Annotated in this window: 54 protein-coding genes (1 of these 54 cut by a window edge); 46 read left to right on the forward strand and 8 right to left on the reverse strand. The window is 40.3% G+C overall.

Annotated features, from left to right (window positions below):
* Nucleotides 1–483 carry the 3' portion of a metal ABC transporter permease gene (locus HNR43_RS06460; RefSeq protein WP_183242317.1) on the forward strand. 417 nt of this gene lie to the left of the window's left edge, so only the last 483 of its 900 coding nucleotides appear in the window; the start codon falls outside the window, past its left edge; its stop codon occupies nucleotides 481–483.
* Nucleotides 480–1,349, forward strand: coding sequence for a metal ABC transporter permease (locus HNR43_RS06465; RefSeq protein ID WP_183242319.1), 870 nt, complete (start codon nucleotides 480–482; stop codon nucleotides 1,347–1,349). The genes HNR43_RS06460 and HNR43_RS06465 overlap by 4 nt, the downstream gene beginning before the upstream one ends.
* Nucleotides 1,350–1,358: 9 nt before the next feature.
* On the opposite strand, the gene HNR43_RS14280 is transcribed toward HNR43_RS06465, so the two are convergent.
* On the reverse strand, nucleotides 1,359–1,487 hold the full coding sequence (locus HNR43_RS14280) for a hypothetical protein (RefSeq protein ID WP_006323191.1): 129 nt from the start codon (nucleotides 1,485–1,487) through the stop codon (nucleotides 1,359–1,361).
* A gap of 126 nt (nucleotides 1,488–1,613) precedes the next feature.
* On the opposite strand from HNR43_RS14280, the gene HNR43_RS06470 reads away from it, so the two are divergent.
* The 9 genes from HNR43_RS06470 (at nucleotide 1,614) to HNR43_RS06510 (ending at nucleotide 9,799) form a co-directional block, all read left to right on the forward strand.
* A complete protein-coding gene (locus tag HNR43_RS06470) occupies nucleotides 1,614–2,855 on the forward strand; it encodes an MDR family MFS transporter (RefSeq protein ID WP_183242321.1) in 1,242 nt (413 codons plus the stop codon).
* Nucleotides 2,852–3,415 carry a phosphoglycerate mutase family protein gene (locus HNR43_RS06475; RefSeq protein ID WP_183242322.1) on the forward strand — a complete coding sequence of 188 codons (564 nt, stop codon included), beginning with the start codon at nucleotides 2,852–2,854 and terminating at the stop codon, nucleotides 3,413–3,415. The genes HNR43_RS06470 and HNR43_RS06475 overlap by 4 nt, the downstream gene beginning before the upstream one ends.
* Nucleotides 3,416–3,514: 99 nt before the next feature.
* Entirely contained in the window at nucleotides 3,515–4,144 is a 630-nt protein-coding gene (locus HNR43_RS06480; RefSeq protein WP_183242324.1) for a PEGA domain-containing protein, read from the forward strand.
* Nucleotides 4,145–4,280: 136 nt separating this feature from the next.
* Nucleotides 4,281–4,940 carry a 5-bromo-4-chloroindolyl phosphate hydrolysis family protein gene (locus HNR43_RS06485; protein WP_183242326.1) on the forward strand — a complete coding sequence of 220 codons (660 nt, stop codon included), beginning with the start codon at nucleotides 4,281–4,283 and terminating at the stop codon, nucleotides 4,938–4,940.
* On the forward strand, nucleotides 4,924–6,075 hold the full coding sequence (locus HNR43_RS06490) for a toxic anion resistance protein (protein ID WP_183242328.1): 1,152 nt from the start codon (nucleotides 4,924–4,926) through the stop codon (nucleotides 6,073–6,075). The genes HNR43_RS06485 and HNR43_RS06490 overlap by 17 nt, the downstream gene beginning before the upstream one ends.
* Before the next feature lie 66 nt (nucleotides 6,076–6,141).
* Nucleotides 6,142–6,495 (forward strand): rhodanese-like domain-containing protein, encoded by a 354-nt coding sequence (locus HNR43_RS06495; RefSeq protein WP_183242330.1) that lies wholly within the window; start codon nucleotides 6,142–6,144, stop codon nucleotides 6,493–6,495.
* Nucleotides 6,496–6,567: 72 nt separating this feature from the next.
* The gene (gene cdr, locus HNR43_RS06500) at nucleotides 6,568–8,208 is read left to right on the forward strand and encodes a CoA-disulfide reductase (protein ID WP_183242332.1); all 1,641 of its coding nucleotides are present in this window, start codon (nucleotides 6,568–6,570) and stop codon (nucleotides 8,206–8,208) included.
* An 11-nt stretch (nucleotides 8,209–8,219) separates the two neighbouring features.
* Nucleotides 8,220–8,516 (forward strand): rhodanese-like domain-containing protein, encoded by a 297-nt coding sequence (locus HNR43_RS06505; RefSeq protein WP_183242334.1) that lies wholly within the window; start codon nucleotides 8,220–8,222, stop codon nucleotides 8,514–8,516.
* A 92-nt stretch (nucleotides 8,517–8,608) separates the two neighbouring features.
* Entirely contained in the window at nucleotides 8,609–9,799 is a 1,191-nt protein-coding gene (locus HNR43_RS06510) for an MFS transporter (protein WP_183242336.1), read from the forward strand.
* A gap of 12 nt (nucleotides 9,800–9,811) precedes the next feature.
* Here HNR43_RS06510 and HNR43_RS06515 read toward each other — a convergent pair whose 3' ends face one another.
* Nucleotides 9,812–11,155 carry a potassium transporter TrkG gene (locus HNR43_RS06515; protein ID WP_183242338.1) on the reverse strand — a complete coding sequence of 448 codons (1,344 nt, stop codon included), beginning with the start codon at nucleotides 11,153–11,155 and terminating at the stop codon, nucleotides 9,812–9,814.
* A 161-nt stretch (nucleotides 11,156–11,316) separates the two neighbouring features.
* Here HNR43_RS06515 and HNR43_RS06520 point away from each other — a divergent pair, with 161 nt between their 5' ends.
* From HNR43_RS06520 to HNR43_RS06600, 17 genes are all read left to right on the forward strand, one after another.
* Complete coding sequence (locus tag HNR43_RS06520) at nucleotides 11,317–12,216, forward strand: DMT family transporter (protein ID WP_183242340.1); 900 nt, start codon at nucleotides 11,317–11,319, stop codon at nucleotides 12,214–12,216.
* Nucleotides 12,217–12,288: 72 nt separating this feature from the next.
* Entirely contained in the window at nucleotides 12,289–13,974 is a 1,686-nt protein-coding gene (locus HNR43_RS06525; RefSeq protein WP_246346267.1) for a methyl-accepting chemotaxis protein, read from the forward strand.
* Between the two features lie 78 nt (nucleotides 13,975–14,052).
* Entirely contained in the window at nucleotides 14,053–15,039 is a 987-nt protein-coding gene (locus HNR43_RS06530) for a sugar-binding protein (RefSeq protein WP_183242344.1), read from the forward strand.
* Nucleotides 15,036–16,475 carry a sensor histidine kinase gene (locus HNR43_RS06535; protein WP_183242347.1) on the forward strand — a complete coding sequence of 480 codons (1,440 nt, stop codon included), beginning with the start codon at nucleotides 15,036–15,038 and terminating at the stop codon, nucleotides 16,473–16,475. Before HNR43_RS06530 ends, HNR43_RS06535 begins: the two co-directional genes overlap by 4 nt.
* On the forward strand, nucleotides 16,453–17,685 hold the full coding sequence (locus HNR43_RS06540; RefSeq protein WP_183242349.1) for a response regulator: 1,233 nt from the start codon (nucleotides 16,453–16,455) through the stop codon (nucleotides 17,683–17,685). Before HNR43_RS06535 ends, HNR43_RS06540 begins: the two co-directional genes overlap by 23 nt.
* A gap of 180 nt (nucleotides 17,686–17,865) precedes the next feature.
* Nucleotides 17,866–18,948: a D-xylose ABC transporter substrate-binding protein gene (gene xylF, locus HNR43_RS06545; RefSeq protein WP_183242351.1), complete on the forward strand. Its 1,083-nt coding sequence runs from the start codon at nucleotides 17,866–17,868 to the stop codon at nucleotides 18,946–18,948.
* 16 nt (nucleotides 18,949–18,964) lie between these two features.
* Complete coding sequence (locus tag HNR43_RS06550; protein WP_281380365.1) at nucleotides 18,965–20,518, forward strand: xylose ABC transporter ATP-binding protein; 1,554 nt, start codon at nucleotides 18,965–18,967, stop codon at nucleotides 20,516–20,518.
* Nucleotides 20,519–20,521: 3 nt separating this feature from the next.
* Nucleotides 20,522–21,691, forward strand: a complete 1,170-nt coding sequence (locus HNR43_RS06555) for a sugar ABC transporter permease (RefSeq protein WP_183242353.1) — start codon at nucleotides 20,522–20,524, stop codon at nucleotides 21,689–21,691.
* Between the two features lie 317 nt (nucleotides 21,692–22,008).
* Nucleotides 22,009–23,214 carry a branched-chain amino acid ABC transporter substrate-binding protein gene (locus tag HNR43_RS06560; RefSeq protein WP_183242355.1) on the forward strand — a complete coding sequence of 402 codons (1,206 nt, stop codon included), beginning with the start codon at nucleotides 22,009–22,011 and terminating at the stop codon, nucleotides 23,212–23,214.
* A gap of 126 nt (nucleotides 23,215–23,340) precedes the next feature.
* A complete protein-coding gene (locus HNR43_RS06565) occupies nucleotides 23,341–24,327 on the forward strand; it encodes a branched-chain amino acid ABC transporter permease (protein WP_183242357.1) in 987 nt (328 codons plus the stop codon).
* Between the two features lie 9 nt (nucleotides 24,328–24,336).
* A complete protein-coding gene (locus tag HNR43_RS06570; RefSeq protein ID WP_183242359.1) occupies nucleotides 24,337–25,623 on the forward strand; it encodes a branched-chain amino acid ABC transporter permease in 1,287 nt (428 codons plus the stop codon).
* Complete coding sequence (locus HNR43_RS06575) at nucleotides 25,604–26,380, forward strand: ABC transporter ATP-binding protein (protein WP_183242361.1); 777 nt, start codon at nucleotides 25,604–25,606, stop codon at nucleotides 26,378–26,380. Before HNR43_RS06570 ends, HNR43_RS06575 begins: the two co-directional genes overlap by 20 nt.
* A 13-nt stretch (nucleotides 26,381–26,393) precedes the next feature.
* Nucleotides 26,394–27,101 carry an ATP-binding cassette domain-containing protein gene (locus HNR43_RS06580; RefSeq protein WP_183242363.1) on the forward strand — a complete coding sequence of 236 codons (708 nt, stop codon included), beginning with the start codon at nucleotides 26,394–26,396 and terminating at the stop codon, nucleotides 27,099–27,101.
* Nucleotides 27,102–27,113: 12 nt separating this feature from the next.
* On the forward strand, nucleotides 27,114–28,280 hold the full coding sequence (gene menC / locus HNR43_RS06585) for an o-succinylbenzoate synthase (RefSeq protein WP_425486525.1): 1,167 nt from the start codon (nucleotides 27,114–27,116) through the stop codon (nucleotides 28,278–28,280).
* Nucleotides 28,281–28,284: 4 nt separating this feature from the next.
* Complete coding sequence (locus HNR43_RS06590) at nucleotides 28,285–28,797, forward strand: hypothetical protein (RefSeq protein ID WP_032101839.1); 513 nt, start codon at nucleotides 28,285–28,287, stop codon at nucleotides 28,795–28,797.
* A gap of 79 nt (nucleotides 28,798–28,876) precedes the next feature.
* Complete coding sequence (locus HNR43_RS06595) at nucleotides 28,877–29,122, forward strand: YuzB family protein (RefSeq protein ID WP_183242365.1); 246 nt, start codon at nucleotides 28,877–28,879, stop codon at nucleotides 29,120–29,122.
* Between the two features lie 52 nt (nucleotides 29,123–29,174).
* A complete protein-coding gene (locus HNR43_RS06600; RefSeq protein ID WP_183242367.1) occupies nucleotides 29,175–29,609 on the forward strand; it encodes a DnaA N-terminal domain-containing protein in 435 nt (144 codons plus the stop codon).
* Nucleotides 29,610–29,644: 35 nt separating this feature from the next.
* Here the strand turns inward: HNR43_RS06600 and HNR43_RS06605 are convergent, their stop codons facing one another.
* A complete protein-coding gene (locus tag HNR43_RS06605; RefSeq protein ID WP_183242369.1) occupies nucleotides 29,645–29,983 on the reverse strand; it encodes a DUF3992 domain-containing protein in 339 nt (112 codons plus the stop codon).
* A 189-nt stretch (nucleotides 29,984–30,172) separates the two neighbouring features.
* Here HNR43_RS06605 and HNR43_RS06610 point away from each other — a divergent pair, with 189 nt between their 5' ends.
* A complete protein-coding gene (locus tag HNR43_RS06610) occupies nucleotides 30,173–31,042 on the forward strand; it encodes a BMQ_0737 family morphogenetic spore coat protein (RefSeq protein ID WP_183242371.1) in 870 nt (289 codons plus the stop codon).
* Between the two features lie 28 nt (nucleotides 31,043–31,070).
* Here the strand turns inward: HNR43_RS06610 and HNR43_RS06615 are convergent, their stop codons facing one another.
* The 3 genes from HNR43_RS06615 to HNR43_RS06625 form a co-directional block, all read right to left on the reverse strand.
* Nucleotides 31,071–31,607, reverse strand: a complete 537-nt coding sequence (locus HNR43_RS06615; RefSeq protein ID WP_183242372.1) for a hypothetical protein — start codon at nucleotides 31,605–31,607, stop codon at nucleotides 31,071–31,073.
* 61 nt (nucleotides 31,608–31,668) lie between these two features.
* Entirely contained in the window at nucleotides 31,669–32,331 is a 663-nt protein-coding gene (locus tag HNR43_RS06620) for a GNAT family N-acetyltransferase (RefSeq protein WP_094240981.1), read from the reverse strand.
* 11 nt (nucleotides 32,332–32,342) lie between these two features.
* Nucleotides 32,343–33,200 carry a carbon-nitrogen hydrolase family protein gene (locus HNR43_RS06625; protein WP_183242373.1) on the reverse strand — a complete coding sequence of 286 codons (858 nt, stop codon included), beginning with the start codon at nucleotides 33,198–33,200 and terminating at the stop codon, nucleotides 32,343–32,345.
* Nucleotides 33,201–33,329: 129 nt separating this feature from the next.
* Here HNR43_RS06625 and HNR43_RS06630 point away from each other — a divergent pair, with 129 nt between their 5' ends.
* The 3 genes from HNR43_RS06630 to HNR43_RS06640 all read left to right on the forward strand — a co-directional run bounded on the left by HNR43_RS06630 (nucleotide 33,330) and on the right by HNR43_RS06640 (nucleotide 36,312).
* The gene (locus HNR43_RS06630) at nucleotides 33,330–33,824 is read left to right on the forward strand and encodes a glutathione peroxidase (RefSeq protein ID WP_183242374.1); all 495 of its coding nucleotides are present in this window, start codon (nucleotides 33,330–33,332) and stop codon (nucleotides 33,822–33,824) included.
* 104 nt (nucleotides 33,825–33,928) lie between these two features.
* Complete coding sequence (locus HNR43_RS06635) at nucleotides 33,929–35,020, forward strand: CotS family spore coat protein (RefSeq protein ID WP_183242376.1); 1,092 nt, start codon at nucleotides 33,929–33,931, stop codon at nucleotides 35,018–35,020.
* On the forward strand, nucleotides 35,017–36,312 hold the full coding sequence (locus HNR43_RS06640; protein ID WP_183242378.1) for a glycosyltransferase family 4 protein: 1,296 nt from the start codon (nucleotides 35,017–35,019) through the stop codon (nucleotides 36,310–36,312). Before HNR43_RS06635 ends, HNR43_RS06640 begins: the two co-directional genes overlap by 4 nt.
* A 9-nt stretch (nucleotides 36,313–36,321) precedes the next feature.
* Here HNR43_RS06640 and HNR43_RS06645 read toward each other — a convergent pair whose 3' ends face one another.
* Nucleotides 36,322–37,542, reverse strand: a complete 1,221-nt coding sequence (locus HNR43_RS06645) for an NAD(P)/FAD-dependent oxidoreductase (RefSeq protein WP_183242380.1) — start codon at nucleotides 37,540–37,542, stop codon at nucleotides 36,322–36,324.
* Nucleotides 37,543–37,716: 174 nt separating this feature from the next.
* Between HNR43_RS06645 and HNR43_RS06650 the strand changes: the two genes are divergently transcribed.
* Both HNR43_RS06650 and HNR43_RS06655 read left to right on the forward strand, forming a co-directional pair.
* A complete protein-coding gene (locus HNR43_RS06650) occupies nucleotides 37,717–39,471 on the forward strand; it encodes an ABC transporter transmembrane domain-containing protein (RefSeq protein ID WP_183242382.1) in 1,755 nt (584 codons plus the stop codon).
* Nucleotides 39,468–41,222, forward strand: coding sequence for an ABC transporter ATP-binding protein (locus HNR43_RS06655; RefSeq protein WP_183242384.1), 1,755 nt, complete (start codon nucleotides 39,468–39,470; stop codon nucleotides 41,220–41,222). Before HNR43_RS06650 ends, HNR43_RS06655 begins: the two co-directional genes overlap by 4 nt.
* 29 nt (nucleotides 41,223–41,251) lie before the next feature.
* On the opposite strand, the gene HNR43_RS06660 is transcribed toward HNR43_RS06655, so the two are convergent.
* A complete protein-coding gene (locus HNR43_RS06660) occupies nucleotides 41,252–42,184 on the reverse strand; it encodes an MBL fold metallo-hydrolase (RefSeq protein ID WP_183242386.1) in 933 nt (310 codons plus the stop codon).
* Between the two features lie 336 nt (nucleotides 42,185–42,520).
* Here HNR43_RS06660 and HNR43_RS06665 point away from each other — a divergent pair, with 336 nt between their 5' ends.
* The 12 genes from HNR43_RS06665 to HNR43_RS06720 all read left to right on the forward strand — a co-directional run bounded on the left by HNR43_RS06665 (nucleotide 42,521) and on the right by HNR43_RS06720 (nucleotide 56,019).
* A complete protein-coding gene (locus tag HNR43_RS06665) occupies nucleotides 42,521–43,462 on the forward strand; it encodes an endonuclease (protein WP_183242388.1) in 942 nt (313 codons plus the stop codon).
* Nucleotides 43,463–43,528: 66 nt separating this feature from the next.
* A complete protein-coding gene (locus HNR43_RS06670) occupies nucleotides 43,529–44,917 on the forward strand; it encodes a hypothetical protein (protein ID WP_183242390.1) in 1,389 nt (462 codons plus the stop codon).
* Between the two features lie 154 nt (nucleotides 44,918–45,071).
* Nucleotides 45,072–46,385 carry an ammonium transporter gene (locus HNR43_RS06675; protein WP_183242392.1) on the forward strand — a complete coding sequence of 438 codons (1,314 nt, stop codon included), beginning with the start codon at nucleotides 45,072–45,074 and terminating at the stop codon, nucleotides 46,383–46,385.
* Between the two features lie 13 nt (nucleotides 46,386–46,398).
* Nucleotides 46,399–47,427, forward strand: coding sequence for a DUF294 nucleotidyltransferase-like domain-containing protein (locus HNR43_RS06680; protein WP_183242394.1), 1,029 nt, complete (start codon nucleotides 46,399–46,401; stop codon nucleotides 47,425–47,427).
* A 3-nt stretch (nucleotides 47,428–47,430) separates the two neighbouring features.
* Nucleotides 47,431–48,150, forward strand: a complete 720-nt coding sequence (locus tag HNR43_RS06685; RefSeq protein WP_183242396.1) for an exonuclease domain-containing protein — start codon at nucleotides 47,431–47,433, stop codon at nucleotides 48,148–48,150.
* Between the two features lie 87 nt (nucleotides 48,151–48,237).
* On the forward strand, nucleotides 48,238–48,543 hold the full coding sequence (locus HNR43_RS06690) for an ArsR/SmtB family transcription factor (protein ID WP_055441262.1): 306 nt from the start codon (nucleotides 48,238–48,240) through the stop codon (nucleotides 48,541–48,543).
* 11 nt (nucleotides 48,544–48,554) lie between these two features.
* Nucleotides 48,555–50,618 (forward strand): heavy metal translocating P-type ATPase, encoded by a 2,064-nt coding sequence (locus HNR43_RS06695; protein ID WP_183242398.1) that lies wholly within the window; start codon nucleotides 48,555–48,557, stop codon nucleotides 50,616–50,618.
* A 118-nt stretch (nucleotides 50,619–50,736) separates the two neighbouring features.
* Nucleotides 50,737–52,656 carry a sensor domain-containing protein gene (locus HNR43_RS06700; protein WP_183242400.1) on the forward strand — a complete coding sequence of 640 codons (1,920 nt, stop codon included), beginning with the start codon at nucleotides 50,737–50,739 and terminating at the stop codon, nucleotides 52,654–52,656.
* Nucleotides 52,657–52,754: 98 nt separating this feature from the next.
* Complete coding sequence (locus HNR43_RS06705) at nucleotides 52,755–54,086, forward strand: right-handed parallel beta-helix repeat-containing protein (protein WP_183242402.1); 1,332 nt, start codon at nucleotides 52,755–52,757, stop codon at nucleotides 54,084–54,086.
* On the forward strand, nucleotides 54,070–54,519 hold the full coding sequence (locus HNR43_RS06710; protein ID WP_183242404.1) for a nitrous oxide reductase accessory protein NosL: 450 nt from the start codon (nucleotides 54,070–54,072) through the stop codon (nucleotides 54,517–54,519). The genes HNR43_RS06705 and HNR43_RS06710 overlap by 17 nt, the downstream gene beginning before the upstream one ends.
* Complete coding sequence (locus tag HNR43_RS06715) at nucleotides 54,516–55,325, forward strand: ABC transporter permease (protein WP_183242406.1); 810 nt, start codon at nucleotides 54,516–54,518, stop codon at nucleotides 55,323–55,325. Before HNR43_RS06710 ends, HNR43_RS06715 begins: the two co-directional genes overlap by 4 nt.
* A complete protein-coding gene (locus tag HNR43_RS06720) occupies nucleotides 55,318–56,019 on the forward strand; it encodes an ABC transporter ATP-binding protein (RefSeq protein ID WP_183242408.1) in 702 nt (233 codons plus the stop codon). Before HNR43_RS06715 ends, HNR43_RS06720 begins: the two co-directional genes overlap by 8 nt.
* Nucleotides 56,020–56,129: the final 110 nt, after the last annotated feature.

The following is a 56,129-nucleotide window of genomic DNA, read 5'->3' on the forward strand; positions in this document are numbered from 1 at the left end:
ACGGTAACGGCTATAACTATGATTATCACGATCCTCATTTTTTTTAAAGAGTTTAAAATTATTACATTTGATCGGGCGTTTGCGCAAGGGATCGGTGTGCCGGTGTCACTGTTGAACGGTGTGCTTATGTTTTTAATCGTTTCGGTTGTTGTAATTGGTTTACAAGCGGTTGGGGTTGTGTTAATGTCTGCACTATTTATTACGCCAGCGTTAGCTGCAAGATATTGGACAGAAAAGCTCGAGTGGATGACATTGTTAGCTGGAGTATTTGGTGCTTTGTCAGGAGTTGCTGGGGCATATATGAGTTTGATTGCTTATGTACCTACCGGCCCACTTGTCATTATTTTCGCCACAATGCTGTTTCTTTTCTCGTTCTTATTCGCCCCAAAACGTGGCTTATGCAACAAAATGATTCGTCGCCATATAGAAAGAAAAAAATTACGGTCGAAACAGCTAATGTATAAGCGAGGGGAACAACTATGAGTTATACGATGTGGATTTTGCTTACCGCAGCTCTCGTCGGGATTAACTGCGGATTAATCGGTACATTTCTTGTGTTGCGCAAAATGTCAATGTTATCAGATGCGATCAGCCATAGTGTGTTGCTAGGGATTGTAGGCGCATATATGGTGAGCCATCAGCTGCAAGGGGTGTCTATGCTCATCGGTGCCTTGCTTGTTGGATTGCTAACGACATTTCTCGTTCAATTGTTGCATCAAAAAGGGGTACAAAGCGATGCTGCTATCGGTGTTGTGTTTACATGTTTGTTTGCTATTGGGGTTGTTCTTATTTCCTTATTTGCGGATCGCGTCCATTTAGACGTTGAACACGCTTTAATGGGGGAGATTGCATTTGTGCCGTGGGATGTCCTTGAAGTTGGCGGAAAAAGCATCGGTCCGAAAGCCGTTTGGTTGCTTGGATTTGTTTTAGCAATCAATATATTTGTCATTGTTTTTGCTTATAAAGAGTTAAAAATTAGCTCATTTGATAGCGAAATGGCTGTAACGCTTGGGATTCCAGTCGTGTTTATTCATTACGTATTAATGGGGATGTTGTCGCTGACGACCGTTGCTTCATTTGATAGTGTTGGAGCAATTTTAGTTGTAGCCATGCTTATTGTACCAAGTGCAACGGCATACTTATGGACCGATCGGCTAAGCGTAATGCTTATATGTAGTGCAATGATTGGTGTGTTGGCATCAATGATCGGTTACATGGGGGCAACAGCGTTTAATGTCTCCATTTCTGGAGCGATTGCAGTGGCGACAGGTGTTATCTTTTTTGTTTCTTTATGGATTGCACCAAAACATGGGTTGTTGCGGAAATGGCTAAAAAAATCTCCTGCCTAGGCAGGAGATTTAGTCTTTTATTGCTGAAAGAAATGAATCGATAATACTTACATCATTTGTAACTAAAAAAGCAGGAAGTAACGCTATAATGGTCACGACCGTCGCGTATGAAACGATAACATTTTTCACTATTTTCATAGTGCTCACTTCCTTTTGAATTTATTTTCTTATTTTTCTGTCATTTTGTCAATCTTTTTTATTAGCGAAATTTTTGTACGAAAATGGTATAATAACAAAATGGTTGTCTTAAAAGGGGGGAATACAATGCGAATACGGGATTGGGATCGAAACTTACGCATTCGTTTAATAGGGGAATCATTCGTTGGGGTTACATTTTGGATGATATTCCCTTTTATCGCTATTTATTTTTCTAGCATGTTCGGTAGAGAAAAAACAGGTGTACTGCTTGTTATTTCGCAATTATTTTCGGTGATTGCTAATTTGCTTGGTGGATATTTTGCTGACCGATTCGGGAGAAAAAAAATGATGGTGGTTGCAGCATGTGGACAATCACTTGCTTTTTTCTTATTTGCACTATTCAATTCACCGTTATTCTCATCACCGTTGATGAGTTTTATTTGTTTTGCCCTCGTAGGCGTATGTGGCTCGCTTTATTGGCCTGCTAGTCAAGCGATGGTCGCTGATGTCGTTTCGGAAAAAGATCAAAGCCGAGTGTTTGCTGTATTTTACACGATGAATAACGTCATGGTCGTCATCGGGCCACTACTTGGTGGAATATTTTATCCACAATATCGTTTCTTCTTATTCTTGATTGCAGGAACGTTTTGTGCGATCGTTGCGATTGTTCTTTTTATTTATTTAGATGAAACTGCACCGATATGGAGAAAACCAACAGGAACATGGTATATGTTTTTTATTGAGCAGTTAAACAATTATCGTCTCATCGTAAAAGATCGCACGTTTTTTTTATTTATTGTTGCTGGTATTCTCGTGGCGCAAACGTTTATGCAGCTTGATATTTTACTTCCTGTTTACATTAAAGATGTTGTATCCAAACAAACGTTATTTTCCCTTGGACATTGGTCGCTTTCGTTAAGTGGAGAAAAAGCGTTTAGTGTTCTTATTGCGGAAAACGGATTGCTTGTTGCTTTATTTACGGTAGCTGTGACGAAGTGGATGGAAAACTATAGAGAAAAGTGGGTATTTGTCTTTTCTTCTCTTTTGTACGGACTTGCTATTTTTCTTTTTGGTCAAACCACATCGTTATGGATTATGGTTATTTTAATTGCTGTATTTACACTTGCCGAGCTAATGACAGTCGGCTTACAACAAACATTTGTCGCTAAATTGGCACCTGAGCATATGCGTGGACAATATTTTGCTGCAGCGAGCTTACGTTTTACGCTTGGGCGCATGATGGCACCGCTCGTTTTGACGTTGCCATTTGCGTATCATTGGACGTTTTTTATTTTAATGTTACTTGCGGTATGCAGTGCGTGGTTGTATGCTGTCATGTTTCAAATGATGGAGGAAAAACAAGCATGATTATTCTTATTCGGCACGGAAAGCCTGTTTGTAAAAGAGGCGGATGGATGACGAGAGAACAATTAATCAATTGGTTAAAAGCATACGATGAGGCGATCGTTTATGACGAGCCTCTATCGTATGCGGAAGCAAAAGAAAAAATAAAATGCGCATCTGTCGTCCTTGTTAGTTCGCTTGCTCGCGCTCGCCATTCAGCGTCTTTATTGCAACCATCACACCTAATCAAGGAACATGGGTGGTTGGTCGAAGCTCCACTCCCTAAACCGCCCAAGTGGATGAAGGGAATATATCCGCTATGGATGTGGCTCGCTTTTTTGCGTTTATTATGGTTTTGTGGATATGGAGAAGAGCCTTATGCAAAAACAAAGCAGCGAGCAATAAAAGCAGCAAAACAGCTTAACGATTATGCGCAAAAAGGATCTGTTGTTGCCGTCATTGGACATGGTTGGTTTCATATGCTCGTGAGTCAACAACTAAAGCAATATGGATGGCAGACGAAAAAGAAAAAATGGGCGTATTGGGAAGCTGTGACGTTGTCGTTGACAAGGCGCACACCGTGATGTACATATATGATGTGTAGACCCTTCTTTTTCTCATATTTTCCCTTTTCTTCTCATACATATGATGATGTAAATATGAGAAAAAGAGGGGAAATACATATGGATGAACAAGGGGGATTACAAAAAGAAGCGATGACACGAAGCGAACGACGAAAACGAAAACAACGATTTGTTTTTGTATGTTTATTATTCGTTGTCAGCGCATGTGTCGTCGGTGCATGGGGAGTGGCGAAACAAAAGACGAGTGAACAAAAAGTAATTGAGCAATTCATCATCGCGTTGCGTCAAGAAGATGTACATACGTTGAAACAGTTCATTGATGCTCCATTAGAAGAAAAGGCGTCACTTTTACCACTTTTTGCGTATTTACGTAAACATCCAGAGGGTTATGACCAAATAAGGAAAGAGTTAGAGCGGCAGAAGGATGATCGAGTTTACATAAAAGGATTAACGTCAACTCCTCCGATTTTTTTAATGAAATTGTCGCAAGGAACATACAAGTTTGAGCCTGCGTTATACCATGTATATGTGCGAACGAACGAGCAAGGGGCTCGTATTTTCGTTAACAACACATACGTCGGTAAAACGAATACATCGTTAATGAAAGTAGGAGAGTATGTTCCAGGCTTATATGAAGTAAAAATGGTGACAGATGAACGAGAACAAACGAAACGAATGTCGCTCTTTGGAGGAGAGCGGACTCGTATCGTTCATTTCGATTCGAACTAAAAGATGCAACGACATGTTGCGTCTTTTTTTGTCAAAGCCGAAACATATCTTTTCGCTCGTACGTAATACAGTCAGCGTTTCCATTTCATAAAAAATCATAGTAAAATAAAGGATCATAGACGATTGGAGGAGAACGATGAAACGATTCATTCGAACGATATGGCGATGGTTTGTGTCATGGAACGTTGGATTATTTAGTGCCCTCATTTCGTTGCTTGCATTTCGTTTGCCGTTTTTTATTTCATTTTTGATTGGTGTAAGTGTAGGAGTGATGTATTCCGTTTATATGAAGAAAAAAGAAAAGAAAAATCGATTGAATGATTTTAAAGACGAGCGATTGAAAGATGCGAAAAAAAAGGTTCGGAGAATCGGACAAAGTTTATGGAGAATTCGTTCCGTTGCGATGTTTTCTAAACTTTCCCGTTTGTACTCCATCTGTCAAAAAATAATTGAAATTGTCGAAAAACAACCGGATCGTCTCGCTGTCGCGCAACCGTTTTTTAACACAACATTGGACTCCATTGTTACAATTATTGATAAATATATTTATTTAACAAAACAACCCGTAAAAAGTGAGGAGATTCGTCAGGCAATTCATGAAGCAGAGGAAGCGCTTAGTCTTGCGCTAACGAAAGCAGAAAACGAACTGTTGGACATGCTTGAAGAAGATTTGTTTGATTTAAAGACGGAAGTAAAACTTGTGAAACATACGATTACATCAGATGATCCCTTTTCTTTACCAACAAAACATACAGTAACAGTAACGGAGGAGAAAAAGCATGAACAAAAACGATGAAGTACTTTGGACAAGCTCGATCGATTCGTTGCTTGCTAATCCATTTGGTGAAGTGACAGAAGTAAGGGAAAAACCATCATCTTCGCGTCTCATTGACCAATTGAAAGAAGAACATCGGCAAAAAGCGTTAGCGCTTGCTGAGCAAATCGATCCACGCAATCATCAAGCTATTTTACAATACGGTGTGGCGGCTCAAGCGGAACTATCGCGTTTTTCTCACTCGATTTTAAATCATGTACAAAAAAAAGATGCTGGGCCTGTTGGAGAAGTGATTCATGAACTCATGACAAAAATGAGAGAAGTCAACGTAGAAGATTTTGCGATGAATAAAAAAAGTTTTTTGGCACGCATGTTTCAATCTGTCACACAGTCTGTTCAACATATTTTATCGAAATATCAAAAATTAGGTGTCGAAATTGACCGTATTGCTGATCAACTTGAAAAACATCGTCAAATATTATTTCGTGATATTATGATGTTAGAAACGTTATACGAAAAAAATAAAGAATACTTTGATGCCTTAAACATTTACATTGCTGCTGCTGAAGTGAAGCTCGAACAACTGCGAACAAAAACGATTCCGGAGTTAGAAAAGAAGGCACTACAGTCACAAAACCAAATGGACGTGCAAGAAGTAAATGATATGATTCAATTTGCTGACCGGCTTGAAAAACGCATTCATGATTTAAAATTAAGTCGTCAAATTACGATTCAAACAGCACCGCAAATTCGGCTCATTCAACACGTCAATCAAACGTTAGTCGAGCGCATTCAATCGTCCATTTTAACTGCCATTCCACTTTGGAAAAATCAACTTGTTATCGCACTAACGTTGCTTCGCCAAAAGAAAGCGGTGGAGGCGCAAAAAGCGGTAACAAAAACGACGAACGAATTGTTGTTACGCAACTCAGAAATGTTAAAAATGAATACAATTGAAGCGGCAAAAGAAAATGAAGAAGGGCTTGTCAGCATCGAAACGTTAAAGAAGACGCAAGAAAATTTGTTAGAAACATTGGAAGAAACGTTAAAAATTCAACAAGAAGGGCGTATGAAGCGTCAGCAAGTGGAACGAGAGCTTATCGAAATGGAAGAACAATTAAAACAGAGGTTGCTGACACTAAAAAGGGCTGAATAAAATCAGCTCTTTTTTATTGATTTTATATACCTATTAGGGTATGATGTGTAAGGGAGGTAAGACAATATGATTTATACAGTCATTGTTCTGTTCGTACTATATGCTTTGTATTATCGTTATGTACCTGTTCGTGGTGTCAAAGAGTTGACATCTTTATCATCATATGAACATGTGACATTGCTTGATGTGCGTGACTACAATGAGAAAGACGAGATGAATGGAGCGCTTCGGATTCCGGTTGCGTACTTAAAACGCCATTATCAAGCCATTCCAAATCGTCAAGTGATCATTATTGCAAAAAACCATTTAGAGAAAAATGTCGCGATTCGATTGCTTAGACGTTATCATTTTTCTGTACAAGGATATTATATAAAGGAATATGAGCGTGCAAATACGTTAAAGATGGTAAAATGTCACTAACTGTTCAAACTTTATGAAATGATTGTTTGGTATAATACGGTTACACGTACTTGTATATGGAGGGGATAGATGATGAGAAAAATTGTTATTGTTGGTGGTGTAGCTGGAGGGGCTTCTGCCGCAGCACGTTTGCGTCGGTTAAGCGAAAAAGATGAAATTATTATGTTTGAACGAGGTGAATACATTTCATTCGCGAACTGTGGGCTTCCGTACTATATTGGGGATGTCATTCAAGAACGTAGCAAATTGCTCGTTCAAACCGTTGATGGCATGTCCAAACGCTTTCGCATTGATGTGCGCAATTTAAGTGAAGTCACAAGCATTAATCGTGAACGAAAAACGGTAACGGTAACCAATTTACGAACAAATGAACAGTATGAACAACCGTATGATGTTCTTATTTTGTCGCCAGGTGCCAAGCCGATCGTACCACCAATTCCGGGGATTGATGAGGCAAAAGCGCTCTTTACGTTGCGTAATGTACCGGATACAGACCGTATTCGATCGTTTGTTGATAATGAAAAACCGAAACGTGCGGTCGTTATTGGTGGTGGCTTTATCGGTGTAGAAATGGCTGAGAACTTAACCGAGCGCGGGGTGCATGTGACGCTTGTTGAAATGGCGAATCAAGTGATGGCACCGATTGATTACGAGATGGCAGCAATTGTGCATACACATATGAAAGAGCATGGTGTCGATTTAATTTTAGAAGATGGCGTTCAAGCGTTTGAAGACGAAGGACGTCGTGTCGTGTTAAAAAGTGGTCGTACGATCGAAACAGATATGATCATTTTAGCCATTGGTGTTCAGCCGGAAAGTCAGTTGGCGAAAGAAGCAGGATTGGAACTTGGTTTTCGTGGTGCGATTAAAGTAAATGAACATTTACAAACGTCTGATCCAAATATTTTTGCAATCGGTGATGCAATTGAAGTCAAAAGCTTTATTCATGGATTTGAAACGTTTGTTCCGCTCGCATGGCCAGCAAACCGCCAAGGCCGCCTCGTTGCTGACTACATTAACGGTCGTGACGTAAAGTATAACGGAACGCTTGGTACGTCAATCGCGAAAATCTTTCATATGACCGTAGCAGCGACAGGATTGAACGAAAAAATATTAAAACACCATGGCATCGACTATGAAGTCGTTCATGTTCATCCAATGAGTCATGCAAGCTATTATCCAGGCGCAACACAAATGACGCTAAAATTAATTTTCGATCGTCAAGGTCGCATTTATGGGGCGCAAGCAGTCGGACAAGATGGCGTGGACAAACGTATTGACGTTATTGCAACAGCGATAAAAGGCGGACTAACCGTATATGATTTACCAGACTTAGAATTAGCTTATGCTCCGCCGTTTTCATCAGCGAAAGATCCAGTCAATATGGCTGGATATGTAGCATCAAACGTGTTAGATGGTATGGTAGAAACGGTGCAATGGCATGAAATTGATGACATCGTTGCTAACGGCGGGGTGCTCATTGATGTTCGTACGCCAAAAGAATTAGAAACAAGAGGGGCAATTCCAGGAAGCATCAACATTCCACTTGATGACTTGCGCGATCGCCTTCATGAATTGCCGAAAGATCAAACGATTTATGTTACATGTCAAGTCGGTTTGCGTGGATATTTAGCCACTCGCATTTTGAAAGAACATGGCTTTGAAGCAAAAAATTTAGACGGTGGATATAAATTGTATTCGAGTGTAAGGTAGGAGGAATAAATATGTTTGAAAATATTTTACCGACACAAGCAGATGCCTTGCGTCATGAAGCAAATGTCGAAGTGCTAGACGTTCGGGAAGCGCATGAAGTGGCGGCAGGAAAAATTCCGAACGCACGCCATATTCCGCTCGGGCAACTATTTGCTCGTCTCAACGAACTAGATCCAAACAAAACGTACATTGTTGTTTGTCACTCTGGTGGTCGAAGTGCATTAGCGTGCGAGTGGCTATCAGAACGAGGCTTTCATGTGAAAAACATGGTAGGTGGCATGATGAGTTGGGAAGGAGAAGTGGAATAGACTGGCGATGTGCCAGTCTTTTTTTATGCACTTGGCATCGTTTTATTGTACAATAAAATACATGTATTGGAAGTGAGAGAAGGGGAATACGTATGTGGAAAAATAAAAATATTATTCTTATTTTCATAGGGGAATTTATTGCAGGGATTGGCTTATGGCTTGGAATTATTGGGAATTTAGAATTTATGCAGAAACATATTCCTTCCGACTTTGTGAAGTCGCTTATTTTATTTTCGGGATTGCTTGCTGGTGTGATTGTTAGTCCGATAGCAGGAAGATGGATTGATACATACGCAAAAAAGCATATTCTTTTATATGCAGGGATTGGTCGTATATGTAGCGTTTTTTTTATGTTATTCGCCTTAAAATATGAATCTATTTTCCTCATGGTATGTTTTATGGTTTCCATTCAAGTCGCAGCCGCTTTCTATTTCCCAACGTTGCAAGCGACTATCCCACTTGTTGTGCGGGATGAGAAACAACTGATGACGATCAATGGGATGCACATGAATATTTCAGCGTTATCGCGTATTTCCGGTACTGCCTTTGGTGGTGCGCTTCTTATGATTACAAGTTTGCAAACGTTATATATTGGCGCGATAGTTGCGTACATTTTACTATTTCTACTTACTTTTTTTATTGATATAAAAGAAGAAAGGCGCGAAACAAAACACAATACAAAAGAAAAACAGCGATTTACAGACATATTTCCAATCATTCGTCAATTGCCTATCGTTTATATTGCGGTTGTTTTAACGATTGTGCCGCAGCTATTTATTGGCGGATTTAATTTAATGGTTATCAATATTAGTGAATTACAACATGATTCGTCAATTAAAGGATGGCTGTATACCATTGAAGGAATCGGATTTTTATTTGGAGCTTTTTTCATTAAGTATGCCGCTCGTGAACAAACGTATGTGAAATGGATGTATGCATTAACTTGTTTCATTGCTTTTGCGCAACTATCTTTGCATTTTGCTCATATTAAATGGGTTTCACTTGTCTCGTTTGGTTTGTTTGGTATATGTGTCGGTTGCTTTTTCCCGATGATTGCGACGATTTTTCAAACGAATGTCCCAAAGTTATATCACGGCCGATTTTTTTCATTTAAAAATATGTTTGATCGCGTGACGTTCCAAACCGTATTGTTAGCTTCGGGATTTTTGTTAGATACCATTGGATTAGAAAATATGGTCGTTTTGTTTGGATTTTTATCACTTTTGTTAATGATGTACACGATGTTTCGTAAAAAAGAAGAGTTAAAAAGCGAAGGAGCATAAATACCTTCGCTTTTAACCAATAATAATGCGTTCTTTTGGATAATGATACGATTCTTTTTGTTTGTTGCCACGGATAAGAAACAAAAATGATAAAATACCAATTCGTCCGATAAACATCAAGACGGTAATAACTAGCTTCCCAAATGTGCTTAGTTGTGACGTGATGCCCATGGATAAGCCTGTTGTTCCAAAGGCGGAGCATACTTCAAAGACAATTTCCGTCATTGTAAACGGTTCTGAAAAAGAAAGGAGCACGACAGCTAAAAAACAAAGAATGGAAGCTGTTCCGAACACGATAAACGATTTTAATATATCTTCATGATGAATTTCTCGTTGAAACACTTTAATCGAGTTTTTCCCTTTGGCATAAAAGAAAATGGTTAATATCATAATGGCAAATGTTGTTGTTCGAATCCCTCCCCCTACACTACTTGGAGAGGCACCGATAAACATGAGTGCACTTAAAACAAGTAACGTCGGTTCAGAAAAATCGGCAACATTCATCGTTGCTAGTCCACCATTGCGAGAAGAAATCGATTGAAATAACGCATAAAAAAGTGATTCGTGCCATGTTTTATTAGCAAAAAATTGATTCCATTCGATCAATAAAATCGCCCATGCTCCAAATAAAACGAGTAGAAAAAATGTGACGGTCGTCAATTTTGTGAAAAGTGAAAAGCGATATTGTTGCTTTTGACGATAAAATAAAAATTCCTTTATTTCGATGAGCACAGGAAAACCAATGGCTCCTAACACAAGCAAAATCATATGTATTGTTTGGACAAAATAATCGTCAGCAAATGGAATAAGCGATTGTCCTGTAATATCAAATCCAGCGTTTGTTGTTGCGCTCACCGATGCGAAGAAGCCTTGAAAAAACGCCTTTTGCCATGATGAAAAGTAGCGAAGAAAATATATGCCCAAAATGATCGCGCCAATCAGTTCAATAGCGATAATGAGCGTTAAAATTTCTTTCATTAACTTCACTAAACCAGCAAATGTTGATTGATTTTGATCCGTCATAATAAGTTGACGTTCGCGAAACCCGATTTTTTTTCCAAACATCAGCCAAATAAATGTACCAAGTGCCATAATGCCAATGCCGCCAAATTGGAGAATAAAAGCTAATACAAATATACCAGGTGTATTAAAAGTATGCGCTGTTGATACGACAGTTAGCCCGGTTACACTAATAGCACTTACAGCAGTAAATAATGCATCAACAAAGCTCAGTTTCACACCGGGTTGATGGAAAAAAGGCAGCCATAGTAACAGTGTGGATACACAAACAGCTGCAAAGTAAAACAAAACAATAAGCTGAACGGTAGATAGACGGGATAATTTTCGAGACTTCACAGCTTTACTCCCTCACATGTTTTCGTTTTGAACATATTTTGATTTTGGCAAATGGTGAAAAGGAATGCAAGTATGTTTTTTGATCAAGAAATATTTGTATTTACAAAACTTTTTGTTTTTTTATAATGATAACTAACCGATGATAAGAAAGGTTGGGATATATGTCAACGCGTATAAAAGGATTATGGATGGTTGTCATTGCAGCGACAATGTGGGGGCTTTCTGGCACAGCTGCACAATGGGTGTTTCAGCAAAAACATATAACAACAGAGTGGCTTGTTTTTGTACGAATGATCGCTTCAGGTTTTTGTTTATTAGCTTTCGCATCGTTTCGTGGTATTCCCTTATTTCATATTTGGCGTGAGAGAAATAGTCGACTGTTGCTCATTTCTTTCAGCTTAGTAGGTATGCTTGGAGTGCAATATACGTATTTTTTGTCCATTGCATATGGAAACGCTGCGGCTGCAACGTTATTACAATATTTAGCACCGATTTACATTGTCTTATATTTTTTGATACGTGAGCGGAAACATCCATCTGTTTCGATCTGGGGTGCGCTCATTTTAGCTACTTGTGGGATATTTTTGTTGTTAACAAATGGAAAATTAAGTGCATTAAGTATCTCCTTTCCCGCATTTTTATGGGGAGTTGTATCAGGTGTGCTTCTTGCATTTTATACGATTTGTTCAGCAAAACTATTAAAAAAATGGGACTCACTTATTATTGTCGGTTGGGCGATGGTAATTGGAGGAGTTGTTATGATTCCGATCGTACGTTCGTTTCTGGGGCCATTTTTCACGCTAGATTTTCCAACGATTGTTTCGATTTTATTTATTGTCATATGTGGAACGTTACTTGCTTTCTTACTGTTTATTGAAAGCATTAGATATTTATCTCCGACAGAATCAAGTATTTTATCTAGTGTAGAGCCTTTGTCGGCTATTATTGCTTCTGTTTTATTTTTACACGTATCGTTCGGCTTTTTTCAAACGCTTGGCAGTCTATTAATTATTACAACAGTTATTCTTTTAGGAAAACAAAAAATCGTGTCCTCTTCGTAAAAAATAAATGTTTGTTTTTTTCTTATTTGATAAAATAGTGTTGCTCATGAATTCACAAAAATGGAGGAGAGAATGGTGAAAACGCGTGGAAAAATTGTAGCTGTATACATTCTTACCGTTTTTTTATTAGTTGGACTAATTAACGGTATCATTTATGTTCAATTTCAATCATTGATTGCGAACAAAGTAATGACGACGAACGCTCAACTTGCTCTGCAACTGATTGATGCAAAATTTCCTGGAGCATGGCAAATAAAAGAGGGGGCACTATATAAAGGGGAAATAAAAATGAACGAAAACGAGGAAGTTGTCGACTACATAAAGGAAGTCGTTGGTGCAGATAGTACGATTTTTCTGAACGACGAACGTGTGGCAACAACAGTCATGAAAGATGGCCAAAGACAAATAGGGACAAAAGCTGATCCGAAAGTTGTACAAGAAGTCATAAAAAAACAAAATCGCTATATCGGTGAAGCGAACGTGCTTGGAAAATCGTATGTAACGAGTTATTTGCCAATGAAGAACGAGCGTGGTGAAGTCATTGGTATGTTTTTTGTCGGCATGCCAAAGCAAATCGTCAATCAAGAGATTAATAGCGTCATTGTCAAGGTGATTGCCATTTCTGTGTTGTTTGTCATTGTAGGGATTATTGCCTATCACTTATTTATTTCGATGCGAATCATGAAGCCGTTACATATTGCAAAACAACATCTTGAACAAATAGCTAGCGGTGACTTTAGTAAGCCACTGCCTGAAAAACTTCTTGATGCAAAAGATGAGTTTGGTGAAATGGCACGCGCGCTTTCTAAAACAAAACAAGCGCTTCGGGATATGGCTGTTCATATTCAAATGCAAGCAGATGCGATTGATCAACAATCGAGTGCCCTATCTGCTACTTCACAACAAATGTCTGCCTCTACTGAAGAAGTGGCGGCAACGATGGAACAAGTATCGCAAGGAGCAGCAGCACAAGCGAACGATTTGGCTGATATGACGCATTCACTTTCTTACTTAACTGAAAAAGTTGAACGTGTGTATGTAGAGCTGGCGAATGTAAAGCAAGAAGCACTTCGTACGTCTGAACGGGCAGATATCGGTAAAAAAGAAATGGATGTATTAATAGCAACCATCGATCAAATTAAACGAGCGTTTGAAACGGTAACAAACCACGTTCAAACATTAACGGCATCCGTACAAAAAATAAGTGGAATTACAGAAATGATTTCGACGATTTCGGATCAAACCAACTTATTAGCTTTAAATGCTGCCATTGAAGCAGCACGTGCTGGAGAAGCAGGGAAAGGATTTGCAGTTGTTGCGGATGAAGTGCGTAAATTAGCTGAACAATCGAAATCATTTACGGAAGACATTGTTCAACTCATTACCTCAATTAGCAAAAATACAGATGATGTCATTTATACATCAAGTGAAGTGCATCTCTTTATTAAAGACCAAGCGAATGCCGTTGAAAAAACGGTACGTTCATTTGCTGACATTTTAACATCCATTAGCCATATCGCCCCTCTTATTGTTTCAACTGAACAAGCAATGGATGAAATCGTTAAAGAAAAAGACAAAGTCATTGTCCGCATTGAGCAAATTAGCGCAGTAGCTGAAGAAAATTCAGCAGCAACAGAAGAAGTCACCGCCTCGTCAGAAGAGTTAACTGCATCAGCCCAAGAAGTAGCCGCAACAGCTCAACGGTTGTATGATATTGCAGAAAAGATGAAAGAAACGACTAATCGATTTATTGTATAAAAGCGGCAGACAACCTGTCGCTTCAAAAATAATTGTAAACGTTATCAAAAAGAATTATAGTAAAATTAGGTGAAGACAATGGCACAAAAAAAATGGACAATCAGTCTTATTATATTTCTCGTTTTGTTTTTATATGTTTTTTTTCACTTTATCACCGTAACAAAACAGCTTGAAAAAACAGTAGCAAAACTACAACATGAACAAAAAATGATGTCACACTTCCCACATGTGATTTTAATATCCCAAGAATTTGATAATCCATATTGGCGAAAAATTGAACAGGGGGCGAAGGAAGCAGGAAAACAGTATGATGTAAATATTGAATACATCGGCCCTCTCCGAACAAGCATCGAGGAGCAAGTGAAATTACTCGAAAAAGCGATTGCTTCTCGTGTCGATGGCATTATTGTTCAAAATTTAAAAGATGAAGCGTTTACACCACTTATTGACAAAGCTATTTCGCGAAATATACCTGTAATTACAATTGATGCCGATGCTCCAAAGAGCCGCCGCATCGCTTATGTTGGAACAAATAATTTTGAAGCTGGTCGATTGCTTGGACAGGCAGTTGTTTCCCGTGTAGAAGGAAAACAAGAGATTGGGGTTATAATTGGGACGGATACATCAGAAAACCAACGTCTGCGCTTACAAGGGTTTTTATCTGTTATTACTGAATATCCACGTTTAAAAGTCGTTTCCGTTGCCTCATCGAATATTTCGCGCATTCAAGCGTCTATTCAAGCAGAACAAATGTTAAGAAAACAGCCGAATATTTCTGTTATGGTTGGCACAAGTGCGCTAGATGCGATTGGTATTCGGATGGCGATAAAAAACTTGCACCGTGAAGACATTCAAATTTTCGGTTTTGACGATGTAGAAGAAACGATGGAAGCGATTAAAGAAGGAGATATTGTCGCAACGGTCGTTCAAAAACCTTATGATATGGGATATTCGGCAGTGAAGCTCATGGCTGATCACCTTTCTGGCAAACAAATTGACAAAGAGCATTTTACAGCCACGGGAGTGATTGACTACCAAAACATTCAGCAAGGGAGAAACAAATGAAAATTCGGACGAAATTGTTTGTTTTTATTCCGCTTCTCGTTCTTCTATTGAATTGTATCGCGTTTTTTATTTTTCAAAGCGGAAAAAAAGTACAAGAAAGCTATGATGTCATGATGCAACGCATCTTTTTATATAAACAAATTTCGCTTGAAACACAAGAAAATGTACGTTTTTTAAGTAGCTACTTAATTCACCAAGATGAATACAATTATAAGCAACTGATCGAACATAAAAAACGACTCGAAAAGTTGCACCGTGAGTTAACCGAAAGACAATTGGAAGGAAATGATGCGTTCACGCTCGAAAACTACAAAAATATGGTTTATGTCTTTCTCGATTTAGAACAAGCGATTATTCATCAACTAACAAAACAACAATTCACAGGCTATGCCGTTCAGTACAATGAAATTGAGAAGATTGCTTCGTTTATTCGCGAAGATAGCCAAGCGCTCGTTGATGTTGAGTTGAACTTATATCAACCAGTATACAAACAAATATTACAGCATACGTCACAAATGAATGCACTAGGTAGAATGCTTTTTACTTTAACAACTATTTTAAGCATTGTTTTTGCGATATGGCTATCACGGACGATTGTCATTCCGATCCACCATCTCGTTCATGCGGCAAAAAAAATATCAGCTGGCCAACTCGATACACGTATTCCTTGCTTTGATGGACATGATGAAATTGGGTTGCTCGGTAAAACGTTTCAACATATGATTGAAAATTTGCGAATATTAATTTCGGAAAATATGGAAATATTAGAAAAAGAAAAACTTGTGCGTGAGCTAGAATTAAAAGCACTCCAAAGTCAAATTAATCCTCATTTTTTATTTAATACGCTGAACGTCATTTCCAAGCTTGCTTACCTCGAAGGAGCGGAACAAACGAGCGAACTAACCGTATCTACATCAAATTTATTGCGATACAATTTACGTAAGCTCGATCAACCTGTCACTTTGCGTGAAGAAGTAGAACATGCGAAAGAGTATTTTGCGATTCAAAAAGCCCGCTTTCGCGATCGCGTTACTTTTGAAGTAAGGGTAGATGAATCATGTTTGGAACAGCCCATTCCTTGTTTAACGTTGCAACCTCTCATCGAAAATGCTTTTATTCACGGGATTGAAGAGATGGAAGAAGGGGCGAACATTCAATTAATCATCGAAGAAAAAAGAAATTGTATTCAAGTAACGGTTGCGGATAACGGTGTAGGAATGCCGTATGATGTACAACAAGCCATCATGAATGCATCGTATTCCTTGATTAAAACAGGTCATTCAACAGGACTTGGATTAGAAAATGTGTTACGACGTCTTCAGCTTTTTTACGGAGTAGAAAAAATACTCGACATAAAAAGTGCGCCAAACGAAGGAACGGCTATTATTTTACGATTGCCAAGGAGGGAAAGCGATGTACAAGCTACTTATTGCTGATGATGAGCCACTAGAGCGGGAAGGATTGCAGTTGATGATTGAACGCTCATTTCCACATACGTTTACGATTTTTCATGCAGAACACGGTCGAAGGGCCATTCAGCAAGTAGAGGAACATCGGCCGCATATCATTTTTATGGATATGAAAATGCCAGGCATTCAAGGACTTGAAGCGATTGCTGAAATACGCAAAATGGATGCACAGACGAAAATCGTCATTTTAACAGCATATGATTACTTTACATATGCAAAAGAAGCTATTTCTTTCGGCGTAAGTGAATATGTGTTAAAACCTGCCAAAAAACAACAAATGATTGATTTGTTGCAAAGATTGTTACATCAAATTTCGGAAGAGCAAGCGATGCGTGAACAACAATTAACCGCCCGTGAAAAACTCGTTCAACTGCAAGCATTAAGTGAAATAGCTTGGACATGGTTGTTCATGGGAAAAATGGATGAATGTGCAGCTCATACGTTTACCGGTATGGAATTTGAAAACGGATACGCAATAGTCGTGGAACTAGAAAAGGCTGATGCATATGAACGTGAAAAATGGGAAGAAACGGTGAAGCAATGCATAAAACAACAGCGACATTGTTTATGTAGCTCGCTTAATCAAAGACAAATGGCGATTTTTATTGAAGCCAAGCAGGACGAACATGTCATTTCGTTTGTTCAGTCGTTGTTAAAGCAGCTCGAGAAAGCGTTGCAACAGCGTGTAAAGATTGGGATTGGTACGATCCAGTCAGGTATTGACGGAATGAAACGCTCATATAAAGAGGCGTGGACTGCTGCGCGCTATGTATCGTCATTTAGTCGAGTCATGCATATTGATGATGTTCCGTTAACGGATGACGTGGAACATATCCATATAAAAACAAGTGGCAGCGTCATCGAGCAAGTCGAAATGTTTTTACAGGAAAACTATTGTTATGATGTGACGCTTGAAGAAGTAGCAAAATACGTTCATTTAACACCGTATTACTTCAGCAAACTATTCAAAAAAGAAATCGGTCAAACGTTTACTGATTATTTAACACATTTACGCATCGAAAAAGCGAAACAATTGATGTGCGACGAAGGATTAACGGTGAAAGAAGCTTGTTACCGCGTCGGATATAAAGATCCAAACTATTTTAGCCGCGTGTTTAAAAAAGTAACAAATATGACACCAACACAATATCGTCAAGACGTGTGCGGGCGCTTATAAAAATGCTCGCACTTTTTTGTTCAACGACAAAAAAATGCTGATTCGTTCCTTTTTATAGTAATGAAAGCGTTTAATTTGTGCGAATATATCGCAAATAAGTGAAGAAAACAAAGAAAACGCTTTCTTTTTCTTATGGTACGCTGAACATGTAGACAATATGAAAAACAAGGGGGAATACATGTGAAGTGGTGGAAACATGTCGCAAAAGGAGCGGCAACATTCGTCTTAGCCTCTGCATTAACAGCATGCGGAGTTGTATCTTCGGGAAACGAAGGGGGAAGCGAATCGACGAAAAAAGACGATGATAAAATTGTCATCGGTTTTTCGATGGATACGTTAAAGGAAGAACGTTGGCAACGGGATAAAGAATTATTTGAAGCAAAAGTGAAAGAACTCGGTGCAGAAGTGAAAACGCTAGCAGCAAATGGAGACGATGCTGCGCAGTTGAGCCAGGCAGAACAACTCATTTCAGAGGGCGTTGATGTTCTCGTTGTTGTACCTCATAACGCCGAGGCGTCCGCAGCGATCGTAGAAAAGGCACATAAAGAAGGAATTCCGGTTATTTCTTATGACCGTTTAATTAAAAATGCGGAAGTAGACTATTACGTTTCATTTGACAACGTGCGTGTCGGTGAAATGCAAGCACAAGCCATTGTAGAAAAAGCACCAAAAGGAAACTATGTTTATATCGGTGGAGCAGATACAGATAACAACGCTCATTTATTCCGCCAAGGAGCGATGAACGTATTAAAGCCACTTGAAGAAAAAGGCGACATTAAAATTGTTTACGACCAATTCTCAAAAGATTGGAAACCAGAAGAAGCATTGAAAAACATGGAAAACGCATTAACAGCAAATAACAACAACATTCAAGCAGTTGTCGCAGCGAATGACGGAACAGCAGGTGGTGTTATTCAAGCTTTAGCGGCACAAGGATTAGCGGGGAAAGTACCTGTTTCAGGACAAGATGCCGAGTTAGCAGCACTTCAACGTATCGTTGAAGGAACGCAAACGATGACAGTATATAAACCGATTAAAGCGATTGCAACAAAAGCAGCAGAAATGGCAGTTGCTTTAGCAAAAGGTGAGAAAATCGAAACGAACCAAACGGTATCAAACGGCAAAATTGACGTTCCATCTGTCTTACTTGATCCAATTGCTGTAACAAAAGAAAGTGTATTAGACACAGTCATTAAAGATGGGTATCACAAATTAGAAGACGTATTTAAAAACGTACCGAAAGATCAATGGCCAAAACAATGAAGATAAGGGGCTGGCTTTGCCAGACCCTTATTTTCAACATGATACAACGGGAGTGAAACGAATGTATGCGTTAGAAATGATCAATATTACAAAAGAATTTCTCGGCGTGAAAGCACTTGATCGTGTCAGTTTCAAAGTGAAAAAAGGAGAAATTCATGCGCTTTGTGGTGAAAATGGCGCGGGAAAATCAACGTTGATGAAAGTGTTAAGCGGGCTGTATCCAACCGGAACATATGATGGGGAAATTCGTATTGATGGCAAACCTGTTTCTTTTCGAAATATTGTCGATGCGGAACAAGCAGGCATTGCGATCATTCACCAAGAGCTTGCGCTTGTAAAAGAAATGACTGTTGGTGAAAACATTTTTTTAGGGAGAGAGCCACGTAAATTCGGTGTCATTCAATGGGACCAATTGTATTATGAAGCAGAAACATGGTTAAAAAAAGTCGGATTAACGATTTCTCCACAAACAAAAATCCACTCACTTGGTATTGGACAACAGCAGTTAGTTGAAATTGCTAAAGCGCTAGCCAAACAAGCAAATATTTTAATTTTAGATGAACCTACCGCAGCGTTAACAGAAAGTGAAGTTGAAATTTTAATGGGCATTTTAGAACAGCTACGAGCACAAGGGGTTGCATGTATTTATATTTCTCATAAAATGCCAGAAGTATTTCGACTTGCTGATTCGATTACCGTACTGCGCGATGGAAAGTCAATTGTGACGCTTTCACGTGCAGAAACGAACGAGGATGAAGTTGTCGCGCTCATGGTTGGGCGTGAGTTGACAGAGCGTTATCCGTACGTCAAAAAAACGCTAGGTCATGTCGTATTAGAAGTGAAAAACTACTCTGTTTGGCATAAAGAAAAGCCGATGAAAATCAACGACAGTATCCATATAACTGTTCGCGCTGGGGAAATTGTTGGCATTGCAGGATTGATGGGGGCAGGACGAACGGAACTCGCGATGAGTTTATTCGGTGCATACGAAGGAAAAGCAGAAGGGCAAGTGTGGTTGGAAGGGAAACAAGTGCACATTCGTTCGGTGCAAGATGCGATTCGATCAGGTATTGCACTCGTCACAGAAGACCGCAAAAGGTTGGGGCTTATACTTGGAATGGATGTGAAAACAAATACGACATTAGCTAGCTTAAAAAATATTAGCCGCTTACAAGTGATCAATCAAAATGAAGAATTAAAGTGGAGCCAAAAATATGTCGATGAACTAAAAACGAAGACAGCATCTTTAGAAACAGCTGTCGGTACGTTATCTGGAGGGAATCAGCAAAAAGTTGTATTGGCGAAATGGTTAATGGCGAAACCAAAACTTTTAATATTAGACGAGCCGACGCGCGGTATTGATGTTGGAGCAAAATATGAAATTTATCACTTAATGAATAAATTAGCAAAAGAAGGCGTTGCTATCATGATGATTTCTTCTGAACTTCCAGAAATTTTAGGAATGAGCGACCGCATTTATGTTATGCGTGAAGGGAGAATCGTGAAACAATTGTCGCACGATGAAGCAACACAAGAAAATATTATGATGGCAGCGACAGGAGGGGAATGAGTTATGGAAATAAAGGCAGTCATCGAGCAGCAACCGAAAAAGAAAAATGTATTTGGCAAAATAGATATTCGTGCTTATACGATGATCGGTGCACTCATTGCTATTTGGATTTTCTTTGGTATGTTAAATGAGACATTTTTGAGTGCCCGCAATTTATCGAACTTATTTACACAAATGTCGGTTACAGCTATTTTAGCCATTGGTATGGTGCTTGTCATTGTTGCAGGACATATTGATCTTTCCGTCGGTTCGATTGTCGGTCTTACAGGTGGTGTTGCAGCCATTTTAAGCAACTGGATGGGGATGCCGACATCTGTCGTCATTTTATGTACGTTGCTTGCAGGTGCACTTGTCGGACTTGTGCAAGGTTGGTTAGTTGCTTATCGAGCCATTCCTGCGTTTATCGTTACGTTAGGTGGAATGATGATTTTCCGCGGAGCATTAATGGGAATCACAAAGTCAACAACCATTCCAATTTTTGATGCGCAGTTTATTGCTTTAGGAAGCGCATATTTTACAGATGTTTTTGGTATTATACTTGCGGCGATGGCCGTCGTTGCGCTATTTGTTTCAACGTTTCGTAAGCGAAAATCGCGCCAACAATACGGCTTCACTGTTTCGCCATTACCTTTTGAACTAACAAAATTATTCGTTATTAGTGCACTTATTTTAGTATTTGTTGTTACAATGAACAGTTATAAAGGAATTCCGTTTCCGATTATTTTTGTCATTGCCTTGGCGCTTATTTTCTCATTCATTGCGACAAAAACAACGTTTGGTCGTCACGTATACGCCATCGGAGGAAACGTGGAAGCTGCCCGGTTATCTGGGATTAATATCCAACTCCATACGATGATGTTGTTTGTCTTTACGGGCTTGCTTTCTGCTATCGCTGCACTCGTTTTAACAGCACGTTTATCATCGGCAACGATTTCAGCGGGACAAATGTACGAGCTAGATGCCATCGCCGCCTGCGTCATCGGTGGAACATCCTTAATGGGCGGATCTGGTACAATCATCGGTGCGATCATCGGTGCCATGGTCATGACATCGCTTGATAATGGAATGTCATTGTTAGGTATGGAAACATTTTGGCAATATATCGTAAAAGGGAGCATTTTAATTTTAGCCGTTTGGATTGATATTGCTAGTCGAAAGCGGAAAACAAATTAAAAAAATAGATTAAAGAGGTGCGACCGGAAGGCCAGGCGATGCTGACTTTCCGGTTTTTTGTATGAAAATGGAAATATTTTAGAGGTATATTGTTAACGGTAATGTATTCATACATTTCATTTTGTTTCTCCTCAACTCCAGAAAACGAAAATAAATAGAAAGAGAGATGGCACGTATTGTTATAATCATCAGTTTTTGATTGAAATTATATCTTTTCTCTCATATTTTTGAAAATATATCTTGTATATTCAGAAGATTCATATTATATTATTGTTGTGAAAATATTAAATTTTTTGAAAATAAAAAGGGGGATTTGCATGAAAAGGAAAAAGGTGTTTTCTATTTTCACATCCGCTACGCTTGCGATTGGTTTGTTGACTGGTTGTTCGGCGGATAAAACATCGCAAACATCGAAAAACAACGGGGAAGCTGGAGGGGGGACAGTCATTAAAATTGCCACTCAAAGCCCTCTGTCTGGTGGAGCAGCGACGTTAGGTGAATCGATTAAACTTGGAGCTCAACTTGCTTTAGAAGAACAAAAAGAAAAGTTCGAAAAATTAGGGTTTAAATTGGAGCTTGTTCCATATGACGATCAAGCAGATCCGAAAAAAGGGGTAGCTAATGCTCAACTCATCGGAGCGGATCAACAAGTTTTAGGTGTCGTTGGACATTTGAATTCGGGCGTTGCGATTCCATCTTCAGAAATTTACGAGAAATATAACATTCCAATGGTTTCTCCAGCAAACACAGCAACAGACGTGACAGATCGTGGCTTAAAAACGGTGAACCGCATTTGTGCACGCGATGATTTCCAAGGCCCAGCAGGTGCAAAATTTGCTGTTGAAAAATTAGGAGCGAAGAAAATTTTTATCATTCAAGATAAAACGGCATACGGTACAGGATTAGCTGAAGCATTCAAAAAAGGAGCGGAGGAAGCAGGTGCTGAAATTGTCGGATTTGAAGGAATTACAATTGGTGAAAAAGACTTTAACGGTGTACTAAACCAAGTGCTTGCGAAAAAGCCGGATCTCGTGTATTTCGGTGGGATGTACACAGAGGGTGGAATGTTAATTAAACAGGCGCGTGATAAAGGCATTACCGTACCGTTTATGGGTGGAGATGGAATGGACTCTTCTACACTTGTTGAAATTGCAGGCGACGCGGTGAAAAATACGTTCATTACATCAGCAGCAGGTGTAGCAACGGCGACAGAAGCTGGAAAGCAATTTGCAGAAAAGTACAAGCAAAAGTTTGGTAAAAATATTGAATCGTACTCTGCTTATGGGTATGACGCAATGGCTGTCTTGTTAAAAGCGATTGAAGAGGCAATTAAAGCGAATGGAAATAAACTTCCTACTCGCGAACAAGTAGCTGATGCTGTTCGGAAAGTGCAAGATTATGAAGGGGTTGTGACGAAAGTAAGCTTCGATGAAAAAGGGGACAACAAATACGCGAAAATTTACATTTATAAATTTGAAGAAGCAACGTATCCAGCACGATTAGAAGATGAGGTAAGCAAATAAAGATAAATACGTTTGAAAAGGGTATGACAATTTGCCGTACCCTTTTCTTATAATTTTTTACATGTTATTGATAGGAAAAGGGACTAGGTAATTTTAGATAAAGACAAGGAAATGGAGGAACGACATATGATCGAACATGTGCTACAAACATTGCCTCAAGTCGTCATTGATGGATTAGCATTGGGAGCTGTATACGCGATTGTTGCCCTCGGATATACAATGGTGTACGGCATTTTAGAGCTTATCAACTTCGCACACGGGGAAATTTTTATGACAGGTGCATTTGTTGGCACAGCTCTTTTCTTATCGTTTTCCGCTTTTGGTTGGCTATCGTCTATGCCTATGTTGCTGTCTTTACTTCTCGTCCTTGTGGCGACATCGATTGTGACAGGATTGCTTGGCATGGGAATTGAACGAGTTGCATATCGTCCGTTACGAAGCGCTCCAAAATTAATTACCCTTATTACAGCAATCGGTATTTCATTTTTATTGCAAGATTTTGTCCGTTTTATTACAGAGTTGAAGAAAGGAAACTACATTTTAACCGGTCCAAGTTTGTTTACTGGGCAAGTAAGTATTTCAGCTTCCTCTATCTGGTCAGGATTTCATGACGCCTCAGTTAAGTCCTCATTTTTTATCGTTTTAGTTACAGCTGTTGTTATGATGGTGACGCTTGACTTTTTTGTGAATAAAACAAAATGGGGAATGGCAATGCGTGCTGTTGCCCAAGATCGTGAAACGGCTGCACTAATGAGTGTAAATGTCAACAAAGTCATCGCTTTAACGTTTTTTATTGGCTCTGCGCTAGGAGGAGCAACCGGTGTTCTTTTTGCGATTCAATACGGAACGATTGATCCATACATTGGTTTTATTTTAGGATTGAAAGCTTTTACTGCAGCAGTATTAGGGGGGATCGGAAATATTCGCGGGGCCATGTTCGGTGGCATTGTTCTCGGGCTGCTTGAAATGTTTGCGGCGGCGAACTTACCAATCATTTCTAACGGTATATTAGGAGCAGAGTACAAAGACGTGTTTGCTTTTTCTATTTTAATTATGGTTCTCATTTTTAAGCCAGAAGGACTATTCGGAAAAGTGTCTATCGAGAAAGTGTAGGTGGTCAACATGAAAAAATGGCTGAACGTACTAGAGCAAAATAAACGCCTTCAGGCAATTGTGATCGCTGTATATATTGTCGTAACATTTATTAGCTTATATTTAGCGCAAAAATCGGTTGTTGCTTTTTTACTTTTGCTTTCCTCGCTTTTACTTTTACATTTCACAACGTTTTCGCATCGCGTGAAATGGGTGATAGGCATTGTCGTATTAAGCGTACTACTGCCATTAGCCGCTAGCCAAGGAGAAGCATATCAATCGTATATGGAAGTGGCGACGTTAGTCGGGATTTATATCGCCATGGCGCTCGGTTTAAACATTGTCGTTGGACTTGCCGGTCTACTAGATTTAGGATTTGTTGCCTTTTTTGCGATTGGTGCTTATACGTATGGTATTTTTGCCACAACGCAAGCAAATAACTTTATGCCATTTGGACAATATCCGTTATCCGGAGAAAGCTTTTGGGTATTTTTAATTATCGGTTGCATTGTCGCTGCGATATTTGGAATATTGCTAGGCATTCCGGTGTTGCGTGTAAAAGGTGATTATTTAGCCATCGTGACGCTCGGATTTGGAGAAATCATTCGCATTATTTTTAATAACTTAGATAAGCCGATCAACATTACAAACGGGGCGATGGGGCTTGCTTCTGTCCAACCACCGAAGTTGTTTGGACTAGAGTTCATGTACCCAAGCCAATTTTATTACGTCGTATTAGTTATTCTACTGCTCACCATTTTTGTCGTTCGACGTTTAGAGTATTCAAAAATTGGACGAGCGTGGAAAGCGGTGCGCGAAAATGAGATTGCTGCGCAAGCGATGGGCATTCCACTGGTCCGTACGAAGTTGATGGCGTTTGCTGTTGGCGCTTCATTTTCAGGAATGATGGGCGTCGTCTTTGCTGCAAAACAGACGTTTGTTGATCCGACAAGCTTTACGTTGCTTGAATCCATTACAATTCTCGTCATGGTCATTTTAGGAGGAATGGGTAGCGTACCAGGCGTTATACTCGGTGCAGCACTTGTAACGATTTTAAATCTTCAAGTGCTTACAGAGTTAACAAACTGGTTGAACCAGCTTAGTTTAAGTGGAGTCGTTCACATTCCTGATGCGCTATCTCCAGCAAAAATGCAACGGTTTATTTTCGGAGTCATTTTAATTTTATTCGCTTTGTACCGGCCACAAGGGTTATTGCCAGCAAAAAACCCTCGTTTTGACGAAAAAGAGTTAAAAAGCGGTGCAACGAATATGGTAGATGGAAAGGAGGGGGCGAAAGATGTCTATTTTAACGGTTAAACAATTAACGAAACAATTTGGTGGACTTACGGCAAACAGCAATATTAATATGGACGTACAAAAAGGATCAATTACAGCAGTCATTGGACCGAACGGTGCAGGAAAGACGACGTTGTTTAATATGGTCACAGGTGTATATCAGCCGACGAGTGGCGATATTTTACTAAACGGTGAGTCGATCGTTGGTTTAAAACCGCATCAAGTCGCACAAAAAGGCATTTCGCGCACGTTCCAAAACATTCGTTTGTTCGGAGCGATGACAGTTTTAGAAAACGTCATGGTTGGCATGCATACACATTTGCGGAGCGGGTTATTTCATACGATGTTTTCCACGCCACTTATGCGCAAAGAGGAAAAAGAAGCGAAGCAAGAAGCGTATCGCCTTTTGCAATACGTTGGGTTAGAGTCGCTTTATAACGAAGAGGCGAAAAATTTGCCGTATGGGGCACAACGAAAACTTGAAATTGCCCGCGCATTAGCGACAAAGCCAAAAGTGTTGCTGTTAGATGAGCCAGCTGCGGGAATGAATCCGAAAGAGACAGCGGAATTAACGAAGCTCATTTACCATATGCGCGAACAACTACAACTAACGATCATTTTAATTGAACATGATATGAAGCTTGTTATGGAAATTTCCGAACATATTATTGTGTTAGACCACGGAGAAAAAATTGCTGAAGGTACCCCAGATGACATTCGAAACAACGAAAAAGTGATTGAAGCTTATTTAGGCAAAGGAGCGACAACAGCATCATAGGGAGGGATAGCGAGTGAGTTTGCTGCGGCTAGAGCGTGTTCATACGTTTTATGGCGGAGTTCATGCGTTAAAAGGAATTGATTTAGAAGTGTGCGAAGGGGAAATTGTTACGTTAATCGGCAGTAACGGTGCTGGAAAATCAACGACGTTAAAAACGATTAGCGGGCAGGTGAAGGCGAAAAGCGGGAGCATTTTGTACGAAGGAAAAGACATCACAAATACGCCCCCACATATTACGTCATTATCAGGCATCGCTCATGTTCCGGAAGGACGGCGAATTTTTCCGAGACTGACGGTAAAAGAAAATTTAGAAATGGGAGCTTTTTCGGTAAAAGATAAAAAAGAAATAGCTGAACGAATGGAACGGGTGTTTCATTATTTCCCGCGACTAAAAGAGCGTTTACAACAAAAAGGGGGAACGATGAGCGGCGGAGAACAACAAATGCTAGCGATCGGTCGTGCTTTAATGATGAAGCCTCGACTTCTTATGCTAGATGAACCGTCAATGGGTTTAGCCCCAATTATCGTCGAACAAATTTTTCATATTATTCGCGAGTTAAACGATGAAGGAATGACGATTTTGCTCGTTGAACAAAACGCATTCCAAGCGCTTCAAATTGCCCATCGTGGCTACGTCATTCAAACAGGAGAAATTACAATGTCAGGAACAGGAAAAGAGTTGCTCGGAAACGAACAAGTGCGAGAAGCGTATTTAGGATGAACAAAAAGGCGCATGGCGACAAAAGCTAGCGCCTTTTTGTATAATGATTTTGGAGGGATTTTTGTGCAATTTCATACAGTTATTTTACGATACTTAGAAATGGAATTAAAATCACCATTTACGACAAGTTTTGGGACGATGAAAAAACGTCCGGTTTTATTAGTTGAAGTCATAGATCAAGATGGTGTGCACGGATGGGGAGAAGGCGTCGCGTTTTCTGCTCCGTGGTATACAGAAGAAACGATCGAGACGACGTGGCATATGCTTGAAGCATTTTTAATTCCGCTTCTTTTTCAAGCACCTGTTTATCATCCGGATGAATTGCGTGACCGATTTTCGCTCATTCGCCGCAATTATATGGCGAAAGCAGCGCTTGAAGGGGCCGTTTGGGATGCATTTGCGAAACGCCATCATATGCCGTTGCACGTTGCGTTAGGCGGTGAAAAACAAGAAGTGGACGTGGGTGTCAGCATCGGCATTCAGCCGATAACAAATACATTAAAACGGATCGAACAGGCGCTTGCGGAAGGATACAAACGTATAAAAATAAAAATTAAGCCCGGATGGGATGTTGATGTTGTTCGAGAGATTCGTCACCATTTTCCGCATGTTCCGCTAATGGTGGATGCAAACTCCGCTTACTCGTTATGCGATATCGACCGCCTGAGAGCGCTTGATGACTATGAGTTGCTTATGATTGAACAGCCGCTTGCTGTAGATGACATCGTTGATCATGCGAAGCTACAAGCGAAATTGCAAACGCCGATTTGTTTAGATGAAAGCATTTGTTCATATGAAGATGCAAAAAGGGCGATTGAGTTAAAAAGTTGCCGCGTGATCAATATAAAAATTGGTCGAGTAGGTGGATTAATAGAGGCAAAACGCATTCATGATTTATGCCAGCAACATCGTATTCCTGTATGGTGTGGCGGCATGTTAGAAGGCGGGGTCGGACGAGCACATAGCATCGCTTTAGCGACGCTTCCGCACTTTTCTCTTCCAAGCGATACAGCGGCATCCGCAAATTATTGGGAACGTGATTTTATCGAACCAGAAGTGACTGTCCATCGTGGGCGAATTTTCGTTCAAAAACAACATGGAATCGGCTATGCAGTCAATTTGGCCGAAGTAGAACGGCGTATCGTTCGCTCAAAAATATATAAGCGCTCGAAAGGATGATCATATGTTTGACCCGACGATTTTTGATAATTTAAAAACGGTGGTAGAAGGAGCGATATATGATTTAGATATAAGCGATGAGCTTATTACAGTCGTGGATCGTTCTGACGTTGTCGACTTAGCCAAATTTACGCGCGCATATGCGCTTTCTTTTCAATTGCGGCATGCGCATGAAGTGACGTGCACCATTTCGCTTGCGATGACGCTTCAACATATTGCGAACGAACTGTTATATGAAGATGCAACGCATGCAGGCTGTACGGTAACCGTTTCGTTTTCTTTTTTAGCGACAAACGTCGATGGAGCTGACGTAGAACAAACGTTAAAACACATTTGGGGAGAGCGCCGCATCATTTTACAAACGTTGACGTATACATATGGACAAAATGAACGATACACGCATGAAGTGACGATTGATTTCGGACGCACGATTAACGAAAGCCATGTCGACGACTTATTACATATGATTCCGTACATCATTCGTTCACTTGAGCAATTACAACGATATGCCACGTAAAAATCATTGAAGGAATCAAACATTCGAAGTATGATAGAAATGAAAATGATTATAGTTATCATACTTGGAGTGTGGCGACATGAAAAAAATGCATTTTTGCAAGAAAAATAAATTTGCAACAAAAACGTTATATGCGTTTTTCAAACAAACGTTCAGACATGTAAAAATAAAACGAAAAGATTGCGTTGGCAAATGTAAAACATGCAAACATTGCCCGTTCGTTTTACTCGATGGCGAAGTTGTCAAAGCGACGACGACGGATGAATTGTATGACCGCATTGCTTATGAAATAACAAAACAATGGTGGGCGTTTCGAAAAAAATAGGAAGGAATTTTTTTATTTTTGTTTAATTCCATGTGTGAAAGGGGGGAGAACGATGTGGTCAGAAGTGAAAAACGTTTTATCTCGCATGATGTCCTCGCTCGCTTTTCACACATGGATCGAAGGAACGACAGCGACGATGGAAGACGATAAAGTCGTTATTCATTGCACGAACCCATTACAAAAAAATTGGCTTCAAACGTTATATACGTCTCACATCGAACAAGCGATTGAAAAAGTTTGCGGCAAACGACTGCCTATCCAGTTTGAAGCCCCTTATGAGCTGTCTGATGAACAATTTATGCGCATGTGGAACTACATGATCGCTCTCGAAAAACAAACGTGGAACCTCGAAGCGCGTGTGACTAAAGTAGAGAGGCGAATGGAAGAAATAGAAAAAGAAATGGCGCAACTACGTGAACGTACTGACTTCCTTGAACGATTACTCGCAACCGATGAACAACCCGTGCCGAAAACGTATATTCATTAAAAAAGGTGTTCCAGCTAGCGGAACACCTCCACTCATTAACATTTTTTATAATGCACTGTCATACATAATTTTCCACAACAAAGCCCGTCATCAGTTTCTGTTTTAAGGCATTTAATTGATACTTTACGTAAACTATTGAATGTTTTGGAAAACGATTGTCCTTCTGTTAACGTAGCAATTAATGTATCGTTCACGCGTACCTCGACACCATCACAACTATTTTCCACTAATACCGTTACTGTTCCAAACGGTTTAATAAGATCCCTATCTGCTTCCCAAATTGTACGATCTGTACCGTCACAACGAAACTCCCAATTTTGACAAACTTCATCCGTTACGATTGGACGGTCTGGACAACATCCGCCACAGCTCATTGTATCCGCTCCTTTTTGTTTTTTATTGAAGAATCATCTTCCCTTATATACAATGCAAAAAATGGCAAAGTGTATAGGACGTTGCCCCTTATTTTATACCTAATTTTTGAACATTTTTTCGTTGCGTGCCTATGCACAAATATACATACACACATAGTATGATATATCGAATGAAAAGGGGAGAGGTGGATGGAAAAACATTGTATTCATGTGGAAAAAGTGTTTGATTGGGTTGCGCGTTCGGTAAAATTAACGAAAAGAGAGGCGGTGACCGAGCCGATTGTCGAACACAAGATTTGTGTTAACATTTGTGCGCCATGCGGGGAAAAAACGATCGTATGGTCAGCGGAAGAACATGTGCATGCGTTTGGAACGGTGACGGTTGTATATGAACAAGGTTGCGGACAACAAATGGACGTCTTGATTAACGGAGAAATCGCATGTTCATTACAAGAAGGGGAATCCCGTTCATTGACGATGGCGCGTTTACGCGACGTGCATGTTGAATGTAAAGGAAATGGCACGTGCATCGGACGCGTATGCATTCAACTTCATCAACAACTCGATCGTCTTGGCGATTGTGAACATATTCGCTGCATATTGACTGATGCGTGCGGACAGCCGATTGAACCAGAACAAATTGCTTGTCATACGCTTGATGAACGACAGACCGTGCATGTCACGTTGCCAAACGGAAAACGGGTTGAATTACAAAAAGTATATGTTCTCGTCGAAACTTTTGTCGTATTACAATGTACACAGAAAGATGGAACGGTATGGAAGACAAAGCCGATTTCATTAGCAACGGTCGAAGACGTGTTATTATGTGCTCCAGCGGGGACGAACGTCGTCTGTGAAACGGTTGTAGCTGACTGTAAAGCGGCGCTTCTTTCGACAACGTGCCCGCAAATATTCATTTCTATTCATCTTTGTCAACATATCCAATCGCTCGGACGTGTAAAAATTGAAATGGAAGGAACGACATGTACACCACGCGTTGAACAACAAGTAGACATATGCCCACAACATGTTCAAATACGAAGTTGTCCATTACGATAAAGAGAGCGACGCGTGAAGCGAAGCTCTCTTATCGCGTAAAGCCAAATATGCCCGAAATAAAACAACTGTTTACGACCCATGTTTCGTTTGTGGTTGTCAGACGCACAGTTCCTTTTCCGACGTCATCGACTGTAACATTTTGCACATTGTTAAATTGCCCGGTAGCTAATGTGTCGACATCTACCGTCTGTCCTTGAATACGTTGCAAAAAGCTTGTAATGGAACGTTCGCAACAATCGCACGTTTCGTCAATGGCGGGAAGAGGAATATTTTTTAGCGCATCTCCTCTCACCCCAACGACATTACAAATCGGAAAAGCGGCAGAACGTCTATTTTGTCCGCTTCCAGGAATCGTACCCGTGACGATTAAGTCATTTACGATCGTACCGACTATAAAATTATTATTTCCTTGTCCTAGTCCTGTTTGGTCGAGTGTGGCAATATCGACTTCTTTTCCGTTTAGCTGTGCTAATACATCTTTCATTCCTTCGACACAGCATGGGCATTCATCGCGTTGTGGCGGCATTGGTTTATGACGCATTGGTGCACAACAACATTTTTTCATTTCGTTTCCTCCTCTCTACTTTAGCGTATGAACGAGAGAGAGGAACGGTGTGGACGGGCGGTTACAAAAACGGATTGCGCCATTCCATAAGTAGCGCGTAGTTGCACGATTGGGCATCTTCTAAATAATTGGCGACGACTTTCACTGGCGTGCGACCGCAACGAAGTAAAAACGTAATGACAGGGTCTTTTAGTTTTCCTTTGATTACCTCATGTACATATTGTTCGGCCGTCATTTCACTCGCGTACAGATGATACCCCGGCATCCGACTGCCACCTAATAGTCGTTCAAGCTTTTGCTGGACGACAACTTCGTACATCGACTGCATCAGCCATTTTCCTAAGCCGAGTTTTCGATATGATGGGCGGACACCGATGTCGACGACGTATAACGTATTGCCGTTTCGGTTATGGTTGCGAATATATCCGTTATCCGTTATTTCTTCCCACGTATGATCGGCATCGCTTGGATGAAAGTTCACGATCAAACCGGTCATCGATCCGACAACTTCCCCGTCCACTTCGACACATAACGCCCCCTCTGGAAAAAGTGTGATATGATTCATAAGCTGTTCTTTATTCCACCATAATTCAGATGGGAAAGGAGGTGGAAAACTTTCTTGTTGGATGCGAATTAACGCATCAATGTCTTTTTCTTCGTAGTTACGAATGATCGCAGGAATTGGACGGTCGCCATGAAAGACGTAAAGTTGCTTTTTATACATCGTTCTCCCCCTTATGTCCAATCGGTATATAAATCCGTGCGCCGATCGCGCCATGTTGTTACCGATCCGCGTTCGCGAACGTCGTAAAGAAGCTGTAAATCAAGATCAGCCGTAATGATCATATCGTCATTTATTTCTCCTTCCGCTAAAATGCCGCGCGGTGGAAATGGAATATCGTTCGGTGTAATGATCGCTGCTTGACCGAAGTTTGCCCGCATAAAATCGACGGTTGGCAATGAGCCGACTGTGCCTGTCGTGACGACGTACACTTGGTTTTCAATGGCGCGGGCGTGGCATGTATAGCGCACGCGATGAAACCCGTGGCGGTCATCGGTGCATGACGGGCAAAAAATGACGTCTGCGCCTTTTGCGCGCGCCATGCGCACGATTTCAGGAAATTCGATATCATAACATGTTAAAATGGCAATCGTTCCTTTCGTTGTTGGAAAGACGCGCAATGTATCGCCGCCATGCATATTCCATTCGTTCACTTCCGTCGGCGTAATATGCAATTTCGCCTGTTCAGCAATCGTTCCGTCAGGATAAAATAAATGAGCGACATTATATAGCCGATCTCCTTTTTTCACGACATGCGTCCCGCCGATGATATGCATATTCGTCTGTTTCGCAAGCGTGGTAAATAGCGAGCGATATGCTTCTGTAAACGTCGGAAGCTCGTCAATCGTTAACGCTTCTTTCGTGTCATCGCCAATGGACATGAGCTGTGTCGTCATAAACTCAGGGAATAGGACAAATTCAGCCCCAAATTCTTGCGCTGTTTTTACATAATGTTCAACTTGTTTTGCGAACTGTTCAAACGATTGAATCGTATGTAAATGATATTGAACTGCACTGACGCGCATTTTCAATGGAAACACCTTCTTTTTTGTCTTTTTTCACCATTATAACGAACATTTTTTCATTTGTCTGAATGGAAGCATTGTTTGTGTAGAAAAAATGATCCATATGTTACAATAGCGCTAAAGGAGGAATGTGAGATGAACATTTACGATTTTCACGTACGCACCATTCAAGGTGAAGAACAATCATTAGCGCATTATAAAGGAAACGTATTACTCATTGTCAATACAGCAAGTAAATGTGGATTGACGCCGCAATACGAACAATTGCAACAGCTATACGACAAATATAAAGATCGTGGTTTTGTTGTGCTCGGTTTCCCATGCAATCAGTTTGGAAATCAAGAGCCGGGATCGGAAGAAGAAATTTCACAATTTTGCCAATTGAATTATCATGTAACGTTTCCGATGTTTGCAAAAGTGGACGTAAACGGTCCAAACGCCCATCCGCTGTTCGTTTACTTAACTGAGCAAGCGCCAGGTGTGTTAGGAACGAAAGCGGTGAAATGGAATTTTACAAAGTTTTTAGTGGATCGAAACGGGAAAGTGGTCGAGCGGTTTGCGCCAACCACCAAGCCGTTCGAACTAGAACAACATATTGAACAATTGCTCAGTGAAACCGTCTCTGAATGAAAAGAGGCGGTTTTTTTGTTGGGCGTAATGGATATGTCTATACGAAATTTTTTTTAGTGCATATGTTGAGATAGTAGGGATTTATGTCAAATAGGAGGGGTTATATGTTCATTGAACCATGGATTGTCGATGAAACGATGCACGAATTTTTCGTACCGGACTATATTGAACAAATGGCAGAAGACGTTTTGCGCCATTACGATTTATCTGTTCAAAGTAGGCAAGTCGTCACGACGAAGCCAGATAAAGGAGGAGCCATTTGGAAACTAGAAACGAACAAAGGTCCGAAAAGTTTAAAATTGCTTCATCGCCGTCCAACGCGCAGTTTATTTAGCCTTGGAGCCCAACGATATTTAGTCGATGTGCAAAAAGCAAATGTCCCACCGATCGTACAAACAAAAGACGGAATGGATTATGTGGAGGCGGGCGGAAAACTATGGTTTGTAGCGGAGTGGATTGAACCGCTATTTCCAGTAACGAAAGATTTAGAAGGAGCAAAGCAACTTTGTTATGCGCTTGGCGAATTCCACCGCTTAAGCAAAGGATACGTTCCGCCCAAAGGGGCAGAAATCGCTTCGCGGTTATATAAATGGCCGAAAACGTATGAAAAAACGATTAGTAAAATGGACTGGTTTCGCCAATTAGCTAACGTATATAAAGAAATGCCAGCAAGCTCCATGCTATTGCAAGTTGTCGACCACTTTCAAGCTCAGGCGCGCGAAAGTTTTGCAAGACTGCAACAATCCCCGTACAATCAATTAGTTGAGCTTGGACATAGCGAGTGGGGATTAGTGCATCAAGATTACGGCTGGTCGAATGGACAAATGGGCGCGAACGGTATGTGGATTATTGATTTAGACGGTGTCGCATTTGATTTGCCGATTCGCGATTTACGAAAACTCATTTCTGGCACAATGGCCGATTTATATCGCTGGGACGTTCATTGGGTACGTGAAATGATTCGAGCGTATAATGAAGCGAATCCGATTGACGCTTCATTATATGAAGTATTAATGATCGATTTGTCACTTCCGAATGAATTTTACAAAAACTTAAAAGAAGTAGTATATGATCCAGAGCTGTTTTTAAATGAACAAACGATGCAACTTATTGAAACGATTGTTGCAACAGATGCGACAAAATGGCCAGTGCTTGCTGAAATTGAAAACGATTGGAAGGAGAACGGAAATCGATGAACATTTTAATGATTTGTACAGAAAAATTACCTGTTCCACCTGTGCTTGGAGGTGCGATTCAAACGTATATTGCGGGGATTCTCCCTCATCTTCGCCGCGCTCATCGCATTACTGTGCTAGGAGTACAACATGAAACATTGCCAAACGAAGAAACGATTGACGGCATTCACTATGTGCGTGTCCCTGGGGGAATATTTGATACGTATTGCGATCATGTCGTTCAATACGTACAAGCGCATTCGTTTGATCTGATCCACATTTTCAATAGGCCACGCCTTGTTTTACCCATTCGCCAAGTTGCTCCTCATGCAAAAATTACGCTCAGCATGCATAACGACATGTTTCAACTAGCGAAAATAAACCGTGAAGAAGCAGAACAAGTGGTGCGGCAAGTATCAGCGATTGTGACGATCAGCAACTACATCGGTCAAGTCATTCGCGAGCTATATCCAGAAGCAGAAGAAAAACTGCGGACGATTTACTCCGGCGTTGACTCCGAGCGGTTTTTGCCAGGGAGCCATCCGCATATGGCGTCGACTCGCAAACAGCTGCGCCAAGCGCACGGAATTGATCAAAAAACGGTCATTTTATATGCTGGACGTTTATCGCCAAATAAAGGGGTTGACAAACTCATTCAAGCGCTGCCGGAACTTGCGAAACGATTTAATGATTTAGCGCTCGTCATTGTCGGAAGTAAATGGTTTAGCGAAGAAGGGACAACCGATTATATCGCTTACGTTCGTTCGTTAGCGAAAAGATTGCCCGTTCCCGTTGTAGCGACGGGATTTGTACCGCCAAATGAAATTCAAAACTGGTTTGCTGCCGCTGATTTATTCGTTTGTACATCGCAATGGCAAGAGCCGCTTGCTCGTGTCCATTATGAAGCAATGGCGGCAGGGCTTCCGATTGTGACTACTGCTCGTGGTGGCAATCCTGAAGTTATTGTTCCAAATGAAAATGGTGTCGTTGTCGAAAGACCAGAAGATCCGCAAGATTTTGTAGAAAAAATGACACAAATCTTATCAAATCGCACACTAATGAAAAAAATGGGGGACAACGGACGAAAATTAGCTACGTCGCTTTATCGTTGGGAACGCGTGGCTTCTGATTTGCTACATGTGTGGCAACATGTCGAACAAACCGATCTTTCGTCTGCACAAGCTGTGGTTCCTGTTGAAGCACCGATCGAACAAGTCGTTGAAAAACCGATGCTCGAGCCAATTCCACAACGTGAAAAAGCCGCGCCAAATAAGAAAAGGAAAAAAACATTTGTATGGGCGATTACAACATAAAACTCCCACTTACGTTTGTGGGAGTTTTGGCCTTGTTTGCATATATAAATAAAAGTCATCATTTTGTTTTTCCGTTATGACATCGCGTAAAATTTGGGCGAGTACAGTGCTATATACGGTTCCGTTGTCCCCGTAAGCATAGACGAAATAACAATTCGGGAAGGAATCATATACACCAATCATCGGAAGGCCATCATGCGTCCCGCCGTAAAAGGCAGCTAAATAAAATTCAGGAACGACGTGAATATCCGGAAATAGCCGATGAAATTCTTCAATCAGTCGTTCTTTTTTATGCATGAGCTTCGCGTCACGGTCATCCGCATAAGCGGTATTTTCATCTAGCCCACCGATAATAATGCGATTATCAGCCGTTGTGCGCATATATACATACGGGCGCGCCGTTTCCCAAATGAGCGTTCGCTTATACCAACTTGAAAAATCTTCAATCCGATTTGTAATGACAGCGTACGAACTAACGAGCAACGCCTTCTTTTCTTGCTTCACTTCTAACGTTTCGTAACCTGCGGCAAAAATGACTTTTCGTGCTCGAATAGTATATCCGTTTTTCGTATAACACGTTGCCATATGTTGTTCAAGTTTTTTTCCGTTCATTTCTGTTTCTTCAAACACGCGCACGCCGCGTTTTTTTGCATATTCCAACAGTCCTATCGTTAATTTATACGGATTGAGTTCCCCATCGCCTGTTGTATATAAAGCTGCATGTTTTTTAAACGGATAGTGTTGGCGTATTTGTTGTTCATTTAGCCAAACAACGGGATAGCCTTGCTTTTTTAATGCTTCATATTCTTTTTCAAGTTTTGCTACATCTTCGGCAACGCTCGCATAATACAAACTATCTCTCCGCTTAAATTCTGTATCAATATGTAATTGATTTGCCGTTCGTTCAAGTTCATTGACTGCTTGTTGACAAAGTGTCAAATGTCGGGCGGCATACGTTTCTCCAAAACTGTTGACAAGTTCAAAAAACATTTTATCCCCGAGACATTGAATAAGCGCCGTGTTTGTCATTGTACTCCCGTATCCCGCTTTTCGTTTGTCGATGACGACAACGTCTAAATCGGTTTCACTTAAATAATAAGCACATAACGCCCCTGATCCGCCCGCACCGACAATTAATACGTCACATTGAATATCCTCGTCTAGTGGTGGATACGAAGGAGCGTCGGGAAACGTCGTTGGCCAATATAGCTTTCCTGTTTGCAAATCCATGACGACAACCACCTTCCTTGTTTGTTTTGGTCTTTTTTAGATTGACCTGCATATGTAAAAGTATGCGACAAGAAAAACAACCTTTATATATTGACATAGCAAAACGCTTTCTTATTTTTGGAATATTTGATAAAATGAAACGACAACAGGAGTGCAAGAAGGTAGGGATGGTGTGTGAAAGTATTTCTCGACTTAATGTGGTTTTTTAAGCAAGAAAGAAAAGCGTATATGATTGGAATTATATTGCTTGCAATTGTTTCATTGCTTGAGCTTGTTCCTCCAAAAGTGATTGGGCATGTTGTAGATGCTGTGAAAGCAGGGGAATTGACGAAAGAAAAGCTTATCATGTGGTTAAGTTTGCTTGCAGGTGTTGCGCTTTGTATGTATGTTTGTCGTTACGTTTGGCGGACGATGATTTTTGGATCAGCGGCAAAGCTTGCTCGCTTGTTGCGCGATCGGCTGTACAGTCACTTTACAACGATGTCTCCGTCATTTTATCAAAATCGCCGTATCGGCGATTTAATGGCACATGCGACAAATGATTTGCAAGCGATTCAACAAACTGCTGGCGTTGGCGTTTTGACGCTTGTTGATTCATTATGTATCGGAGGCTTTGTCATTGCGACGATGGCATTTACAATTAGTTGGAAACTAACGCTTATTTGTTTATTGCCGATGCCGCTTATGGCGTATTTAACGAGCTACTACGGCTCGTTGCTTCATCAACGGTTTCATCTGGCGCAAGAGGCGTTTTCTGCATTAAACGATAAAGTACAAGAAAGCATTGCTGGTATTAAAGTGATAAAAACGTTTGGACAAGAAAAAGAAGAAATTGAATCGTTTCGAATGCAATCAGATGATGTCGTCCGAAAAAATATGGCGGTTGCTCGCGTTGATTCATTGTTTGATCCAACGATTTCACTCATTGTCGGCGTGTCGTTTTTTTTAGCGATTGTTTTTGGGGCGCGTTTTGTCGTTCAAGGAGAGTTAACGATCGGGCAGCTCGTTTCATTTACGATGTATTTAGGACTTCTCATTTGGCCAATGTTGGCGTTCGGTTGGTTATTTAACATTGTAGAACGCGGTCGTGCTTCATATGACCGTGTGTTATCGTTGCTGCGTGAACAACCGGATATACAAGAAAATGACGGATTGCTTGATGAAGTACCGACAGGGGATATCACGTATGATCTTCGTTCCTTTACATATCCAAATGAAACGAAGCCAACGTTGCAAAACATTCAGTTTACGTTAAAAAAAGGAGAAACGTTAGGTATTGTTGGAAAGACAGGAGCTGGAAAGACGACGCTTTTGAAAGTGTTACTGCGCGAGTTTGTTGGCATGGATGGTGATGTTTATTTTGGTGGACGTTCGATTACGCAATATCGAATCGAACGGTTGCGCGAATCGATCGGTTATGTGCCGCAAGATCATTTTCTTTTTTCTGCCTCTATTCGCGATAATATCGCCTTTGCACGACCAGAGGCAAGTCAAGAAGAGGTGGAGCATGTCGCTAAACTCGCTCACGTGCATGAGGATATTTTACAGTTTCCTGACCAATACGAAACGGTTGTTGGTGAAAGAGGTGTGTCGTTATCAGGAGGGCAAAAACAACGGCTGTCGATTGCGCGCGCATTGTTGCTTGATCCTGAAGTGCTCATTTTAGACGATTCATTATCGGCTGTCGATGCACACACAGAAGAGCGCATTTTACAGGCGTTAAAAGAAAATCGCGCCGGGAAGACGACGATGATTGCCACACATCGACTAAGCGCCGTCCAACATGCGCACCTTATTTTAGTGATGGAAAATGGAAAAATTGTTCAACGTGGTACGCATGACGAGCTCGTTGCACAAGACGGATGGTATCGCGATATGTATGCTCGTCAACAGCTCGAACAACTCGTTGAACGTGGAGGGATACAATGAATCAACAGCAAGTGTTTATGCGGCTAATGAGCTATGCTATACCGCACCGAAAATCGTTATTGTTTGCTTTTTTTCTTTTGGCGTTAACGACCGCAGGAGAAGTACTTGGTCCGATTATTGTAAAAATTTTCATTGATGATTATTTAACGCATATGACGTTTCCGTTTCAAGCGATGATCGCACTAGCAACTGCTTACGCTACGATACACATCGGAAAAGTCGTTCTTTCTTATTTTCAATTGCTAAAGTTTCAAGAAATCGCATTAAAAATTATTCAACAACTGCGCATGGATGTATTTGCAAAAGTACAATCGTTAGGGATGCGTTATTTTGATCGCACACCGGCTGGAAGCATCGTCTCACGAGTGACAAATGATACGGAAGCCATTAAAGAAATGTTTGTTGAAGTGCTTGTCACGTTTATTCAAAGTGCTTTTTTCTTAGTTGGTGTGTTTGTCGCGATGTTTTTGCTTGATGTGCGATTAGCGGCTTTTTGTTTAGTCATTTTACCGATTATTTATTTTATTATTCGTACGTATCGGAAGTACAGTTCGGTGTTTTATAGCGATTTACGCGAACGTTTAAGCCAGCTCAACGCGAAGTTAAATGAATCGCTTCAAGGGATGGCAATTATTCAAGCGTTTCGTCAACAAAAGCGGATGAGGGAGCAATTTGGTGCGATTAATGAAAAACATTATATGGCGGCGATGAAAAACATTAAATTAGATAGTTTGTTGCTTCGTCCCGCGACAGATGTCGTTTATGTATTTTCGCTTATTATCGTCTTAAGTTACTTTGGTATTTCTTCTTTTCAAAGTCCGGTTGAAATTGGTGTGTTATACGCCTTCGTCAACTATTTAGAGCGTTTTTTTGAACCGATTAATCAAATGATGATGCGCTTATCGATGTTTCAACAAGCGCTTGTTGCTTCATCGCGCGTGTTTCAATTGCTAGATGAACGGGAAGAAGAACCGAAACAAGACGAACGGCCGCTCGTTATTGAAAAGGGCACGGTTGAATTTCGTAACGTATCGTTTAGCTACGATGGAAAACGCGATGTGCTAAAAAATATTTCGTTTATCGCTCGACCAGGGGAGACCGTTGCGCTCGTCGGGCATACAGGGAGCGGGAAAAGCTCGATTGTTCAACTGCTTATGCGCTTTTACGAATTTGAACGGGGGGATATTTTCATTGACGGACAGTCTATTAAAGCGTATCCGAAAGAGGAGTTGCGAAAACATGTTGGCCTTGTGCTTCAAGACCCGTTTTTGTTTTACGGAACGGTGCGCGATAACATCCGGCTTCATAACAAAAATTTGACGAATGAACATATTGAGCAAGCTGCGAAATTCGTTCAAGCCCATTCGTTTATTGAAAAGTTGCCAAAAGGATATGATCATCCTGTGACAGAGAGAGGCACGACGTTTTCAAGCGGACAACGTCAGCTCATTGCGTTTGCCCGAACGATTGCGATGAATCCGAAAATATTAGTGCTTGATGAAGCGACAGCAAATATTGATACAGAAACAGAAGAAGCCATTCAACAGGCACTTGAAAAAATGCGAAAAGGACGAACGACGATTGCGATTGCCCATCGCTTATCAACGATTCAAGATGCGGATCAAATTCTCGTCTTGCATCAAGGGGAAATTGTCGAGCGCGGCAATCATCAACAGCTGCTTGCAAAACGAGGGTTGTACTATCGTATGTACGTATTGCAAAATGGATTAACGGAAGATGCTTATGTATAAGTGAACATATTTGTTGAAACCGCCACGTTTTATGTGGCGGTTTCGTGTTCGCAATGCACGATTTCACCTAATTTCAGCACGCGCAATTGTTCGTTCGGAAGGTTTCGGCGCTCCCATTCAGCGTAAAGGCGGTCTAACGCCTCTTTCGGTGTATCGTCAGCTAGCGGAAATGTGCCATAATGCATCGGAATAAATGTTTTTGCTTGGCAATCGATAAATGCTTGTACTGCTTCTTCTGGTGTCACATGTTGAGGGCCCATAAACCACTCTGGTTCGTATGCACCAATCGGCAATAAAGCATAATCGATTCGAAAACGTTCTCCAATATCGCGAAATCCACGGAAATATCCGCTATCTCCTGCAAAATAAAACGTCGGTTTGTCTTTCGTTTCAATTACCCACCCACCCCAATGGGATGTATTTGTATCAAATAACGTCCGTTTAGACCAATGTTGTGCCGGAACGAACGTAAATGAAACATTTTGTTCGACAACCGTTTCCCACCAACAGCATTCCACAACACGCTCAAACCCTCTTTTCAGAAAGGATGAACGTAATCCGCTTGGAACGAGGATGAGAGGATTTCCTTTTAGTTGCTTTATACTTGAAAAGTGCAAATGGTCGTAGTGGCTATGGGAAATGAGTACAATATCGACAGGAGGTATGTCGTCAATCGAAAGAGCTGGATCCGTTAGTCTGCGCACCGTTCCTAACCGTTTTGCCCAAACAGGATCTGTAACAATCGTCAACCTGTTTATTTGAATAATAAATGTCGCATGTCCTACCCATGTGAGTAACGTTTGATTTTTATTTGTATGTAACAACGAACGATGAATATGTTCACGAGGCAAAGTATATGACCAATCTTTCTTTTTTTGTCTTCTTTCCGCATACCAACGCCGTAAATCAGCAAATGTTTTGGTTGTTGAGACCCCATCTAAGTTTTCATATCGCTTTCTCATTTTTTCTCCTCCTAAAGTCGTGCTTCTTTATATAGAATCTTTTTCCTATAAAACAAAAATTCTTTACTCGTATGAGTGCAAAAGTGGTTATGTTTGATTTTTATTGCATCTCTTTTCGGATTTTTTGTAAAATAAAGAACGATTGAGGGGGAACCGACGTCTATTTTACCAAAAACAAATGAATTAATGAAAAATAGAATTGATCATAACATGTGCTCGGTTCTATCTATTTTTTATTATAAACATATGATCATAGGCGTATGAATCAAAAGAGCCGAGACACGCTGGACAATACATGAATACATTATAGTAAAAAAGTGATTGGAGAGAAGAATAGTGGAAGACGTTATCCTCCAACATGCGGAGCAGTTGAAGCGGTGGGAAGAAGCACAAAAAGATATTTTTCAAGAATTGATTGAAAATCAACAAAAAATTCAGCAACAAAACGCGTTATATTATAACGAAAATGAAGAGGTGCGCATTATTGAAAGATATTATGAGCATATAGATGATCGAGTGGACGGAACATTGTTATTTCAAGCGTATCACGATTTAATGAAACGGACGCATATACGTCGCATCCCGTATTTTTTAAGCAAAGATTATTATTTATACACATGGGTTGATCTGCAGCCTGATGGAACAGTAAAAAGCATCTATTCGGGGAAAAAGAAAGATCCGCGCACGGTGATTTTACAAGACTATGAAACAATCCAAAAGCGATATGAACAATTTGTCCAACTTGTAAAGAAGGCAAAAAAGGGAGAGCTTGATTTTGAGCAAAAAATGAAAATGGTTGACCAACAATTGAAATTTAATGCAGAACATGTCGTGCCACAATCATGGTTCGGGGCAAAGGAACCGATGAAAGGGGATTTGCATCACTTATTTGTTTGTGAACCGCGATGCAATTCTATTCGCTCGAATTTTCCGTATGCAGATTTTCCGTTTTATGAACCAGAGTCTCCTGATGAAATCATTCAAAACGATTGTGGCGTGGCATACGGAGAGCATTTCGAACCTGAACATGGAAAAGGAGCGGTGGCGCGAGCGATGTTGTATTTCCTCGTTCGTTATCCACGAGCGATCAAACAGCCTTTTATTGATCAAGTCTATATTCCGTTACTTGTTCAATGGCATAAACAATTTCCTGTTACAACATATGAGAAACATCGAAATGCGGCAATTTTTCGAATTCAAGGAAATCGCAATCCATTTATCGATAAACCAAACCTTGTTGATCAACTTTATTTTTCGATTGGGCGTAAAAGCAGATAGGCGTTCGCACACATCATCCTCTTTTTCATATGCTGTATTACAGTTTATGAAAAGGGGAAGAGAACGATGGGTGTAGAGCTAACAGCGTTACATTGGATTTACGTCTCGTTTATTTGTATCATTATCGCGTTGATGGTTTGGCGCAAAGATACATCTTTAGTTTGTATGGTGGGCATCTTTTTGTTAGCGATTACAGCAACTGGATCGTTGCCGCTTTCTATTAGCACCATCTTTAAAAGTTTTATTTATGCCATAACGGAACTTCTTCCAACTATTCTTGTCATCTCGATGATCGTATCGATGAGTAAGCTTCTTACGATCACAGGAATGAATGAAGTGATGATCGCGCCGTTTGCGAAATTGATTCGGACGCCTTCGTTAGCTTATTGGACGATAGGGATATTAATGATGCTAATTTCTTGGTTTTTTTGGCCGTCGCCCGCGGTGGCATTGCTTGGAGCTGTATTATTACCGGTTGCTGTTCGTGTCGGATTGCCGGCATTAGGGGTAGCAATGGCGATGAATTTATTCGGCCACGGCATTGCGCTATCAGGTGATTTTATTATTCAAGGGGCGCCGAAATTAACAGCAGATGCAGCTGGTATTCCTGTATCTGAAGTCATCTCAGCAAGCATTCCACTCGTTTTCGTGATGGGAATTGTCACTGTTACAACCGCATTTTTCTTGTTGCGTCGCGATATGAAGAAAGGCAATATCCCACAAAGTGAAGCGGTTTCGATCGAGGCTAGTGAAGTACAGTCTCACTTATTAACGAAACGGATGAAAGTGATATTTGCATTTCTTATTCCGATTTTATTTGGGTTAGACGTTGTAGCTATGTATTATTTTCAATTGCAAGGCGGAGATGCAACCGCATTAATTGGAGGGACAGCGATTTTTATTTTATCTCTTCTGTCGTTAGTTGCATACAAAAAGAACAGTTTAGAACAAATTACAGACTTATTCATTCAAGGATTCCAATTCGGTTTTAAAGTGTTCGGTCCGGTCATTCCGATTGCGGCGTTCTTCTATCTAGGTGATTCTGGATTCCAAACGATTATTGGAGAATTTTTACCAAAACAGTCGCATGGCATTGTCAATGACTTAGGTGTTGCTTTATCTAGTGTTGTTCCATTAAGCAAAGAGGTAGGAGCGATTACGTTAACAGGAGTAGGAGCAATTACCGGATTGGATGGATCAGGTTTTTCAGGCATTTCCCTTGTTGGTTCTATTGCCAAATTGTTTGCAACGGCAATTGGAACAGGAATTGCTACATTAACGGCACTTGGTCAAATTGCTGCGATTTGGGTTGGGGGAGGAACGTTAGTACCTTGGGCGCTCATTCCAGCAGCGGCGATTTGTGGTGTTAGCCCTTTTGAGTTAGCAAGACGAAATGTTGTGCCAGTTGTTACAGGACTAATTGTAACGACAATTGTCGCCATGTTTCTCATTTAATTGTAGGAGTGTCTCTAATGAGGCACTCTTTTTATATGTTATGAAAAGTGACATAAAAATAAAAAAATTTCAAAAAAATGTTGCATTTCTGTTTCTTTATGTAATATATTATAACCATAAATGTTATAAAAAATAACATAAAGGAGAGATGAGAATGAATGAGGCACAGTTGAGTTTTGCTCTTGATTCACTTTGGGTTATGTTAGGGGCAATTTTAGTCATTGGAATGCAAGTCGGATTTGCTCTGTTAGAAGCAGGTTCAACGCGAATGAAAAATGCTGGACATGTCGCAGGGAAGCAAATATTAAGTTTTGCGATCGCTTCGCTTGCATTTTGGGCTGTAGGTTTTGCTATTACATTTGGAAAAGGAAATGGATTCATCGGAACAGAAGGGTGGTTTCTAAAAGAAGGAAAGGAGACGTTTTCTTCACTTTCGTGGGCAAATGTGCCACTTGAACTGAAATTTTTATTCCAACTTGCGTTTGTCGGTGTCTCTTTAGCGATTGCGTGGGGAGGATTCGCTGAGCGCGCAAAACTATCGGTTTACTTTATTTTCGGAACGATTTTTACGATCGCTATTTACCCAGTCATCGGTCATTGGGTATGGGGGGGTGGTTGGCTTGGAGAAATGGGAATGCAAGATTTCGCAGGTTCGACAGTCGTTCATTTACAAGGTGCAATTGCGGCGCTCATTGCAACGATGTTATTAGGACCAAGAATTGGTAAATTCAATAAAGACGGGACACCTAATTACATCCCTGGACATAATCAAGTATATACAGTCATTGGTGGCTTCGTATTATGGGTTGGATGGTTTGGATTTAATGCAGGAAGTACGATGGGGACAGCAGATGGATTTTTCGGTTATGTAGCGTTAACGACAAATATTGCAGCAGCTGCTGGAGCAATTGCTTCCATTTTGACAGCAAAATGGCTCGTTGGGAAAGCGGACATTCCAGCGATGGTTAACGGCGTATTAGCCGCACTTGTTGCCATTACAGCGGCATGCGCATTTGTCGAACCGTGGGCAGCAGCAGTCATTGGTGCCGTTGCCGGATCATTTACATTTTGGACGTCTGTATATTTTGAACGAAAAGGCATTGACGATCCAATTTATGCATTTTCTGTTCATGGTATAGCAGGTATTGTTGGTACGATTTCAACAGGCTTTTTCGCTTCGCCGCGTTTAGTAGATATTACTGGAATTGGAAAACCAGGATTGTTTTATGGAGGAGGGGTTGATCAGCTTATCGTTCAAACGATCGGTGTGTTAGGTGCAGCAATGTATGTAGCGATTGTTTCGTTTGTTGTTTTATATACTTTAAAAAAGGTGATCGGATTACGAGTGACGCCTGAACAAGAAATTTCTGGACTTGATATTAGTGAGCATGGTTCGTACGGATATCCAGAACACTTAGATCCAGCTTATCAACAAACGACAACAGTCGTTTCATCTCGTTCGTCATGAAGATGGTGATGTCATGAATGCTTTTGAAACAATCATCGTTCGGGCGGAACAATGTAACGATATATCAGAACTTAAGCAACTTCACCATGAAGTTGCTTTTCTCCTCTCTTCTTTTTCAATTTCTTTTTCCCGTATATTTGAAGTATACGATGCGCTTTGTATGTGCCATGATACACTCATGAAACAAGCATTGTTGTTAGCTGAACGAGAAGTTGATCGAAAAGGAATTGGCAAAAAACCTTCTTCTTTTTGTTGGTTTGTGATGGGGAGTAGCGGAAGGAAGGAGCCGACCATTTGGACAGATCAAGATAACGGAGTAATTTTTTCATGTTTGTGCAGTGAAAAAGAAGATTGTTATGTATATATGCGTGAGTATGCGCGCATGGGAGTTCTTTTTTTAAACGAAATCGGCTATCCGTATTGTACAGGGCACGTGATGGCGACAAATAAAAGATGGCTAAAGGAGGCAAACGATTGGGGGGAGCAAATCGACAAGTATGTGCAAAATGAACATATAGATGATATTCGTTATTTGTCTATGTTGGTTGATATGCGTCCGATTTATGGCGAGTATTCATTAGTTATCCAACTAAAAGAAACGTTGTATAAAAAAATTGCAACAACTTTTTCTTTGCGTAACCGAATGATTGACAGTGTTCGTATTCCTTTTGTTCCCATCGGTCCTTTTGGTCGCGTATACGTAGAACGTTGGGGGGAAAAAAGCGGAATGATTGATATAAAACAAGGAGGATATGTCCCGCTCAATCATATGTTAAAATGGGTTGCTGTTCAAAAACAATTTATTGATGCGCATTCAACATTTGAGCGATTAACACGTTGGCGCGCTAAAAACGGTTGTTCACAACGGTTATTCGAACGGATGGAAGAAGCGCTTGAGACGTTTTTATATTTTCGTTTACGTTGTTCGTTAGAAGGGAACAATTTGGTCATTCATCATTTGTCGAAAGAAGAAAAACAACGATTAAAAAGAGCGTTGACAGTAGTCAAGAAAGTGCAACGTTATGCAAGGAAGTGGGTGTGATGGATGGAGCGACCGTTTCAATGGATCAGTCGCATATTATCGCTTGGTCTTCGATATGATCAAGCAACAGCGGTCGGCCCAACTTTTCAACAAGAGGCGTGGATTCGAAAAATGATGAAAGAAGCAAAGAAACATACGTATTCACTTGAAACGCCACTTTCTGATGTGATGTTTATTTTATTAGATACAGAGACGACAGGTTTTTCTCCGCAAAGAGGGGATGAAATTTTCTCGCTTGCTGCTTTAAAAACAAAAAAGGGCGAATCGCTTGATTTATATTGTTCCGAATTCCGACCAAAACGCCGTATTCCAGAACATATTGTTGCGCTTACAGGGATAACGAATGACGATGTGGCATGCGCTCCGTTACTAGAAGAGGAGATTCATCATATCCTTTCTTTTTTGAACCACAGCATTTTACTCGGCTATCATATTCAGCATGATGTCGCATTTTTAAATGAATTTTTATCACGCAACTATCGTACAGTTTTACAACAAACAGCAATAGAAATGAGAAAAATTATGGAATGCATATATCACGATTCATTTCCAACGCTTGATGATGCTCTGTCATTTTATCAACTCTCCCCGATTGACCGTCATACAGCAAAAGGGGATGTCATGAGTTTATTTGAAATTTGGAAGCGAGTTTTTACGGAGTTGCAACGGTTGCAAATTGATACGTTACATGACTTATATGCGTTACTTAGTCAGCGTTCGTAAACGAATGTTGACTTTTTTTGCGAAAAATTATACAATTTCATTAACCTACATGAACATATATTCATATATTGAAGGAGAGGCGATCTCGTGGAACAGCAATATGAGCAGTTAGATGAAGAAACGCTTTTCATCGTATCGCAAACGTTTAAAGCGTTAAGTGATCCGACGCGCATTCGTATTTTACATTTACTTTCATCTGGCGAGTTTTCAGTAACTGAAATTGCGAATCGGCTATCACTTTTACAATCGACTGTATCTCATCAACTCCGATTTTTGAAAAACTTACGTCTAGTTAAATATCGGAGGGAAGGAACGACGTTATATTATTCGCATGATGATGAGCATGTATTGCACATTCTCGAGCAAACAATTCGTCATGCGCGCGACCATTAGGGGGGAATAAAGTGAAAGAATATCGAGTCAAAGGATTAACGTGTGCCAATTGTGCGCGAGCATTAGAAGAACAAATTCAATCACTTCCGTATGGCGAAGGAGCAACGTTGAACTATAATAGCGGAAAATTACGTGTACATGAACGAATCGATTTAGAAAAAGTACGGACGATTTTAGCAACTGATGGAGCATATATAGCAGATGATGAGCAGGCGTCAAAAAAACGAAACCCGCTCCTCTATTTTGTAGGTGCTTCTATTTTTCTATTTTTGACGGCACTCGTGCTCGAGCGTTTGGGCATAGATGGTGCGAGCATTGTTATTTATATGACTGCGATAGCACTTAGTGGATATAAAACATTTGTTAAAGGGTTGAAAAATATCATTCGTTTTCGTTTCAATATGGATACGTTAATGACGATTGCTTTGATCGGGGCGTTTGGAATCGGTGAGTGGAAAGAAGCGACTGTCGTTGCCATTTTATTCGGTATTAACGAATATTTAGAAGGACTAGGTATGGAACGAGCGCGTCGCTCGCTTGACATGCTACTGAAACAAGCGCCCAAAGAAGCGCTTCTTATATCAAACGGACAAATGCATGTCGTTCCCATTCAGTTGTTACAAGTTGGCGATGTAGTGCTTGTTCGCCCTGGTGAAAAAATTCCATCAGATGGTGTTGTTATTGAAGGAAAAAGCTCCGTCAATGAGGCGGCGATCACAGGCGAAGCAATGCCTATTGAAAAAGAAAAAGGAATGAGTGTGTACGGCGGAAGTGTGAATAATGAAGGGATGTTACATGTTCAAATTACAAAACAATATAAAGACAGCTCTTTGTCAAAAATTTTACATCTCGTGCAAGAAGCGCAAGAGACAAAAACACCGCTTGAACTATTCATTCATCGTTTTGCGAAATATTATACTCCTTTCATTATGATCGTTTCGCTATTCGTCATGCTCGTTCCACCGTTATGGTTTGAAGCATCTTGGCATGATGCATTATATCAAGGGTTAGCCGTTCTAATTGTTGGATGTCCTTGTGCGCTTATTTTATCTTCACCGATTGCCTTGTTAGCGGGTATGACGCGGAACGCGAGAAAAGGGGTGTTAGTGAAAGGCGGCGTTCATTTAGAAACACTTGGACGTGTACGTACGATTGCTTTTGATAAAACAGGAACGATTACAAAAGGAAAGCCGCACGTAACAGATGTTATTGCATACATCGATGAAAATAAACTGCTTTACATCGCCGCATCGTTAGAAAGTGTATCTTCCCATCCACTTGCGCAAGCCATTGTCCAAAAAGCGAAACAACACCACATAACATATAAACAACCAGAGCAAATGGCAACGCGAACAGGGAGTGGCATGGAAGGAAAAGTCGACGGAAAATGGTATCGTATCGGAAATGAAAGAATGTTTGATCATCAACTGTTCACCGAGCAAATTCAAAAAGATGCCGAAAAGTTAAAATGTGAAGGACGTACGATTGTTTTTGTAGCAGATGAACAACGTATACTTGGTTTATTCGGCATCGCTGATGAAATACGAGAAGAGAGTAGAAAGGTCATTCAACAACTACATCGTATTGGTATTCGGCGCACGGTTATGTTAACAGGAGATCACGAAAAAACGGCTGAACAAGTTGCTAAACAAGTTGGAGTGACACATACATTCGCGCAACTTCTTCCAGAACAAAAAGTTGAAAAAATAAAAGAGTTAATGAAAAATGATACGGTAGCGATGGTAGGAGACGGAATGAATGATGCCCCTGCGCTTGCTCATGCGCATCTTGGTATCGCTATGGGAAAAGGGACAGATAGTGCGATTGAAACAGCTGATATTGTGCTTATGCAAGACCATCTTGGAAAATTGCCGGAAGCTATCGTAATTGCTCGGCGAGTAAATCGCACCATTCGTTTAAATATCGCCATTGCGCTTTCGTTAAAAGCAACAGCGCTACTATTGACTATTCCAGGTTGGTTAACGTTATGGATCGCCATTTTATCCGATATGGGGGCAACGATTTTCGTTAGCATACTTAGCTTATTCATTTTATGGGAAAAGCGCACGATCTAACGTCGTGCGCTTTCCTAAAAAAGGATATTATTCAGAAATATTAGAAACGTTGTTGATTTTTTCACCGTTTTTAGTGAAAATGAAGATAGAACTTTAACGACAAAGAGGATGAAATAGAATGAGGCAAGCAATCGCTGTTATGGCTCCAGATGGAAAAATTTTAGGAGCGGACGAACATTTTTTTCGTCATTTTTATCATCTTCATGTGAACCGAGGGCTGCTAAAAAAGTTTATTTATGATGCAGAACATGGTCGCATGATTTCGTATGAAATCTTAAAGGAAGAAAATGAACAAAAAAATGTATATGTACAAGCAACGGCTTTATGTAACAATGAGGGGGTGCTACAAGCCATTGTTGTGACATACCAGCATGAACCTTTTATTGATATGCGTCTGACGTCTTCTCTTTCTTCAATAGCGTCTGAATTTACATTTATTTTATCATCAGATGGAGAAATTACGTACGTTTCGCCAAGCGCCCAACATGTGCTGAAATGTAAAGAAGAAGTTTGCAATCACGAACTATTTTCTTTTGTCCATCATGATGATATCCCTATTTTGATGGAAAAGTTACATATGATTTACGCCACAAAAGAGAAGGAAACAACCGTTGAATGTCGTTGGCGAACACGTGAAGGGCACTTTATATGGATTTATATGCATGCTCAACCATTGCTAAATGAAAAAAATGAGATTGAACATGTGATTGTTGTTGCGAAAGATATTACGAAATGGAAATGTTGCGAGGAAGCACTTGCAAAATTGAAAAATTTCGATTCGTTAACGGATATTCCTAATCGCTTTTATTTTGAAACGTATGTGGAACATATGATTCAACAAAAGAAACCATTTGCCTTATGTTATATTGATTTTGACAAAATTAAGTGGATTAACGATCGTTTTTCGTATCAAGCAGGAGATTTCTTTCTGCAAGAAGCTGTTCGTCGCATTCAGCAACATTTGCAACAGGAAGACTTTTTTGCTCGTATCGGTGGCGATGAGTTTGTCATCGTGTTACATGACGTGAACAAAGAGACAATTGTTACACGCATGGAGCATTTACTTCAATCGTTTGTAGAGCCATTTCGATATAAAAAACATGTCATCCAATCAGGCCTTTCTATTGGAGTGACGTTCTTTCCACAGGACGGTACGGATTTAGACACGTTGTTGAAGCAAGCCGATCAAGCGCTTTGTTATGCAAAGGAACGAGGAAAAGGGTACCATTTTTATCATCCACAGCAAAATCGAAAAACGATGATTGAACAAGAATTGCCGCTCGCATTATTGAACAATCAGTTTTATTTATGCTACCAACCAAAAGTGTCGCTAGATAACAAAGCCATTATGGGAGTTGAGGCGCTCATGCGTTGGACACATCCGACGCTTGGAGCGATCTCACCATTAGAGTTTATCTCAATCGCAGAGAAAAACGGATTCATTTTTGAAATTACAACATGGGTGTTAAAAGAAGCGTGTCGACAAGTAAAACAATGGCAAGCCCATTTTCCAACACTAAAGCTCGCAGTGAATTTATCACCATTTTTACTAAATCGAAAAGAATTTGTGACACATGTGAAAAATATTTTGCAAGAAACACAGTTTCCACCAAACTATTTAATTTTAGAGATAACCGAAAGTGGGCTAATGGAAAATATCGAAACAGGAAAACATATTTTAACAGAGTTAAAACAGATCGGTATTCAAGTTGCGATTGACGATTTTGGTACTGGCTTTTCATCGCTTGCTTATATTCGTAATTTGCCTGTTTCGTTATTGAAAATCGACCGCTCGTTTATTCGTGACATCACGGATAATTCGAAAGATGCAACGATCGTCGATACAATTATTCACTTAGCAAAAAGCTTAGATTTACAAGTACTTGCCGAAGGGGTGGAACGTGACGAACAAGTATCTTTATTACAAAAAATGGACTGCGATTTCGCCCAAGGGTTTTACTTTAGTCAGTCGTTAGAAGCAGAAAAGTTGTTGCAATGGCTCGAACAACATAATCAATCGAAAGAGGCGCTTCATTAGCGTCTCTTTTCACGTTTTGTTCACATATATTTTCTTTTTTCTTCACAAATTTACATTAATGTGGATGTATAAAAGATGAACATGAGGACTGAGTAAACATGCGTAGCTTATTTTTTTTGCTCATATCGATCGTTACACTTTTTTTTACAAAAACGGTATATGGAGAAAAGATCGAAGTACATAAACAGTTGCAACAAGCGATTGATGAAGCGCATACTGGCGACGTGTTAATCGTGAAAAAAGGGATATACAAAGGTCCAATTATCATTCGCAAGCCGCTTTATCTTGTTGCTGAACCCGGAGCGGTAGTTGATGGAGGAGGAAGCGAATATGTTGTGACCATTCGTGCTCCTCGCGTTCATGTCGAAGGGTTAACGGTTCGTAACAGCGCATATGGAAAAGGAGCTGGTGTGCTCATTCAAGAAAGTTCACATGTCACGTTGAAACACGTACGTATAGAACAGGTGCATTACGGTGTTTATGTAGAAAAAGGAACACATATCAATCTCTTAAACAATGTTATTCGTGGACGAAATATTCACTTTGCTCAACGAGGAAACGGTATTCACCTATTGAAGACAAGCCACGCTGTTGTGCGCGAAAATCATATTTCACGTGTGCAAGATGGCATTTATTTAGATTGGGCTAAACATACAGTGATCGAAAAAAACGAAGTAACGAATGCCCGATATGCCATTCATTTCATGTATGCTGAAGAAGGGGTGGCAAAAGAAAATGTGCTGGCAGAAAATATTAATGGAATCATGATGATGATGTCAAAGCAGTTTAATATCGGACATAATACGATTGTTAGACAATTAGACTATCGTGGGTATGGGGCACTTATTTACGATAGCGAACATGTCGTAATGCACAACAATACATTATCTTATAATAGCACAGCTTTATCGTTACAAAACGCACGTCATTGTCATATAAAAGACAATAAGTTTATCGGTAACTATCGTGCATTGCATAGTTTATATGAAAACCCCGACACAATTGTTTTCAAAAATAAGTTTTTGGGAAACATGGAAGACGCACTTGTTCAAGGTACACCTATTGCATTCGATGATGGACATAAAGGGAATTATTGGGATACTTATCAGTTTTATGATTTCAACGACGATGGAATTGGTGATACCCCACATCGCATTCGTTCCATGTATAGTCGACTGTTACGGAAATGGCCAAGTGTGCAATTTTATTTTCAAAGTCCGGCGTTAGCACTTCTTGATACAACAGAGTCATTTTTTACACAAGCACAGGCGCAAGGGGAAGACCGTTTTCCGCTTATGGAAGTCATTCATAAGAAAAGTGAAACAAACGAAAGATCATGGCGACTTTTGTTGTTTGGGAGCATCTTATTAGTAAGCAGTTTGTCTATGTTTGCATATGGGAGGGGCATGAGATATGAAAAAAATCGCTAGTCTTTTATTTGCATGTTTTCTTGCCGCATGTAGTGGAGAGAAGACGTATGAACCCGAAGACATTAATCCAGATATTGATGTATGTGTTGTTTGCAATATGAGTATCGTAGCAGAACAGTATGCGACAGAAGCGATTTTAAAAGATGGAACGGTGCATAAATTTGACGATATCGGTTGCATGGTGGAATGGATGAATAAGCAAAACAACGATGGCATAGCTAAGCTGTATGTTAGGGATGTAACAAACGGGAAATGGATTGAGCTTGAGCACGCTGTTTATGTATACAATCCAAATTATTGGACGCCGATGAACTATGGGGTCGTTTCATTTGCAAACGAAAAACACGCCAAAGAGTACATGGAACAAGAAGGAAAAGGAGAGGTATGGACGTATGAGCAACTAAAAAAACATCGGTGGGGATTTGAACGATGAATACAGCGATAAAGTACCAATGGATGATGATGATTCGTAGCAAATGGCTCATCACTTTTGCGGTTTTATTTGCTGTTCTATCATCAACTGTGATCGCCAGTAGCGGACACGAGGCAGCAGGAGTATTTACACGTTCGACAGCGGCCTTATTAAATTTGTCCCTTTTACTTGTTCCGCTCGTTGCTCTATTAGCAGGTAGTTTGTTTATTGCAGGGGAAAAAGAAGATGGGCGACTATCGCTCATATTAACATATCCAGTCTCTACTCGTTCTTTAACGTTTGGTTTATATGTGGGAAGCTGTATGTCATTATGGACAGTAGTTGCACTCGGATATGGAAGTGCGAGTGTCGCTCTTTTTGCAACAGGAGGAACATGGTCGACATTTTTTTTCCTTTCGTTTGCATTGACGATCATATTAACGAGCATTTTTTTAGCTATCGCTTTATTCATTGGACTTGTTTCTTCTAGTCGTTTACAAGCGCTCGGTGTCAGCTTGTTTATTTGGGCGTTTTTCGTTTTATTTTATGAATTTATCGTATTATTTTTGTTATCAATCGTTCCAAAGCAATGGACCATTTTCTTATTTACTTTATCCATTATATTTAATCCGGTTGAACTCATGCGCGTTTGGACTGTAGCCGCTTTGAAAAGTAGCGCACTGTTTGGACCACAATTATATGAATGGTCAAAATGGGCAGAAAGCGCAAGTGGACAACTAGTATTTGTTGCGATCGCGTGCGTATGGATCATAGTACCGCTATTTTTAGCGAACGTATGGATGAAACGAGGGAAACGTCATGCTTGAGGTGAACCAGTTAACGAAAATATACAACGAGCAAAATAAAGTAGAAAACATTTCATTTTCTGTTCAGACAGGACAATGTTTAGCGTTATGCGGTGGTAACGGCGCAGGGAAAAGTACAATTATTAAAATGTTAATTGGACAGCTCACTCCAACAAAAGGAGACATATGTGTAAACGGAAAACAGGTTCAAAAAGATGATAAACATTGGTTTTCCTTTATGCCGGATCATTTGCAATTTCCTTCGCTTTTAACAGGTTACGAAGTGTTATCTTTATTTGGACGATGGCAAGGAGCAACAGACGAGCGAGTCAAACAATGTTTGGATGTTGTCGGGTTAACAAATGATCGACATAAACAAATAAAGACATATTCAAAAGGAATGCAACAACGGCTCGCGTTTGCGCAGGCGCTTTTAGCGGATGCTCCATTGCTTATTTTAGACGAGCCAACAAACGGTTTGGATCCGTACTGGGTATGGGAATTCAAACGGCTTATTCTTTCTGAAAAAGAAAAGGGGAAAGCTATTATTTTTTCGACACATATGTTGTCGATCGTGGAAGAAATTGCAGATACTGTCGCGTTTATTCATCAAGGGCAAATGCTTATATACGATTCAGTTTCTACACTGTGTCAAGATGGAAAGTCGTTAGAGTCTATATTTTTTGCACAAATTTCACAACATATGCCATACTGAAAAAGTAAGCGAATATATATACATGCACTTTAAAACCGTAACTTCTGTATGAACACCTTCTCCCATGGTTATACTGCTCCTAAATACTCATGTGTAAAAGGAGCGGAAAG

This window comes from Anoxybacillus mongoliensis (assembly GCF_014201515.1).
In the GTDB taxonomy this organism is placed as follows: Bacteria; Bacillota; Bacilli; order Bacillales; family Anoxybacillaceae; genus Anoxybacillus; species Anoxybacillus mongoliensis.

Bases quoted from the DNA above. Each gene is read 5' to 3' on its own strand.
- HNR43_RS06465 (WP_183242319.1), top strand. From the start codon at position 480: ATGAGTTATACGATGTGGATTTTGCTTACCGCAGCTCTCGTCGGGATT.
- HNR43_RS14280 (WP_006323191.1), bottom strand. From the start codon at position 1,487: ATGAAAATAGTGAAAAATGTTATCGTTTCATACGCGACGGTCGTGACC.
- HNR43_RS06470 (WP_183242321.1), top strand. From the start codon at position 1,614: ATGCGAATACGGGATTGGGATCGAAACTTACGCATTCGTTTAATAGGG.
- HNR43_RS06475 (WP_183242322.1), top strand. From the start codon at position 2,852: ATGATTATTCTTATTCGGCACGGAAAGCCTGTTTGTAAAAGAGGCGGA.
- HNR43_RS06480 (WP_183242324.1), top strand. From the start codon at position 3,515: ATGGATGAACAAGGGGGATTACAAAAAGAAGCGATGACACGAAGCGAA.
- HNR43_RS06485 (WP_183242326.1), top strand. From the start codon at position 4,281: ATGAAACGATTCATTCGAACGATATGGCGATGGTTTGTGTCATGGAAC.
- HNR43_RS06490 (WP_183242328.1), top strand. From the start codon at position 4,924: ATGAACAAAAACGATGAAGTACTTTGGACAAGCTCGATCGATTCGTTG.
- HNR43_RS06495 (WP_183242330.1), top strand. From the start codon at position 6,142: ATGATTTATACAGTCATTGTTCTGTTCGTACTATATGCTTTGTATTAT.
- cdr (WP_183242332.1), top strand. From the start codon at position 6,568: ATGAGAAAAATTGTTATTGTTGGTGGTGTAGCTGGAGGGGCTTCTGCC.
- HNR43_RS06505 (WP_183242334.1), top strand. From the start codon at position 8,220: ATGTTTGAAAATATTTTACCGACACAAGCAGATGCCTTGCGTCATGAA.
- HNR43_RS06510 (WP_183242336.1), top strand. From the start codon at position 8,609: ATGTGGAAAAATAAAAATATTATTCTTATTTTCATAGGGGAATTTATT.
- HNR43_RS06520 (WP_183242340.1), top strand. From the start codon at position 11,317: ATGTCAACGCGTATAAAAGGATTATGGATGGTTGTCATTGCAGCGACA.
- HNR43_RS06525 (WP_246346267.1), top strand. From the start codon at position 12,289: ATGGTGAAAACGCGTGGAAAAATTGTAGCTGTATACATTCTTACCGTT.
- HNR43_RS06530 (WP_183242344.1), top strand. From the start codon at position 14,053: ATGGCACAAAAAAAATGGACAATCAGTCTTATTATATTTCTCGTTTTG.
- HNR43_RS06535 (WP_183242347.1), top strand. From the start codon at position 15,036: ATGAAAATTCGGACGAAATTGTTTGTTTTTATTCCGCTTCTCGTTCTT.
- HNR43_RS06540 (WP_183242349.1), top strand. From the start codon at position 16,453: ATGTACAAGCTACTTATTGCTGATGATGAGCCACTAGAGCGGGAAGGA.
- HNR43_RS06555 (WP_183242353.1), top strand. From the start codon at position 20,522: ATGGAAATAAAGGCAGTCATCGAGCAGCAACCGAAAAAGAAAAATGTA.
- HNR43_RS06560 (WP_183242355.1), top strand. From the start codon at position 22,009: ATGAAAAGGAAAAAGGTGTTTTCTATTTTCACATCCGCTACGCTTGCG.
- HNR43_RS06565 (WP_183242357.1), top strand. From the start codon at position 23,341: ATGATCGAACATGTGCTACAAACATTGCCTCAAGTCGTCATTGATGGA.
- HNR43_RS06570 (WP_183242359.1), top strand. From the start codon at position 24,337: ATGAAAAAATGGCTGAACGTACTAGAGCAAAATAAACGCCTTCAGGCA.
- HNR43_RS06575 (WP_183242361.1), top strand. From the start codon at position 25,604: ATGTCTATTTTAACGGTTAAACAATTAACGAAACAATTTGGTGGACTT.
- menC (WP_425486525.1), top strand. From the start codon at position 27,114: ATGGCGACAAAAGCTAGCGCCTTTTTGTATAATGATTTTGGAGGGATT.
- HNR43_RS06590 (WP_032101839.1), top strand. From the start codon at position 28,285: ATGTTTGACCCGACGATTTTTGATAATTTAAAAACGGTGGTAGAAGGA.
- HNR43_RS06595 (WP_183242365.1), top strand. From the start codon at position 28,877: ATGAAAAAAATGCATTTTTGCAAGAAAAATAAATTTGCAACAAAAACG.
- HNR43_RS06600 (WP_183242367.1), top strand. From the start codon at position 29,175: ATGTGGTCAGAAGTGAAAAACGTTTTATCTCGCATGATGTCCTCGCTC.
- HNR43_RS06605 (WP_183242369.1), bottom strand. From the start codon at position 29,983: ATGAGCTGTGGCGGATGTTGTCCAGACCGTCCAATCGTAACGGATGAA.
- HNR43_RS06610 (WP_183242371.1), top strand. From the start codon at position 30,173: ATGGAAAAACATTGTATTCATGTGGAAAAAGTGTTTGATTGGGTTGCG.
- HNR43_RS06615 (WP_183242372.1), bottom strand. From the start codon at position 31,607: ATGAAAAAATGTTGTTGTGCACCAATGCGTCATAAACCAATGCCGCCA.
- HNR43_RS06620 (WP_094240981.1), bottom strand. From the start codon at position 32,331: ATGTATAAAAAGCAACTTTACGTCTTTCATGGCGACCGTCCAATTCCT.
- HNR43_RS06630 (WP_183242374.1), top strand. From the start codon at position 33,330: ATGAACATTTACGATTTTCACGTACGCACCATTCAAGGTGAAGAACAA.
- HNR43_RS06635 (WP_183242376.1), top strand. From the start codon at position 33,929: ATGTTCATTGAACCATGGATTGTCGATGAAACGATGCACGAATTTTTC.
- HNR43_RS06640 (WP_183242378.1), top strand. From the start codon at position 35,017: ATGAACATTTTAATGATTTGTACAGAAAAATTACCTGTTCCACCTGTG.
- HNR43_RS06645 (WP_183242380.1), bottom strand. From the start codon at position 37,542: ATGGATTTGCAAACAGGAAAGCTATATTGGCCAACGACGTTTCCCGAC.
- HNR43_RS06655 (WP_183242384.1), top strand. From the start codon at position 39,468: ATGAATCAACAGCAAGTGTTTATGCGGCTAATGAGCTATGCTATACCG.
- HNR43_RS06660 (WP_183242386.1), bottom strand. From the start codon at position 42,184: ATGAGAAAGCGATATGAAAACTTAGATGGGGTCTCAACAACCAAAACA.
- HNR43_RS06670 (WP_183242390.1), top strand. From the start codon at position 43,529: ATGGGTGTAGAGCTAACAGCGTTACATTGGATTTACGTCTCGTTTATT.
- HNR43_RS06675 (WP_183242392.1), top strand. From the start codon at position 45,072: ATGAATGAGGCACAGTTGAGTTTTGCTCTTGATTCACTTTGGGTTATG.
- HNR43_RS06680 (WP_183242394.1), top strand. From the start codon at position 46,399: ATGAATGCTTTTGAAACAATCATCGTTCGGGCGGAACAATGTAACGAT.
- HNR43_RS06685 (WP_183242396.1), top strand. From the start codon at position 47,431: ATGGAGCGACCGTTTCAATGGATCAGTCGCATATTATCGCTTGGTCTT.
- HNR43_RS06700 (WP_183242400.1), top strand. From the start codon at position 50,737: ATGAGGCAAGCAATCGCTGTTATGGCTCCAGATGGAAAAATTTTAGGA.
- HNR43_RS06705 (WP_183242402.1), top strand. From the start codon at position 52,755: ATGCGTAGCTTATTTTTTTTGCTCATATCGATCGTTACACTTTTTTTT.
- HNR43_RS06710 (WP_183242404.1), top strand. From the start codon at position 54,070: ATGAAAAAAATCGCTAGTCTTTTATTTGCATGTTTTCTTGCCGCATGT.
- HNR43_RS06715 (WP_183242406.1), top strand. From the start codon at position 54,516: ATGAATACAGCGATAAAGTACCAATGGATGATGATGATTCGTAGCAAA.
- HNR43_RS06720 (WP_183242408.1), top strand. From the start codon at position 55,318: ATGCTTGAGGTGAACCAGTTAACGAAAATATACAACGAGCAAAATAAA.